The following is a 57,671-nucleotide window of genomic DNA, read 5'->3' as shown; positions in this document are numbered from 1 at the left end:
CGATTTCATCGCCGCCGGCGAGCATCTGGCGAAGGAGAGGTTCACCGCACGCGGCAAGATCATCGCGCAGGGCGGATCGGCCGGAGGCATGCTGATGGGCGTCGTCGCCAACCGTACGCCGGATCTCTTCGCCGGCATCATCGCCGAGGTTCCCTTCGTCGACGTGCTTTCGACCATGCTCGACGACACGTTGCCGCTGACCCCGCCGGAATGGCCGGAATGGGGCAACCCGATCGCGGACGAGACGGCCTATCGCTACATCGCCGCTTATTCGCCGATCGACAATGTGACGGCGCAGGACTACCCGGCGATCCTCGCCGTGGGCGGGCTGACCGATCCGCGCGTGACCTACTGGGAACCGGCCAAGTGGGTGGCGACGCTTCGCGAAAGGAAGACCAACGACAATCTGCTGCTGTTGAAGACCAACATGGACGCCGGACACGGCGGGGCGTCGGGCCGCTTCGACCGGCTGAAGGAAGTAGCCTTCAACTGGGCGTTCGCGCTGAAGATCGCGGGCAAGGCGTAAGGCACCGGATGCGGCCTGCCTTCGGGCGGGCCGCCTTGCGGCGGTTTTTCGAGCCATGATCGGAACAAGTCGCTCACGCTCGTGACCTGACCGTCCCGTCAATCGTCAAACATCGCGCCCGCAACTCACAGCGAGGCCATATAGGTCGGCAGGTGGGAGAGATCCGGCACGACGATGATCTTGTTGACCTTGCCGGACTTGAAGGCGGCGAGGAAGCGCTCGTAGTGCTTGAAGACCAGGCAGCCGTTCGAACCGTTGGTGCCGCGCAGCATATAGGTGTGGGCGAGGATGCCGTCGCGGCCCTTCATCGCCGAACGGTTCGTCGGCAGCATGCGGATGGCTTCCACGCCGTGGAAACGTGCCTCTCGCATGCGCAAATTGTAGATATTGGGCGGCGTCGGGCCGACCATGCGACGGTCGGTGAAGTGCGGATCGTCCTTCATGTGACCGAGGCCGGAATGGGCTTCGAGCTTGCGGCCGTCGGGCATGTAGACGGTGGCGGCCTTGATGTCGTAGACGGCGATGCCGCTGCCATGGCCCGGCAGAGCCGTGGCGTCGGACCTGAACACCTTCTTCAGCCCGCTGAAAACGCCGCCCTCGTCATCCTCGGGATCCTCGGCCCGCGCATAGGCAAGCACCGTGGGTTTGCCGCCGCTCCGGCCAGCGGTGCGGTTTCGCGGCACATCGGGCCGGCGGTTCGGGACCGGCGCGATCTCGGGCAGCAGTTCGGCAACCGTCGGCGCCTTCTCAACCTCCACCTCGACCTCTGCCTCGGCGACGGTCGCACCGGAAGCCTCCGCCTCGATCGACGGCTTCGGCTCGGGCTCCTCGGAGACGGGAGCCTCGGGGCGGGAAAGAGGAATTTCCAGGACAACCTCGTCGTCACCCGGATCCTCTTCGAGAGAGGCGAGCTGGATGGGGGCCTCTTCAGGCGCGTCGCCGACATCCTCGCCGCGTGCGGCCAGCAGCCGGCGGGTAAGAACCCGCTTGGCGAGTTCCGCGGCCAGTGCGATCTCCGCCGCCTTCTGGATGGAAAGCGGCCGTGCGGTCTGGGCGCTTTCCTCACTCACGCGCTCGGACAGGCTCTCGAAGCGGGCGGACGTGTCGCTGTCGACCTCAAGGCGGGCAGACTTCGCCCGCGCGGCGCGGTCGCGGCCTGCCAGAACGGCGGGGGACACGCTCGCGGAACGATAGCCCGGCGTCGGCGTTATTATCGATGAAAAGGTCCGCGCATCCGCACTCATCCGGTGCTCGGAGGAAACCGACACGAAGGTCATCGCCGCGCCCGAAAGGGTGAGCGCAAAGGCGAGCCCCGCGAATGCGACGCAGGCGACGGCAAGTCCGGCGCGCGGCGCGCGAAGGTGCGCGTGCGCTTGCCCCTCGGGTAGACCGGACGGCTTATTACTCAAAAACATGCGGGTCCAGACTGGCATATCTGGCGGCCGTACGGTGCCGCTTACTCGATACTGAACACCGGCAGCGGCAACTCCGCTGAGCCGGGTGTTTCGGCTGACTACGGCAACGACTGTCAGATATCTTGGTAACCAAGACGTTTACACGCCCTTTGCATTTTCAAACCAAAAGCGTGAAAAAGTGGCGGTTTTCCGGCCATTTCCCGACAGAAGCGCGATTCGAATAAATTGGTTACCAGACTTGCGGAAACAGGGTGGCTCGCATCAACAAGGTCCGATGCGGTAGCGCGTTGAGCAGCGGGCAGAAATCCATCTGAGCGAACACGCCCCGCCGTCGTTCCGGTGGACGACCGTGCGGCAAGAAACCGCTCCCGATCACCCGGCTCTATTGCACCGGTTTCGCCCTTGGGGCCTCGCCGTCGCTCTCCACCAGTTCGAAACGCAGCAGCAGCGTGCGTTGCAGGATCGAGCGGTTGTCGTCGGAAATCACCGTCAGCAACACGCGGCCGGCCTCGTCCACGTCGACCGAGAGACCTTCCATATTGTCGATCTGATAGGAGAGATCGGCTTCCACAAGCACCTTGCCTTCAAGGCCATCGGCGCCCTTGAGCCTTGCGGCGGGAAACCGGCGGATGCGCATGCCCACCCCTTGCGCCAGATTGAAGCGCCGCTCCAGCAGCAATAGATCGCCACCGGGCAGAAAGGCGGCATCCGTCGCGGCGTAGTTGTCGCTTGACAGCAGCGAGAACGATACCCGCTTGCCGTGCGCGTCGAAGATCCAGCCCGGCAGCCGGTCGTCCCTCAGCTTGTCCAGTTCACCGATGGCGACGGTGGAACCTGCCAGCGGGCCGGTGGTGGCATAGGCCAGCGCTTCCAGCCCCCGGTTGGAGCCCAGATGACGACGGATATCGCCCGGCAGGGGAAACTGGCCGGTATCCGGCAGGGCCGTCTCGTCGTGATACGCATAGATGCGCGGGACGCCCTCGAAGGAGACGAGATAGTCGTTGCCGCCACCGGCGCGCGGGCGCAGCGCCAGGCCTTCGCTATCCGCCTCCGACTTGCGGATCATCGGGTTGCCGGCCTTGTCCAGCATCGGCGCGACCCAGGCCTTGCCGATGCCGACCGGCGCGCCATTCCCGTCGATATCCAGATCGAACGAAAACCACAGGCCATTGTCGGAGATGGAGAGCATGCGGCGGCCGCCGTCGAGCCCCTCAAGCCCTGAAAGCCCGCCCATATGCGGATTGGGCGAGGACAGCACGCCGCCGCCAAGCCATTTCAGCGCACCAAAGCGCGTGCGCTCATGATCGCGCAGCTTGAAGGAGGGGAGCGGCTCGAAGCGCATCTGCAGATCGTGCCGGCCGGGCGCAAGCGTCGTGCGATCCTTGGCAAGGACCGGACCCGCGAAGACAATGAGCCATGCCGCGGCCAGTGCCGCAGCCCACCCGGCACCGGCACGGCGCGATGATGCCGCGGACCTTGCGCCCGCAACACCCCTCACGCTCACGCGCGCCTGCGATGACTGCCGCGTCCGCCATGACGTCCGCCATGGGCGGGCATTTCCTCGAAGAGTTCGGCGAGCTGCTCGGTCATCGCGCCGGCCAGTTCCTCCGCATCGACGATTGTTACCGCACGGCGATAATATCGCGTCACGTCGTGGCCGATGCCGATGGCGATCAGTTCCACCGGCGAGCGCGTCTCGATCGCCTCGATGACGTGGCGCAGATGCCGCTCCAGATAGTTGCCCGGATTGACCGAGAGCGTGCTGTCATCGACCGGCGCACCATCGGAGATCACCATCAGGATGCGGCGCTGCTCGGGCCGCCCGAGAAGCCGCGTGTGCGCCCATTCAAGCGCCTCGCCGTCGATGTTCTCCTTCAACAGTCCCTCGCGCATCATCAGACCGAGATTGCGCCGGGAGCGCCGCCAGGGCGCATCCGCCGCCTTGTAGATGATGTGGCGCAGGTCGTTGAGGCGACCGGGCGTCGCCGGCTTGCCGGCGCCGAGCCATGCTTCGCGCGACTGCCCGCCCTTCCAGGCACGCGTCGTGAAGCCCAGGATCTCAACCTTCACGCCGCAGCGCTCCAGCGTGCGTGCCAGAATGTCCGCGCAAGCCGCCGCAACGGTGATCGGACGTCCGCGCATGGAACCCGAATTGTCCAGCAGCAGCGTGACGATGGTGTCGCGGAAGTTGGTGTCCTTCTCCTGCTTGAAGGCCAGCGGCTGCATCGGATCGATGACGAGGCGCGGCAGGCGGGCCGGATCGAGGATGCCCTCTTCCAGATCGAAATCCCAGGACCGATTCTGCTGCGCCATCAACCGGCGTTGCAGACGGTTCGCGAGCCGCGAGACGGCGCCCTGAAGGTTGACGAGCTGCTTGTCGAGAAAGGCGCGCAGACGGTCGAGTTCGGCCGCCTCGCACAGGTCCTCCGCCAGCACGGTTTCGTCGAACCGGGCGGTGAAGACCTTGTAATCGGATTGCGGCTGGTTGCTGAGCGGCTGGTCGGGGCGCTGCGCCTCGCCCGCATCCTCGGCCTCCGCATCGCCCTCCTGATCCTGGAAATCGTCGGCATAGGTGTCGCCCGCTTCACTTTCGCCGGTCTGCTCCTCCGAACCGGGTACCTCGCTTTCCTGGGCTTCGGCGCTGTCCTCGCCCTCCATCTCTTCGCTTTCACCCGACGAGCTTTCGGAACTCTGGTCCTCGCCGCCTTCGGGCTGCTGGTCGTCGTCCTGATCCTCGTTCTCATCGCCGATATCCTCGGCAAGTTCGAGGGCCGCGAGCAGGGACCGCACGCCGGTGGCGAAGTCCTTCTGGTTGTCGATGCGCGACTGCAGGTTTTCAAGGGCGGTCGCGCCGCGATCCTCGATCCAGCTGCGCCATATGTCGACGACAGGAAGGGAGGAAACGGGCGGAGCCTTGCCGGTCAGCTTTTCGCGCACGATCAGCGCGACCGCATCCTCAAGCGGCGCCTCCGAGCGCTCGGTCACGTCGGCATAGCCCGCGCGCACGTATCGCTCGTCCAGCATGGCGGAAAGATTGTCCGCGACCCCTGACATGCGGCGCGCGCCGATGGATTCGCAGCGCGCCTGTTCCACCGCCTCGTAGACGGCACGCGCCTCCTGACCTTCCGGGGCGTACTGACGATGCACCTTGGCATCGTGACAGGCCAGACGCAGGGCCATCGCATCACCCTGGCCGCGGGTGACCGCCAGATCATGTGCGCTCGGCTTGCGCGGAAGCTCCGCCAGCCGCGCCTTCTGCCCGGCGAGCGAGGAGCGGTCGGAGGAGAAGACAACCTCCAGTTCCGCCTCGCCCGATATCGCGCGCATGGTTGCGCCGACCGCCCGCTTGAACGGTTCGTTCGCGTTTTCGCCCTTGCCACGTCCCGAATTCGACGCCATTGCCTGAAATCTCCGACCGGCGTTTACGACAGAACCACGTTGGCAGCGGAGTCCGGCAGGTCCTCGCCGAAGCAGCGCTGATAGAATTCCGCAACAACGGACCGTTCCATCTCGTCGCACTTGTTGAGGAAGGTGACGACGAAGGCGTAGCCGAGATCGCCAAAGATGTCGGCATTTTCCGCCCAGGTGATGACTGTACGCGGGCTCATCACGGTGGACAGATCGCCGTTGACGAAGGCGTTCCGGGTCATGTCGGCCATGCGCACCATTTTGGAGACGGTCTGTCGGCCTTCCTCGTTCTGGTAGTGCTTGGCCTTGGCCAGAACGATGTTCACCTCGTTGTCGTGCGGCAGGTAGTTCAGCGTGGCGACGATCGACCAGCGGTCCATCTGGGCCTGGTTGATCTGCTGGGTGCCGTGATAGAGGCCCGAGGTATCGCCCAGGCCCACCGTGTTGGCGGTGGCGAAGAGGCGGAAGGCGGGATGCGGACGGATGACGCGCGACTGGTCGAGCAGCGTCAGCCGGCCCGACGATTCCAGCACGCGCTGGATGACGAACATCACGTCCGGACGGCCGGCGTCGTATTCGTCGAAGACCAGCGCGACATTGTTCTGGTAGGCCCAGGGCAGGATGCCGTCGCGGAATTCGGTGACCTGCATGCCATCGCGCACGATGATGGCGTCCTTGCCGATCAGGTCGATGCGCGAGATGTGGCTGTCGAGGTTGACACGCACGCACGGCCAGTTGAGGCGGGCGGCGACCTGCTCGATATGGGTCGACTTGCCGGTGCCGTGATAGCCGGTGACCATGACGCGGCGGTTGCGGGCGAAACCGGCCAGGATCGCGAGCGTCGTGGCGCGATCGAAAATGTAATCCGGGTCGACTTCGGGAACGTGCTCGCTGGTTGCGGAATATGCGGGCACTTCCAGATCGCTCTCAATCCCGAAGACCTGGCGAACCGAAATCTTCATGTCGGGCATTTCGGCGCTTGTCGTTGTCTGGTCCGTCATCGGTCCTCCACATGCCCGTCTGTCGCGGGCTGGGGTCAAAGTCAAATGTTCGGAGCTCTCGTCCTGCGCAGGCGGGAGTGTGCGCGTACCGGGCTCGAGCGCCGTTCTGGTCGCCGTCCCTCATGAGGTCCGGCGCGCTCGCGCCCGCAGTTGAGGGCGGTGTTCGCCGCAGGTTAGGCCATGATCCGGAAAAGTTCCAGAGCCGGTGTGCACTGCGGGAACGGCTTTTGAGCGCTCCTTCGTCATACATTCGCCGCGATGGCGCAAAACCGCCTCAAAGCGGTGTGCCCAAACGCGGAACAGCACGCGCCAGCAAAGGATACACGCCCCGATTTGCCGCCGATTTCTGCCCCCGGCGCCTCCGTCCCGCAAGGCGTTTTCAGCACAAGCCCGACTGGCGGAGGATGTTGTAGGCCTGGATGATCTGGCGCAGGCGCTCCTCGGTCGAGCGGTCGCCGCCATTCGCGTCGGGGTGGAGTTGCTTCACCAGTTCCTTGTACCGCGCCTTGATGGCGGGACCATCGGCGGTCTCATCGAGATTGAGGGTTTCCAGCGAACGCTTTTCCAGCACCTTGACCTTGCGCCGGCGCGGCTGGGCACGGCGGGACTTGGCGTTGTCGTCGAAGAAATCGAACGGATCGTTCGCATCCGCATTCCAGGTACGACGGAAGGGCTTGCTTTCCTCGGGCTCCTTGTTGGTGCCCATCTTCCATGTCGGACGATGACCGGTCAGGGCGTCCTTCTGGTAGGCGCGCACCTGGGTGTCGTCCATGCCGTCGAAATAGTTGTAGCTCTTGTTGTAGAGGCGCACATGGTCGATGCAGAAATGCAGATACTGGCCTTCCGCGCCGCGTCCGCGCGGAGCCTTGTGCGTGCCGGGCCGGTCACACCCCTCCCACTGGCAGATCGGTGCCCGCTCGGCTTCCCGGCGCGCCTTGTCCGGCTTGATCCGTATGCTGTCGAAGATCTTCGAATCGAGTTTCATAACGACGAACTATGATCCAGTGACACAGGGCCGACGACCATGGCACAAGCTGGGCCGGGGGCGATACAGGAGCGCCCGGCACGAATCCTGCGAAGATAGTCGGGCGGTTCGCGTCAGGCTAGGGGGGACACACCCTAGATTGACAGGGTTACCAACAAGGGCATCAACCATGACGACAAAGGCGACAATCGAGGAAAAGCTCACCCGGGCCTTCTCTCCCACCGAACTCGGCGTGATCGACGAGTCGGACAGACATGCCGGCCATTCCGGCTGGAAGGAAGGGGGGGAAACACATTTCAGGATCGAGGTGGTGTCGAAGGCCTTCGCAGGCAAGTCCCGGGTGGAGGCACACCGCATGGTCAACGAGGTGCTGGCCGAGGAACTCAATAATGGGGTTCACGCGCTGGCGATCAAGACCCGGGCGGAGTAACGCGGGAATTTTCCGCAAAACGGTGCACAAAGATGGAGAACCCGCCGGACACCTCTCCCCGTGGGAGAGGTTGCGGGGCTGCCTTTGGGCAGGACCGGACACATCCAGGCGCGGACAAGTGTCCCGATCTGCCTACTCCCCCGCCTTCAAGACGTTGGCCAGCGACAGCAGCCGCAGCCTGGTGATCCGGTTCTTTTCCTTCTTCAGCACCGTGAAACGGAAGCCGTGGAAGGTGAAGGCCTGACGCTCTTCCGGGATCATCCGCGCCTCGTGAATGACCAGACCGGCGATCGTCGTCGCCTCCTCGTCGGGCAGCTCCCAGTCCATCGCCCGGTTCAGGTCGCGGATCGGCACCGAGCCGTCGACCACCACCGAGCCATCGGGTTGCGGGCGCACGCCCTGCACCACCACGTCATGCTCGTCGGAAATGTCGCCGACGATCTCCTCCAGAATGTCCTCCAGCGTCATCAGGCCCATCACCTCGCCGTACTCGTCGACGACGATGGCGAAATGGAACTTGCGCTTCAGGAAGGCATTGAGCTGGTCCTGCAGGGAGGTGGTATCGGGCACGAACCAGGGCGCGGTCGAGATCTGATCCATGTCGACGCGCGACATGTCTCCGCCCACTTCCTTCACCGCGCGCAGCACGTCCTTGGCATGGACGATGCCGATGATGTTGTCCGGGCTTTCGCGCCACAGCGGCAGGCGGGTATAGGGGCTCGCCAGCACCTGATCGACCAGATCGTCCGGCGTGTCGTCGGCGTTCAGCGTCTGCATGTTGGTGCGGTGGATCATGACGTCGGAGACTTCCAGCTCCGCCAGATCCAGCAGGCCGCCCAGCCGATCTCGGTCGGCCTTGATCAGACCGCCCTCCAGATGCTGGAGATCGACCGCGCCGCGCAATTCCTCGCGCGCCGACAGCACGTCCGCCCCCTCCTCCACCGACACGCCGAAGAGGCTCAGCAGCTTGCGCACCAGAATCTCGATCGCCGCGATCGGGGGACCGAACACGGCGACGCAGACCCGCACCACCGGCGAGACCGCGAGCGCGAAGCGATCGGGATCGCCGATCGCCCAGGTCTTGGGCAGCACCTCGGAAAAGATCAGCACCATCAGCGTCATCACCACCGTCGCATAGGCGACGCCGGCATCGCCTGCGAGCGAGAGGAACAACGAGGTCGCCAGCGCCGAGGCAAGGATGTTGACGAGGTTGTTGCCCAGCAGCAAGGCGCCGATGAGCCGTTCGCGAGAGGAAATGAGCTTGGCGACGATGACCGCGCGCTTGTCGCCGGACTTCTCCATCTGATGGATGCGGGCGCGCGAGGCGGCGGTGAGTGCCGTTTCCGAGCCCGAGAAGAAGGCAGAGAACACCAGCAGCACCAGGATAGCGACCAAAGTCAGCCAGAACTCGCCACCGAGCCCGGATATTACGCCAACCACACTTTCAATCTTGTCCAGCATCACACTCCGCCGCCGCTTCGCTCAAGAAACCCTTCCACGGCGGCCGGATCCACACCCTTCTCGATGAAGGACCGGCCGATCCCGCGCGTCAGGATAAAGGTGAGCGCGCCGCGCGAGACCTTCTTGTCCTGCGCAATATAGCGCATCAGTTCGGGAATACCGGGCAATTGCCCGGGAATATCAGACATATGGGTGGGCAGACCGACTATCGCCAGATGCCGCTCCACCCGCTCCGCATCCTCTGCAGGACACAGGCCCATCTCGGCGGAAAAGCGGTGCGCCAGAACGGTGCCGATGGAGACCCCTTCCCCATGCACCAGCAAAGCCCCGTCATAGCCGACACCGCGCTCCAGCGCATGGCCGAAAGTATGGCCGAGATTGAGCAGAGCGCGTACGCCGCCCTCGCGCTCATCCGCCGCCACCACGCGCGCCTTGGCCTCACAGGAATGGGCAACCGCCTCGATGCGCGCGGGGGCCCCTTCGAAGATACCGGCCCAGTTCTCCTCCAGCCAGACGAAGAAGTCGGGATCGTCTATCAGCCCGTACTTGGCGACCTCAGCATAGCCGGCGCGGAATTCGCGCGGGCTCAGCGTATCGAGCACGGCCGTGTCGGCCAGAACCAGCGCGGGCTGATTGAAGATGCCGACCAGGTTCTTGCCGTGGCGGGTATTGATGCCGGTCTTGCCGCCGACGGATGAGTCCACCTGGGCGAGCAGCGTCGTGGGCACCTGTACGAAGGGCATGCCGCGGCGCACGACGCCGGCGACGAAGCCGGCCAGATCGCCGATGACGCCGCCGCCCAGCGCCGCGACCACGTCGCCGCGTTCCAGACGGGAGGCGAGCAGCCGGTCGCACAAATCCTCAAAGATCGGGAACGATTTCGATGCCTCGCCCGGCTTGACCGGGAAGGTCTCGTGATCGAGGCCGGCGGCCTCCAGCGCGGCCTTGAAGGCCGGCAGATGAAGCTCGGCCACCGTCTCGTCGGTGATGATGGCGACACGGGCGCGAGGAAAGAGCGCGGCAATGCGCGCGCCGGCCTCCGAGATCAGGCCGTCGCCGATCACGATGTCGTAGCCGCGCGCGCCGAGATCGACCCGCACGGTACGGCGGGCACCCGTTTCGGCCGGAGACAGTGTCATCACGCCACCTTCTTTCATTTATTCATCATCGTTCTTGCGCATGTGGGCGTCGAGAGCGGAAACGACATCCGAGACGACCTGTTCATGCGGGACGTTGCGCGAATCCACCGCGACATCGGCCTGTGCATAGACCGGATCGCGCAGCGCCATCAGGCGCTTCAGGACACCGGCGGGGTCAGGCGTCTGCAGCAGCGGCCGGTTCGCTCGGCGGCTGACCCGTTCGAACAGGGTCTCGAAATCGGCCTTCAACCAGACCGAGATGCCCGATTCGGCGATGAGCTTGCGGGTTTCGGGGTTCATGAATGCGCCGCCGCCGGTTGCCAGCACCTGCGGCCCCTGGCCCAGCAGACGCGCGATCACGCGATGTTCGCCGGCGCGGAAATAAGGCTCGCCGTGTCGGGCGAAGATTTCCTGAATGGTGAGATTGGCGGCCAGCTCGATCTCGGTATCGGCATCGACGAAAGGCAGCTTCAGCCGGGCGGCCAGCAACCGGCCAACGCTGGACTTGCCGCAGCCCATCATGCCGACGAGCACGATCGTGCGCGCGCCCAGCCGGTCGCGTACCCCATCGGTGTCCGCATGCGCGGATCCCCGGCCCGAGGCCCCGGGATCCGCCACGTCAGCGTGGCCGTAATCCTTGTCACTCAACGCTTCGCAACCCTCAAGATCCCGTTCCCGCGCCGTTCTGGCGGGAAACGCCCTAGCTTTGAGCCTACGGCGTGGCGCTCTGTCAAGCATGCGTGCCGGCGCCGCTCCGCCCCTCCTCCCGTGTCCGCCGTTCCCATGCCGCAGCGATGACCGTATCGCCTGCCCGGATGTCCCGTTTGGCCCGCCGGTGCGATCTTGCGGCTCGCGCTGGCCTTGCGGGCGCAAGGGAACCATACCACTGCGAGCAAGAGCGGGCTTGCCATGGCCACCGACTCGTCGGAAATATGAAGTCCTGCCACATTTTGACCAGCTTGGCCGTTCGCCGTGCGGGACCGGACAGTGGCTTCAACTTGACCAATCCTGCCGGGCCCGGCATGACCGGTGATACATGCCGACACTGACACGCTACATTTTCGTTCTACTCGTACTGGGCGGGCTGGGTTACGGCCTTGTCTGGTCACTGGCGAACTATGTCGAGCCGAACCCGCACGAAATCACGATCCGCATGCCTTCCGACAGGATCGATCAGGCGGGGCGCTGAGCGAGATCTGGTGGTTTTGACAGGTGACACAGCCGGGAAGTCCTTCGCGGATCAGCGCGCGCCAGTGTCTCTTTCGTAAAGGGGCCCCTTTCGTGAAGGCGAGCCTTTCGTAAAGGTATGGCTGACACTGTGCGCAAGTGTAACCCGCCCGGCTGGCGGCCCCCATTTCGTGTCGAGGACCGTTTGCCTTGAGTGCCTTTCATCTGATCGAGACGTTTCTGGAGATGCTCTCCGTTGAGCGCGGAGCGGCGCTCAACACGCTTGAAAGCTACCGGCGCGATCTCGACGACTACACCGCGTTTCTGGCCACACGCGGAACGGATGCGGGCAAGGCGACAACCGACGATATCTCCGCCTATCTCTCGGACCTCGCCGGCCGGGACTTTGCCGCGACCACGCAGGCGCGCCGTCTGTCCGCCTTGAGGCAGTTCTACAAGTTCCTCTATGGCGAAAACATGCGCGGCGATGACCCCACCGGGCCAATTTCCGCGCCCAAGGCGCGCAAGAGCCTGCCGGGAACGCTCAGCGAGGCGGAGGTCGACCGGCTGATCGAAGCCGCCCGCTTCAACGCATCTCTGGGCGGCGAGAGCGTGGCGCGACAGCTGCGCGCTCATCGGCTCTACACCATGCTGGAGCTGCTCTACGCCACGGGTCTGCGCGTTTCCGAACTCGTCAGCCTGCCGATCGGCGCGACACGGACGGGTGCGGAGATGATCATCGTGCGCGGCAAGGGCGGGCGCGAACGCATGGTGCCGCTGTCGGAGCGCGCCAGCGCCGCCATGCGCGACTACACCGCGCTCAGGAACGCCGCCGGGGCCTTTGCGGGCAGCCCGTGGCTTTTTCCCTCCTTCGGCGAGACGGGCCATTTCACCAGGCAGGCCTTCGCGCGCGATCTCAAGGCCCTCGCCGTTGGCGTCGGCATCAAGGCGTCCAATGTCTCCCCCCACGTCCTGCGCCACGCCTTTGCCAGCCACCTGCTGCAGAACGGCGCGGATCTGAGGATCGTCCAGCAGTTGCTGGGGCACGCGGATATTTCAACGACGCAGATCTATACCCACGTTCTGGACGAACGCCTGCGCAAGCTGGTGGACGAACACCACCCGCTCGCGCGCCACAAGAAGGGCTGAGATCGCCGCCACGTGCCGCCGTTGTCACGCAACGCGCCTGAAATGACGCGCCCTGTCGTTTCCCTCAAGAGTATTGAAAGAGTTTGCGGCTAGATTAGCCACAACACTTCGAACAGGGCCTTCCAAGACGTCCATGACATCCTCGACCGCAATCGTCTTCGGTGGCGCCGGCTTCATCGGCACACATCTTCTGGAACACCTCGTGGCGCAGGGACACCATGCGCGCGTGGTCTGTGCCGATATCCGCGATCCGAAACGCGCGGTTGCGGGCGTCGAGTATCTGACCTGCGACGTGCGCGAGACGATCGACGCACAGGCACTGGGGGCCGCCTCGATCGTCTACAATCTGGCCGCCGTCCACACAACGCCTGGCTACGAGGACTGGGAGTACTACTGGACCAACGTGCTGGGCGCCACGCATGTCTGCGACTACGCCCGCGCCGCCGGCTGCCAGACGATGGTCTTCACCTCCTCCATTTCCGTCTATGGCCCGTGCGAGGAGCCCAAGGACGAGACAGGTCTGCTCGAACCCAATTCCGCCTATGGCCGCTCCAAGTATCAGGCGGAGGAAATCCACCGCGCATGGCGGCGTGCCGGCGAAGGACGGACCCTGCGCATCGCGCGGCCGGCGGTCGTGTTCGGTCCCGGTGAGGGAGGAAATTTCACCCGGCTGGCGGCGCTGCTGAAAAAGGGCCGCATGGTCTATCCGGGCCGCAAGGAAACCATCAAGGCCTGCGGCTACGTGGGCGAGCTGATCCGCATGTTCGACTTCGCGCTTGCGCGTGGCGAGGCGGAGATCATCTTCAACTTCGCCTATCGCGAGCGCTATACGACCGAGGACATCTGCAACGCCTTCCGCCGGGTGGCGGATTTCAAGGCGCCGCTCGGCGTCATTCCGCTTCCCGTGATGATGGCGGGCGGGCTCGCCTTCGAGGTGCTTGGGCTTTTGGGCAAGAAGACCTCGGTCAACCGGGCACGGGTGATGAAGCTGGTTCACTCCACCAACGTCGTGCCCGGCGTCCTGCCGGCGATGGGCTACGAATACGAAACCGACCTGGAAGAAGCGCTGCGGCGCTGGCAGGCGGCGGACCCGAGCGGCGAATTTGTCTAGACGTGGCCGCAGGGCATGACCGTTGTCCCGCCGTAGTCGAACCTCTGTCCAACGGCGGGCAGATCAATAGCCCCGGCCAAGGCTCTCACACGATAATCACGCCTCGCCCCACCGGATCCAGCGACCGTGAAAATCCGCGCGGGCCAGCGTGCGGCGCGTGCCGTCGGGCCACGCCGTGAGCGTTACCGCGCAGCCCGGGGAGCGGCCATCCGCCTCGATCGACAGCCAGGCGAGCGGCGAGTCCTCGTTTGCCCGCGCGCCCGCAGCCACCATGATTTCGGCAAAGCGCTCCCGGTCCGCCGGTACGAGATATTGCAGCACGATGGAATGATAGACGACGCGGCACCTTTGAGGCGCCGGTCTGGCCAGTTCGTCGGATAGCCAGTCGAGCGCATCTGCCTGCGCAATATGCAATGCGGCGTTCCCGACCAGCGCCAGCGCGGTTTCCAGCCGCGTCATCCGATCCAACTGATCAGGCCATGTGTAGGATTTGAGCCGCACGACGTCTTCTGCCCGTGTGGGGTCGAGCGGGTTGCGATCGCACCCCCGCCTTTCGGCGATCGTTACCGTCGTGGCGCGTGGCTGGGAGCCGTGCCATTCCGGCGCCAGAACCAGCGGCGAGGCAGGATCGCCCGCCACAAGGCCGCCCATTTCATGACGATAGAGATCGGGATACAGATTGAACCCCGCGCTCGAGCCGATTTCCAGAAGGCTGAGCGGCTTGCCTACCGCATTCGAAATCTCCAGGAGCCCTGCCATCACCATCGACGACCGCCGCACTTCGTTGGTTTGCGGCGGCAGCTTGAGATAATCGCACAGGAAAGACTCGTGCGCGGAAATCGCAACCTTGAGCGCGGGGGCAAGACAGACCGCATCGAACTCCGTTGCCTGCGGCGGATAGCACGCCGCCAGATCCGGCACCTTGCCGTCGATGACAAGACGGTGGAGAGCGCCGGCCAGGCGCAGCGGCAGCACATCCCCCCTGGTGGACGGATCGCCCGGCCATTCAGCGATGAGCGTTTTCAACGCCCCCTCTGGCAGGCTGCCTCGCGCCAGCATGTCCATGAGCCCTCCCATAAAGGGTGAGCCCAGGTCACGGCAGGACTCAGCCTGACGCACGAAGGCGGCGCGAACCGCCTCCGGCCAACCGTCAGCTGAAGACAATGCGCTTTCAACCAAGGTTGAGCTCCTTGAAGAAATCATTTCCCTTGTCGTCGATGACGATGAAGGCCGGGAAATCGACGACCTCGATGCGCCACACGGCTTCCATGCCGAGTTCGGGATATTCCACGACCTCGACGTGTCTGATGCAGTCCTGCGCGAGGCGGGCGGCGGGGCCACCGATAGAGCCGAGATAGAAGCCGCCATGGGCCTGACAGGCACGGCGCACCTGGGCCGACCGGTTGCCCTTGGCAAGCATCACCATCGATCCACCGGCCGCCTGGAACTGGTCGACGAACGAATCCATCCGGCCCGCCGTGGTCGGCCCGAAGGAGCCGGACGGCATGCCTTCGGGCGTCTTGGCGGGGCCGGCGTAGTAGACCGGGTGGTCCTTGATGTAGTCGGGCAAGGGCTCGCCCGCCTCCAGCCGTTCGCGCAGCTTGGCGTGCGCCGCATCGCGCGCGACGATCAGCGGACCGGTGAGCGACAGCCGCGTCTTGATCGGATGTCTGGTCAGTTCGCCGAGGATTTCCGACATGGGCCGGGTGAGATCGACCTTTACGACATTGTCGGAGAGATGTTCGTCGGTCACTTCCGGCAGGTACTTTTCGGGATGCATCTCCAGCTGTTCAAGGAAGATGCCGTCCTTCGTGATCTTGCCCGTCGCCTGACGGTCGGCGGAGCAGGAAACCGCGATGCCGATTGGCAGCGAGGCGCCGTGGCGCGGCAGTCGGATGACGCGGACATCGTGGCAGAAATACTTGCCGCCGAACTGGGCGCCGACGCCAGAGGCCTGGGTCAGCTTGTGGATCTCCGCTTCCATCTCGATATCGCGGAAGGCGTGGCCGAGCATCGAGCCTTGCGTGGGCAGATTGTCGAGATAGCGCGCGGAGGCCAGCTTCGCGGTCTTGAGATTCAGTTCAGCCGAGGTGCCGCCGACGACGATCGCCAGATGATACGGCGGACAGGCGGCGGTGCCGAGCGTCAGGATCTTCTCGCGCAGGAACTCGACCAGCCGGTCATGGGTGAGAAGCGAGGGCGTTCCCTGGAAGAGGAAGGTCTTGTTGGCCGAGCCTCCGCCCTTGGCCATAAACAGGAACTTGTAGGCGTCGTCGCCCTCCGCATAGAGCTCGATCTGCGCCGGCATGTTGTTGGCGGTGTTCTTCTCCTCGAACATGGACAGCGGCGCCAGCTGCGAATAGCGCAGGTTCTTGTGGAAATAGGCATCGCGCGCGCCTTCGCCGAGCGCCGCCTCGTCGGTCCCGTCGGTCCAGATGCGGCGGCCCTTCTTGCCCATGATGATGGCGGTGCCGGTATCCTGGCACATGGGCAGCACGCCGGCGGCGGAGATGTTGGCATTCTTCAACAGATCGTATGCGACGAACTTGTCGTTTTCCGTCGCCTCCGGATCATCGAGAATGCGGACAAGCTGCTCCAGATGGCCGGGGCGCAGGAAGTGGTTGATGTCCTTGAAGGCCTCTTCCGCCAGAAGCCGCAAACCCTCGCGCTCCACCACCACCACGTCCTCGCCGCGGAAGGTGTCGAGCGAGACATGATCCGAGGTGAGCTTGCGATAGGGGGTGGTGTCTTGCCCGAGCGGCATGAGCGAGGTGTGGCTGTAGGCGGGGGGCGTCGTCGGCTGGACGGTCATGGCGCGTCTCTCTCCCAATTGCGCGAAACGATCGAGCGGTTTTTACGCGCAACGGCGCAAGACGCCAAGAAAAAGCGCGACGCGAGGCTGCAATCGCCATGTCCGTTCATAATGGGTTCAGCCGCGCATGCGTAGGTCATCCGCAGGCCAGCCGTAGAGGGGACGGTGATTCCGGCTACAAGCATCCAACAGCAAGCGGCCGATCAAGACGGCCAGCCAGCAAAAAGAGGTTCTTCATGCCTGCCTTTCTCTCGCGCTACGCCACTCCCCTGACAACGGGCCTGTTTCTCGTTTCCCTAATTTCCGGCATCGCCCTGTTCTTTCACTGGGGTTCCGGACTTTTTCACGGAATGCACGAATGGCTGTCGATGGTACTGATCCTGCCCTTCGTGCTGCATATCTGGAAGAACTGGCGCCCGTTCTTCAGCTACTTCAAGCGTCCGGCCATGGGCATCGCGCTTGCCCTGTCCGTCGTCGCGGCAGTCGCCTTCATGGTGCCGAGCGGCAGCCAGAGTTCAGGCAACCCGATGGTCGCGGTCCTGGGGAAACTGCAGGCGAGCTCGGTTGAAACCGTCGCCCCCGTCTTCGGCCACACGGGCGAGAGCCTCGCCGAGGCGCTCAAGGCCAAGGGCTACACGGTGACCTCGACCGACGTCACGCTCAACGACGTCGCCAAGGCGAGCGGCAAGACGGGCTTCGATCTCGCCCGTACGCTCGGCTCGATCTGACACTCAAGCTCGATCCGACGACGCGGACGCCATCCGTCATTCCCGCCAGTGCGGGAATGACGTGCCGGGCGGACGCTACTTCTTGCTGGCCACCACATCGAACTCGACCTTCACCGTGCCATCAAGCGTGGCGTCGTCGATTTCCGATCCGATCTTGTAGTCCTGGCGCTCCAGCGTGCTGCCGCCCTTGGCCTCGGCCTTGTCACCGTCGACCTTCAGCATGAACGGCAAGGTCATCGGTACGGCGATGTCCTTGATGGTGAGCGTGCCCACCGCATCGTAGGTCCCCTCGCCCGTCGGCACGACCTCATCGGAAGAGAAGGTGGCTTTCGCGAACTTGCCCGTCGCAAGCCAGGCTTCGCCCGTGAGCGTCTGACCCATCTGACCGTCGTCGGTGGCGACGCTGGAGGTATCGACCGTCACCTCGATGGTGGCCGTCTCCGGCGCCTCCGGATCCATGTCTATCTTCGCATCCCATTTGCCGAACGAACCGGAAATCAACTTGTCGCCCTGGCGCACCTTGAAGATAAGCTTTGAGGCACCGTGATCGACGGCCCATTCGGCGGCATTGGCGCTCGTCGCTGCCAGCGACGGCGCGGCGAGCACGGCGAACGCGACGGCGCCCGCAATCAGCTTGTTCATAGAAACAACTCCAGAATATCAGGCGCGCGAAGTTTCCTTGCGCGCGGGGCGCGTTGAGATCATGCGGCGCAGCGTGTCGTCGCGGGTTACCAGATGGTGCTTGATTGCGGCAGCGGCATGGAAGGTGGCAAGGACAATCACGCTCCAGGCCAGAATTTCATGCACGCTCTTCATCGTCGCCTCCGCTGCCGGCTTGGCGCCCAGAAGGGAGGGCACGGGCAGATGCGGCACAGGCAGCACGCCGTAGAGCACGGTCGGGATGCCCCAGGGCGAGGCGGAAACCATCAGCCAGCCGGACAGGGGAATGGCGAACATCAGCAGGTAAAGCACAAAGTGGCTCGCATGGGCTCCCGCACGCTCCCACATCGCCATTCCAGACGGCAGCTGCGGGGCGGGGCTTGACAGCCGCCAAAGCAGGCGGACGGCCACCAGCGCCAGAATGGTGAAACCCAGCGACTTGTGAAGCTGATAGAGCGCGAAGGTCCCCGGATCGGTCTGCGGAAGGCCGGTCATGTAGAGGCCGAGGGCGAAAAGCGAGAGAATCAAGGCGACCATCGCCCAGTGAAAGGCGATGGAGACGAGGCCGTACCCGGTAGCCGTATTGCGAAGCATCGAAGCCCCCATGTCGGCTCCGCCGAACACGGAAGACGGAGCCGGATCCCGGCTCCGTCCCCCTAGTCGGCGGAACGTTGCGAAACCGTCGTCTACTGCTTTTGATCGAGTTCCAGATCGATGCGCAGCGGCACCTCATCGGCAACGGCCGGCGCATAGCCCGCCACATTGTAGTCGGAGCGCTTCAGCACCGTCGTGCCGACCAGGCCGATCGCCTTGACCTTGGCCATCGGGTTCTGGCCGACCTTCTTCACCGTGAAGTCGATCGTGACTTCCTTGGTCTTGCCATGGATGGACAAATCACCGGTCACCGCGACCTTGTTCTCGCCTGTCTTCTTGAAGGTCCTGGAGACGAAGGTCGCCTGCGGGAACTTCTCCACGTCGAAGAAGTCGGCCGTCTTCAGGTGTTCGGTGCGCGGCTCCCAGAAGGTGTCGAGGCTCGACATGTCAATGGTGACGTTGGCCTTGGAGTTGGCGAGATCGTCCTCATCAAGCACGATGTCCGCATCGTAGGCGCCGAAGTGCCCGTGGATGGTCGAGAAGCCGAGATGCTCGACGGAAAAGAAGATCGAGCTGTGGCTCTTGTCGACGGTGTAGGCGACCGGCTCTGCAAGGGCCGGCGCGGCGAGGAGACTGGCGGCAAGGGCGGTAGCGGCGAGACGAACCATGTTTACTCCTTAAAGCGCCCGCGAAGGACGGCGGGCATCGGCTTCGTGAATGCGGCACCCGCCGGACCAAAAAATTAAGCGGCAAATGAGGCGGGCACATATTGCAGTGCAGCACATCTATGTAGTGCATCCGACCCGTGTCCATTGGACGGACTGTTCACCGCACGAGCGCCAATCGCCGAAATAGCGACACATTTCATTTTCCATATTAATTTCAATTCGTTGATCCGAAGTCATGCTGTTTCGGAAGCGCGAGGACGGAAAACAACATTTTCGTGATGAACGGTTCGGCCGTGCGTCGGCGCGCCAATGCTTGACAGTTGACCGCGGGAGCGGCCGGCGTCAGGGTGCCGGTCCACCTTTCTTCATGCGAAAGGTCGAGATTCTTCACGGACAAGATCAGGAAGCAGGAGCATTCCATGGACGAGGGCGAGCGGCATGAGCTGGGAATGAAGACGCGCCGGTCGGTGCTGGGCGATGCCCATGTGGACCGCGCCGAGGCCAACAAGACGGCCTTCACGTCGGACTTCCAAGACCTCATCACCCGCTATGCCTGGGGCGAGATCTGGACGCGACAACGGTTTGATCACAAGACGCGGCGCCTGCTGGTGCTGTCGATGATGGTGGCGCTGGGGCGCTGGGAAGAATTCGTCATGCATGTGCGTGCCGCGCTCTTCGAGGGCGAACTGGAGCCGGAGGACATCAAGGAAGTCCTCCTGCAATGCGCCATCTATTGCGGCGTTCCGGCCGCAAACACCGCCTTCAAGGAAGCCGCCGATGCGGTTGCCGAATATGAAAAGGCCAGCGCCTGAGCCACGCGCGCGCCGAGACGGAGAAACCTCTCGTGATCGATCTGTATACCTGGAGCACGCCCAACGGGCGCAAGGTCTCCATCATGCTGGAAGAATGCGGCCTGCCCTACAAGGCCTACGCCGTCGATATTCTGAACGACGAGCAGTTCCAGCCGCATTTCCTGAAAATCTCCCCCAACAACAAGATTCCCGCCATCGTTGACAGCGACACCGGCCTGTCCTTGATGGAGTCCGGTGCGATCCTGATGTACCTGGCGCGCAAGACGGGCATGTTCATGCCGCAGGATCAGGCGGCCTGGTGGCGCGCGGTGGAATGGGTGATGTGGCAGATGGGCGGCTTCGGCCCGATGCTCGGACAGGCGCACCACTTCCTGCACTTCAATCCCGGCAAGGCGGCCTATGCGGAGGAGCGTTTCGGCAAGGAGACGAGCCGGCTTTACGGCGTGCTCGACCACCAGCTATCGCAGCACGAATACGTCGCCGGCGAGTATTCCGTCGCAGATATGGCGATCTGGCCCTGGGCTTCGCGCTTCGAATGGCAGGGCGTCGACATGAATGCCTTTGCGCATGTGAAGCGCTGGTACGAGACCGTTGCCGCACGTCCGGCCGTTCAGCGCGGCTACAAGGTGCCGAAGGATATGGGCCCGATCCCGATGCCGTGAGGCGCAGGGCGACGTGGAGACAGGACAAGGCGCGCCCGGCCAGCGCCCTTGTTGCGCTGATTTCCGGGTCTGGTCGTGCATCTTCGCCTTACGCATCCGGGAACGAGCGAGACCCTCTACCCCTCCTCCCGGATCTCGCCCGCCACCTCCCTGATCGTCGAGATCAGCATGGCGACGAGCGGGCTCGGCGGCATGTCGGAGCGCATGGCGAGACCGATGGACCCTTCGAGCGGTGTCCTGTCGATCGGCAATTCCGCAAGAAGCCCGGCGGCGATGTCCCCCATGACGCCGCCGCGCGGCACCGCCCACACCGCATCCCCCGACAGGACATGCGCCCGTCCGAAGGTGATCGAGATCGTTTCGACCCGGTCGGGCGGCAGGCGAATGCCGTTGGCGATCAGGAACCGGTCGATATCGCCGCGAATAACCGTTCCCGCCAGAGGCAGCGATATCGGATAGCGTTCGATCGCGGTCAGGTCGAAGGGCGTTCGTCCGCACAGGGGATGGCCCATGCGCACCACCAGCGTCAGCGGTTCGGAATAAAGGTGTTCGAAGGAAAGCCCGATCATCTCGGCGGGATCGACCAGACGGGCGACGACGAAGTCGAGACCACCGCGCTTCAGGTCATCCAGAAGCTGCGCGTTGGATCCGGTCGTCACCCGCACGATCGTTTCCAGTGCCGAGGTCTTGAAAAGACGCAACGCGCGCGGCATCAGGCGGGCGCCGACATTGGGCAGGACACCGACCGTGACCACACCGCCGCCCCGGTCACGCGCCGCCGCCACGCTTTCCATCCCTTCGCGGATCGCCATGACGGAAGCCGAGGCGTGGCGCAGGAAGACCTCGCCGAACCGCGTCAGCCGAATGCCCTTGCGCGAACGCTCGAACAATCGGATGGCAAGGATGTCCTCCAGTTCCCGCAGGGCCTTGGAGGCGGCGGGCTGGGTGATGGCGAGCGCATCCGCCGCGCGGCTGATGCCGCCCTGGCGGGCGATCTCGAGAAAGCACTGCAGATGACGGAACTTGATGCGGGGATCGAGCATGGCGCTATATAACCATATCGACATGCCAATTGGCGAAAATAGTTATTTTACATAACCGAAAAGGGCATGCATGTTGCGTTCCATGACGTGTGGGTCCCGAGTGGAGGAATTTCGGGACCGAGGAGGACAAGCTGCCATGAACAAGCCGTACAATTCGCGCGACTGGATGTCTCATCCGGCCTATCTGCACGCGCCCTACAAGTCGACCGTGCTGCGCTCACCGACCAAACCGCTGATCCCGCTGAAGCAGACGCTTTCGGAGCGGACCGGCCCCGTCTACGGGCACGAAAAGGTCGGCGTTCTCGATGCCGACCTGACGAAGAACGGCGCGAAGAACGGCGAGCCGCTGGGCGAGCGCATCCTCGTCACCGGCCGCGTTCTTGACGAGGACGGCCGGCCGGTGCGCAACACGCTGGTGGAAGTGTGGCAGGCGAATGCCGCCGGACGCTACATCCACAAGGTGGACCAGCATAACGCGCCGCTCGATCCGAATTTCTTCGGCGGCGGGCGCTGCGTGACCGACGACGAGGGCCGCTACACCTTCCGCACGATCAAGCCGGGTGCCTATCCCTGGGGCAACCATTACAATGCGTGGCGGCCGAACCACATCCACTTCTCGCTGCTCGGCCCCTCCATCGCGACCCGCCTGGTAACCCAGATGTACTTTCCCGGCGATCCGCTGCTCGACCTAGATCCTATTTATCTCGGCACGCCGGAGGAAGCGCGCGAGCGCCTGATCTCCAAGTTCTCGATCGACGTGACCGAGCCCGATTTCTCGCTCGGATACATCTTCGACATCGTCCTTCGCGGACGCAACGAAACGCCGATGGAGGACTGAGATCATGCCAGAGACGACAACAGCGACCGCGAGCGAAGCCCTGAAGCAGACCCCGTCGCAGACGGTGGGCCCTTACTTTGCCTACGGTTTGACGGCCGGCCAATACGGCTATCCGCACACGGCAATCGCCGACAGCACGCTGACCGACAACGAAACGGAAGGCGAACGCATCCGCGTGGAAGGCATCGTTTATGACGGCAACGGCGATCCCATCAACGATGCGATGATCGAAATCTGGCAGGCCGACGCGGAGGGCCGCTTCAACCACCCCGAAGACACCCGCCGCCCGAACGCCCATTTCGAAGGCTTCGGACGCTGTGGCACGGGTACGGATCCGGAAAACAGGTTCTGGTTCGACACGGTGAAGCCGGGCGCAGCCGATGTAGGCGAGGCACCGCACATCAACATGATCGTCTTCGCCCGCGGCATGCTGGTGCATGCCTATACACGCGTCTATTTCGCGGACGAGGCGGAGGCAAATGCCGCCGATCCTGTGATGCAGTCGGTGCCGCAAGAGCGCCGGCATACGCTGGTCGCGGAGCGACGCGAAACCCCGACCGGCACCGTCTATCGTTTCGACATCCACATGCAGGGTGACGACGAGACGGTCTTCTTCGACGTGTAGACCCCGCGCCCAGGTGCATGCGCCTGGGCCGCGACAAGAACCACGAGAGGGAGGAAGCCCGAAGCGGCCTCCTCCCTTTTTTCATTCCCGCGTTTTTCGTTCCGAGCCTGCCCGCGTTCGCGAAAATGTTTCACGGAAGAGGTGAAGAAAAACGCGGCGGTGGTTGCTTTGACAAACATCGTGAAAGCCGTACGCGGAAGTTGTTACATATTGCGTGTCGCTCGCAGCCGCCCGTATCGGTGGCCTTGACGAACAGCGCTTTCGCTATTTTCGACATTTGCGATTGCATCACGATCCTGTGCAATCGCCTCTTGCAGCAAGCCCCGCCGCGCGGCAAGCCCCTGCTCAACTGGAACTTTTGCTGCAATGCGGCTCAAGACCCGCCCTGGCATGCCCGGATGCCGGCTGGTAGCCCCGATGAAGCCCGGAAGGGAGAGAGACAAGCCATGGCGGTGAGCGCCGAGCGACGCTCCACTCTACCCGCAAACCTCCGCACACATCGGTATTTGCCGTTATATGACTTATTTACCAAGCCCTTGAAGGACATCGCCGCCGAGCGTCCGTCCCCCTGAGACCGCTGCCGGTACCAACCGTTAACAAACACTTATCCACAGGAAATAAGTGGGCAAATTTCTTGCTTGACTGATTTTTCTCATATTTTTCATATGTTAGAGACTTTTTTCGCCTTCATAATCCACAATACGTCTTTTTTCGGTGGATTATTTGCTTTTTGCCGGGGATTAGATCCCGTAAAGTAATTCTCCAAGGCGGCGAGGAGATTGCGATGTTTGACAATATCAACAACCACGATTCCCACGACACCGACAATCGTTTGCGGAATAACCTTCGGCTATTCGATCGCGACAGCCTGAAGATACTTCATCCGCTGTTTCGAGATGCCCTTCGTCTGCTCGCCCACCGGCATCAGACGGACAAGCGTGAAACACGGTTGCTGCCGCTGGTACGCCTGGCACCGCCGACCCGCGACGACCAGCAGCCGGAAATGTTTCCGGTCACGGTCATCGGTCGTGACCGTACAGCCGCCCAGCCGACACAGTTGCACCATTGACAAGCGAAAACAGCGCGTAAGGGCATGAACCGGGCCGTATTGGCCGTTCCTGCCCGCCCGGAGGGCGCATTGCCGGCATTTTGACGAGCCCATGGCGAAGACTGATCCCGATCCCGCATTGAGATCTCTACCGAAGAGGCCTTTGCCTGACGCCCACGTCGTATTTCGGAGTTTTCCCAGTTCAAAAGCTCCCCTGCGGTACGGGGGAGAGCGACCGCCCCCTTTCGGTCGCAGCCGCATCGACGAGCGGCCACCGGACACCCGTCCACTCTCGCAGGTGCCCGGAGGCAACAGGAACAGCGGGATATGCCGCAACAGATCCCGTCAGACACCCGGTCAAAGTTCCGCTTGCAGGCGGCGATGGAGAGTACCGCGAGGCGTTCAGATCCCCCCATCTGAACGCCTCTTCTCTTCTTTGCTCTTCGCAACCTGGCAGACCGGATACAGCGCGAGACGCATCACGGTGCGACACACGCCAAACGGGTGCCGGAAACCTTTCATTAACCATTCGTAAAGGAATGCGGCGTGAAACTGGCGTTAACGAATCTTGCGGTTTCTGCTTTCGTTAGCGGACCGCTGATCAGGAGCAGAGGTGCGCCGCCATGCTGAACTTTCTCTCGGCCCGCGTTTCCAATCTCTTCGACAAGGTGCCGCCGGCAACGCTCAGCTCCACCGCATTTCTGCTTGTGGTCGGCGCAGCACTGGGCTTCGGCCTGCCGCTTGGCCTTGACCACCCCTACGACTGGGCGTTCCACGGTGTGTTCTTTGCGCTGCTGACAGTTTCGCTGTCTGGCTTCTTCCAGGGGCGCGCGCTGCCCGCCTTCGTCATCGCGCTGCTGCTCGCCGCCGGCGGTGAGATCATCCAGGGCAAGCTCGGCTACCGCGAGATGTCGGCGGCCGATTTCGCTGCAAGCATGATTGGCGCACTTTCGGCGGCCGGGGTTCTCTCGATCCGTGTTCCCGCTCCCTTTCCCGCCGAGGAACTGAGCTTCATCGAACGCGCTCGCGCCGATCGCGGCCTGCGCGACTGAGCTTCGCGCAGGCGGGTTTGCCCGTTTCCATCGCAAGGAATACGTGCCCCGGCCTCACACGTCCGAACGTTCCACCCATTTGGTGACGTGCGGCGCAGAGTAAGCCGTGAACCTTTCCAGCAGCGCCGCCGGATCGTCATCGATCGCCAGCATCGCGCGGTGCTCGACGCGCACGAAGCCTTCGGTCACCTGATGATCGAGGAAGGCGGCAAGCTTCGAATAGTAGCCCGCCACATCCAGCAGACCGCAGGGCTTTTCGTGGTGGCCGAGCTGGGCCCACGTCCACACCTCGAACAGCTCCTCCAGCGTGCCGATACCGCCGGGCAGCGCGATGAAGCCATCCGAGAGATCGGCCATCATCTTCTTGCGCTCGTGCATGGAGGCGACGACGTGCATCTCGGTCAGGCCCTTGTGGGCGATCTCGCGATCGACCAGCGCCTGAGGCATGATGCCGACGACCTCGCCGCCGGCGGCGAGCGCAGCGCTCGCCACCCGGCCCATCAGCCCGATTTCCGCCCCGCCATAGACCAGTCGCAGGCCGCGCCGAGCGATCAGTTCGCCCAGCGCCTCTGCCGCCGCCAGATAGTCGGGCCGGTTGCCCGGATTGGATCCGCAATAGACGCAGACCGCTTTCAGTTCGCTCATGCTCGTTCTCCGGGCGCCGGTGAAAACCTCGGTACTATTTCGACAGTTCGTCCAGGATCCGCGCCCAGGAGCGGATGCCGTGGTGGAAGCTCGTCATGTTGTACTTCTCGTTGGGCGAGTGGACCTGATCGTCATCAAGGCCGAAGCCGACGAGCAGCGAGTCCATGCCGAGCTTCGTCTTGAAATCGCCGACGATGGGGATCGACCCGCCGCAGCCGATGGTCACCGCCTGCGTGCCCCATTCCGCGCTCAGCGCATCGCGCGCCTTGGCGAGCGACGGGCTGTCGAAATCGAGCCGAAGCGCCGGCGAACCGCCATGCTCGGCGAAATCCACCTTGCAATCGGCCGGCACCTTGGCACGGACATAGGCACGGAAGGCCGCGCGGATCTTTTCCGGGTCCTGGTTTCCGACAAGGCGGAAGGAGACCTTGGCCGAGGCCTTGGAGGCGATCACCGTCTTGAAGCCCGCCCCCTGATAGCCGCCGGAAATTCCGTTGATCTCGCAGGTGGGCCGCGTCCACACCTTTTCCAGCGGCGTGCGGTCGGTTTCGCCGGCCGGGATGTTCAGCCCGACGTCGCCCAGGAAATCGTCGCTCGAAAAGCCAAGGCCGTCCCACATCTCCTTCACATCCGCCGGCATCTCGATGACGCCATCATAAAAGTTCGGCACGGTCACCCGGCCGGTCTCGTCGCGCAAACCGTCGAGAATATCGACCAGCACATGGATGGGATTGCGCGCAAGCCCCCCGTACATGCCCGAATGCAGATCGCGATTGGCTGCGGTGATGGTGATCTCCTCGCCGACCAGGCCACGCAACATGGTGGTGATGGCGGGTGTCCTGGCGTCCCACATGCCGGTGTCGCAAACGAGCGCCAGATCCGCTTTCAGCTCCTCGCCATTCGCTTCCAGAAAAGGATGCAGCGAAGGCGAGCCGCTTTCCTCTTCGCCCTCCAGCATGACGGAGACGGAAATCGGCAGGTCGCCGGCCTCGGAAATCCAGGCCCGGGCGGCTTCGACGAAGGTCATCAGCTGGCCCTTGTCGTCGGCCGCGCCACGGGCAACGATGATCTTCGTGCCGTCAGGCTTCGTCGCGATGCGCGGGGCGAAGGGCTCGGTTTCCCACAAGTCGAGCGGATCGACCGGCTGCACGTCGTAATGGCCGTAGAACAGCACATGCGGGCCGGGCTTACCCTTCCCCTTGCGGTGACCGATCACCATCGGGTGACCGTTGGTGTCACGCACCGACGATTCGATGCCGATGCCGGTCAGCTCCTTCGCCAGCCATTCCGCAGCCGCCCGGCAATCGCCGGCGTGCGCAGGGTCGGTGGAGATGGAGGGAATGCGAAGCAGGTCGAACAGGCGCTCGAGACTCTTGTCGAAATCGGCGTCGATGCGGTCGAGTACAGCGGAAAGCTTGTCGGAGGACATGAGGGCGGGAGACTCCTTGGAAGGGACCGGGAAAAGGACCGGGGAAAGGGATCGTCCGGAGCATGCCCCGCCCGGATTGAACCGATCGACGGCGACATGCGCAAGGCGGCGCTTGAAATGCGTCCGGCCATCAGGATTAGGCCATTCCACGGGTTCCGGCAATGTGCTCGCGAGGCGCAAGTGTCGAGAATTTCCAAAGCTGTGCATGAGTGGCATCGGTGATAAGGTCGCGCCGCGTTGAGACGCGCCGATGACACTGGCCAATGACACTGGCGACATGCAGAGCGCGCTGACATTCGTCGCGCGCCGCCGTCAACGCCGAACCACGACCGGGAAGACGATGACGCCGTACGACATCCTGAAGAGCCCGCTCTGGCTCGCCGAAATCGCCACCCAGGCGAAGTCCTTTGCCGCCAATCCCATTCTCGGCAGTTCGCGGCTCAACGAGCGGGGGCTGCATCTGGCGCGCGTCAAGATCGCCGCGCGCATGGCCGAGGCGCGGCGCAAACGGCTCGCCCGCCGCGTCGACGCCGCCGACCGCGCCGCCTATGAGCGTGACGGCTATCTGGTGAAAGAGAATTTCCTGCCGGTGGAGACCTTCAGGCGGCTTCGCGGCGAGGTCTTCGGCCGCTCGTTTCCGGCCCGCGAGATGCGTCAGGGCCGCACGGTGACGCGCATGGTACCCTTGCCGGTCTCGCTTCTGGCCGTCATGCCGGCGACGCGGGAGGTGGTGGAGAGCCCGTTCCTGCGCGCCGCCATGCATTACATGTCCTCGCGCTCCGGCGAGCCCACGTTTTTCATCCAGACGGTTCTGGCCGAGGCGCAGGGCCGCAAGCCCGACCCGCAGACGGACCTTCACGCCGATACGTTCCATTCGACGGTGAAGTGCTGGCTGTTTCTTGAGGATGTCGGCCCCGACGACGGCCCCTTCCGCTTCGTTCCGGGCTCGCACCGGCTGACGGAGGAACGGCTCGGCTGGGAATACGAGCAGAGCCTTCACGCCTGCGAGACCGGCGGGCACACGGCGCTCGGCTCCTTCAGGGTCAAACCGGAGGAACTGGGGGCCCTCGGCTATGGCGACCCGATCGCGGTGACGGTTCCCGCCAACACGCTGGTGATCGCCGACACCTTCGCCTTCCACGGCCGTACTCCAAGCCCGCGCCCGACGGTGCGCGTGGAGATCAACGGCAATTTGCGCCGCAACCCGTTTCTGCCCTGGACCGGGCTTGATCCGGTCGCGCTGCCGGGTATCCGCCACAACCAGATGAACCTGAACATGGCCTGGGCGGATTTCCGCGAGAGACGTTGGGGCAAGAAGAACGTTTGGCGCGATGTGGGCGAAACGGCTGTGGATGGGCCGGTGATGGTGTGACCGGTTTGCGGTCGTTCCCGTATGGAGAGATCACGGCATGAATTGCCGGCTCCGACCGGCAATCCATGCCGTGAACCATCCCTGCGGGAACAGCCCTCGCATGCCTGCCCTACTCCGCCGCCTCAGCCGGACGATACCCGAGCTTCTCGTTCAGCTTCCCGATCAGCTCCATCGCGCTTTCCGCGATCACCGTGCCCGGCGGGAAGATGGCGGCCGCACCCGCCTGATACAGTGCCTCGTAGTCCTGCGGCGGGATCACGCCGCCGACAACGATCAGGATGTCCTCGCGGCCCTCGTCGGCCAGCGCCTGCCTCAGCGCGGGGACCAGCGTCAGGTGGCCGGCGGCGAGCGATGACACGCCCACCGCATGAACGTCGTTCTCAACCGCCTGACGCGCGGCCTCTTCCGGTGTCTGGAACAAGGGGCCGATGTCGACGTCGAAGCCGAGGTCGGCAAAGGCCGAGGCGATGACCTTCTGACCGCGGTCGTGGCCGTCCTGGCCCATCTTGGCTATCAGGATGCGCGGGCGGCGGCCGTCATTCTCCTCGAACGCCGCGACCATACTGGCAACCTTCTCCACCGCCTCCGACATGGCTCCAACCTCGCGCTTGTAAACGCCGGAAATCGACTTGATCTCCGCCTTGTGACGGCCGAAGACCTCTTCCATCGCCAGGGTGATCTCGCCGACCGTGGCGCCGGCGCGCGCCGCATCGACGGACAGCGCCAACAGGTTGCCGTCGGCCTTCGCCCCCGCCGTCAACGCCTTCAGCGCCGCATTCGTCGCCGCCTCGTCGCGTGTCGCGCGCAGCTTCGCGAGCTTTTCAAGCTGCTGGGCACGCACCTGGGCATTGTCGACCTTGAGGACGTCGATCTCGTCGGCACGCGTCGGCTTGTACTTGTTGACGCCGACCACCGTCTGCGTGCGGCTGTCGATGCGCGCCTGGGTCTTGGCCGCCGCTTCCTCGATCCTGAGCTTCGGGATGCCCTTCTCGATGGCCTTGGCCATGCCGCCGAGCTTCTCGACCTCGCCGATATGCTCCAGCGCCTTGGCCGCGAGCTCGTAGGTCAGCCGCTCCACGTAGAACGAACCGCCCCAGGGATCGATCGTGCGTGTCGTGCCGCTTTCGGCCGCAAGGAAAAGCTGGGTGTTGCGCGCGATGCGGGCGGAGAAATCGGTGGGCAACGCCAGCGCTTCGTCGAGCGAGTTGGTGTGCAGGCTCTGCGTGTGGCCCTGCGTTGCCGCCATCGCTTCCACGCAGGTGCGCATCACGTTGTTGAAGACATCCTGCGCCGTCAGCGACCAGCCGGACGTCTGGGAATGCGTGCGCAAGGAGAGCGACTTGGGGTTCTTCGGCGCGAACTCTTCGCGGATGAGCTTCGCCCAGATGAGGCGCGCGGCCCTGAGCTTGGCGACTTCCATGAAGAAGTTCATGCCGATCGCCCAGAAGAACGAAAGGCGCGGGGCGAACGTGTCGATATCCATGCCCGCCGCCACACCGGCGCGCGCATATTCGATGCCGTCGGCGATGGTGTAGGCGAGTTCCAGATCCGCCGTCGCCCCCGCCTCCTGCATGTGATAGCCGGAAATGGAAATGGAGTTGAACTTCGGCATGTGCTTCGCCGTGTAGGCGAAGATATCGGAAATGATCCGCATCGAGGGCTGCGGCGGGTAGATGTAGGTGTTGCGGACCATGAACTCCTTGAGGATGTCGTTCTGGATGGTCCCCGACAGCTTCTCCTGCGTCACGCCCTGCTCTTCGGCCGCCACGATGAACAACGCCAGCACCGGAAGCACCGCGCCGTTCATGGTCATCGACACGCTCATCCGGTCGAGCGGAATGCCGGAGAACAGCGTGCGCATGTCGAGGATGCTGTCGATCGCCACCCCCGCCATGCCGACGTCGCCGGTCACGCGCGGATGATCGCTGTCATAGCCGCGATGGGTGGCGAGATCGAAGGCGACAGACAAGCCCTTCTGCCCGGCCGCGAGATTACGGCGGTAGAAGGCGTTGGAATCCTCGGCCGTGGAAAAGCCGGCATATTGGCGGATGGTCCAGGGCTGCTGGACATACATGGTCGGATACGGCCCGCGCAGATAAGGCGGCAGGCCCGGCCACGTCTCCAGAAAGTCGAGACCGTCGAGATCGCTGCTGCGGTAAACGGGCGCGACCGCGATTTCCTCCGGCGTCACCCAGGGCGCATCGCCCCCTTGCGGCGTGGCGGGGGCCACATCGGCATACTCGATCGTGGAGAAATCCGGAATTCGGGTCATCGTCTCGCCTCCGGGCCTTGCCGGCCCCCTATTTTCGATGCGGGCCCTGAGGCCCTCATTTGTCGCCGGTCCGGGCCTTGCGGCCCCGTGCGCCGAAAAGAGCCGCCGCCACCATGGCAGCCGCGCTTCTCAGTCCTCCTCCCCGTCCAGCTCGCTCAGGCCCAGACTAGCATGGATCATGCGGAGCGCGCCCAGGACGTCACACCCCTCGTAGAGGGCGATCTCGACGCCTGCCTTTTCAAGTGCGCCATCCTCGTCGACCGGCCGGCCGGCAATGTAGACATGCGCCGCCCCCGCCTTCTTCAAGGCGGCCGCGATTTCCGCGCCCGTTTCCGCGTAAAGCGCATCGGAGGAACACAGGCAGGCGATATCGGCGGAAGCCTTGCGGAAGGCGTATTCCGCGCTTTCGGCATCGCCCAGCGGCTCGCTCGGCTCCGCCTCGATGCCGCCAGCCTCGAAGACATTCTTCGCCCAGGTGGCGCGGGCGGTGAAATCGGCGACACGACCAAAATTGGCGAGCAGAACCGTCGGCCGGCGCCCGTGCATCTCGAGATAGGCGTCCGAGGCCTCGCGCAGCATCTCGAAATGCCGCGCCACGCGGCAGGGCTTCAGGATATCCGCGTCCAACCGCTGCAACGCATCGCGAGCACGGGAAAGGTCCGCCGTCGTCGCCCCCGACGCCGCCTCGTTGACGAGCGCGCGCGAGAGCTCGCCCTGCCCCGGCGGCGGCAGCACGACATCGGTGGTGGAGCGTCCGATATCCGGCTCGCTCACCTTCATCACGCTCACCGCCTTTTCGGAAAGATTGGGGAAGCTCGACGTGCCGGTGAGCGCATCGCGGCGCGTGGCGATTGCGCGGGCCCGAGCCTCTTTCGTCCTGCCGATCGCGGCCGCGACGGAACCGCTGCAATAGGCCTGGTCGATGCCGCCTTCGGCCTCGACCTGCTGAAAGAGCTTCCAGGCTTCAGCCACCAGAGCGTCGGTCATCGCCTCCACGGCTCCCGATCCCGCCGCCGGATCGGCGACCCGATGCAGGTTCGATTCCTCGATCAGGATCGTCTGCGTGTTGCGCGCGACCCGGCGGGCAAATGAATCCGGCACACCCAGCGCCTCGGTGAAAGGCAGCACGGTGACACTATCGGCCCCGCCCACACCGGCGGCGAAGGCGGCGACCGTGGTCCTGAGCATGTTCACCCAGGGATCGCGCCGCGTCATCATCCGCCACGCCGTCTCGGCGTGAATGAGGAGCGGCTTCTGCTCAAGCCCGCTGGCGTCCAGAACCCGCGCCCACAGCCTGCGCATCGCTCTCAGCTTGGCGATGGTCGCGAACTGATCCGCGTCCGCGGCAAGCACCACCTCCACGCGGTCCTGCGGGTATAGATCCTCGCAGCGCGCGCCGTCGAGCATGCGAAGGTAGGTGACGGCGGTGGCCAGCGTGTAGGCCAGTTCCTGAGCCTCACTCGCCCCCGCGCCGTGCCACGTGCGCCCGTCGGCACTCGTCAGCGGCCCCTTGAAGCCCGTGTCCTGACAGAAATGCACCAGATCCCAGAGCCGGGGCGACATCGCGTCGATGGAGCCGGTGAGCCAACCGTTGGCCGCCAGACTGCCGATCGGATCGATCGCGACGCGCACGTTGAGCGCGGCCGGATCGATGGCGCGCTTCTCAGCAAGCGCCAGCAGCATCGCAAGGGCGGAACGGGTCTGGTAGCCGGCATCCAGCCGTAAGACGACGAGATCCAGAAGAACCCCGTCGAACAGACGTTCCATATCATCGATCGTGTCAATGGCAAGGCCGGCCCCGCGCGCGTGTTTGGATGGCGCGAAAATGAGGTCAATGCCGCCGGCACCGTTTTCCAGCTCCTCCATCATCATCGCGTTGGCTTCGCCCGGGTCGGGATGTTCGACCCGCGCCATGACCGTCCAGGGCAGACCTGCGGCACGGCCGACCAACGCCTCCGCGTCCCTGCGGCCGCGGTAAAGCGGCTCCATCGTCAGACCATCATAGGTTGTCGATCGAAGGCGATCGAAGGGGCGCCCCTTCAGGGCGGCCTCCACCGCGGCCATCCAGGCCACCTCGTCAACCGCCGCAAATCCTCCCGCCAACTCGATCACGTCATTGCCTTCCACGCTTTTCCACCCACCGGGACCAACCACCTCCAGCAAAAGTGATCGCGAGGCCGCCAGCTTCCCTACCCGTTTTATAGTCGCGCATGAAAACACCGTGCAACACAACTATTTGGGGAAGAATCGTTCACATGTAGGAGACGGCAAAGTCGCGATCCAGAGCATTTGAATCTAGGAAAAACCCATTAGAATGAATACTAACATAAGGAATTTTGATAGACCTCCTGCCACTTTCAACGTAGGGTAATTCTGCGAGGGGGAAATCGTCCCTGCCTTTTTCGCCAATGACGGACTCGACGTTCGCATTTTGAACGCAATTACCGGATTAGCGATCGCGATTACTAGCGTAGCCCGACATGAGCCAAGATCAGAAAGGCCAATAACATGGACGGAATGAACGACCTTTTTGAGACATCCCGAAAACTCAATCGGGCGACCGATCCGGGACCGGTGCTCGACGGACTTGAAACCGTGTTTCGTCATTACGGCGCCACGCATGTTCTGATCACCGGCCTGCCGATGCCGAACCGTCCGATCGATCATCTCGTGCTGCGGATGAGCTGGCCGGACAAGCGCCGCGACGGCGCGGAACTCAATGGCGTACACCCTTCCGACAGCGTGCTGCTTGCATCGCTTTCCGCCATCCGCCCCTTCGTCTGGAAGTCGGACACCGGCGACGCGGAGCATTCGGAGCTTCTGGAAGCGGCCGGCGGCAACCAGGGCGATGTCAATGTCCTGCTCGTGCCGGTCGACGATATTGCGCCCTTCCAGGCGACGATCATCTGCGCCGGCCCGAACATGGAAATCGCTCCGGAGCAGTTTACCGGGCTCAGCATGCTGGCCACCGTCGCCTTCCGCCGTCTCATTCAGTTGGGCGTCGTTTCCACGGACCGTCCCGGCGATCTCTCGGCGCGAGAACGGCGCGTGCTTGAGCTGACAGCGCTTGGCAAGACGGCCGCCGATATCGCGGAGCTGCTGAAGATCTCGCAGCGCACGGTGCACGCGCACCTGCAGAACGCGGGCTCCAAGCTCAACGCTTCCAACAAGACCCACACTGTTGTGGAAGCCTTGCGCTACGCCCAGATCCATCTCTGACAGCCATCTTACGACAGTGCCCGCCGCCCTTCGGCGGCGTCGGCTCCTGGCCTCTCTCCGTCCCCCTGGAGAGGGGCTTTTTTGTTCCCTTGCTCCGCCCGGCCCCACGGCACATGGCGTGCCATTCCGGCACAGGTGAGCACGGCACGAAGCTTGCCATTCATCCTCCATTAACGATTTGGCGTCCCGCAAGGCACCTGCCTGCGGTCTTTGCGTCCGTTTTTGGAGTTGGCCCCATGCAGCGTCGCACCTTTCTCACCGGCACATTGGCAACGCTGGCGCTACCGGCCCTCGCACGACCGGCCACCGCCGCGATCCGGCTCGCCGATATGCGCGGCTCCTTCGGGGCAGAGGCACGCGACCTGCGCCCGGACGCCACAGATGACCAAAGCCGGGCCTTGCAGCGCGCGATCGACGCTGCCGCCGCAGGCGGACGGGCGCTCTACATTCCCGCCGGCCGCTACACCGTTTCCAACCTGCGCCTTCCCTCGGGCACCCGGCTCATCGGCGTCCCGGGTCAGACACGTCTCGTCTATCGCGGCGGCGGGCACATGATCTTCGCCGAGGGCGTGGAGAATGTCGGCCTCGACGGGCTGGTGCTCGACGGTGCCAATCTGGGCCTTGGAGAGTACGCTCCCGCGCTCGTGCATCTCGTTCAGGCCCGGGCGGTCGCCATCACCGATTGCGAGGTCCTGGGCAGCGCCCAAAGCGGCATCGCGCTCGACCGCTCGTCGGGCCGGGTGGAGAACACCACCGTGCGCGGCGCGGCCCAGGCCGGCATCCGGTCGGTGGAGGCGCGCGGCCTCAGGCTTTCCGGCAACATTGTCACCGACTGTGCCAATGGAGGCATTCTGGTCCACCGCTGGAAGGAGGGCGAAGACAACACCATCGTTTCGGGAAACCGTATCGAGCGGATCGCCGCGCGTGACGGCGGCTCGGGCCAGAACGGCAACGGCATCAATGTCTTTCGTGCGCACGGGGTGATCATTTCGGACAATCACATCTCCGATTGCGCCCTCACCGCCGTGCGCGTCAACGCCGGCTCGAACGTGCAGGTCACCGGCAACACGGCACTTCGCAGCGGCGAAACAGGGCTTTTCGTGGAGTTCGGCACGCAGGGCGCCGTCGTCTCCGCCAACCTCGTCGACGGTGCGGCGACCGGCATTTCCGTCTCCAACTTCGATCACGACGGCCGGCTCGCCGTGGTGAGCGGCAATATCGTGCGCAACCTGAAGACCACGATCCCCTACGAGGATCCGAACCAGGGTCGCGGTATCGGCATCGCGGTGGAGGCGGATACAACGGTCACAGGCAACGTGATCGAGAACGCGCCGGAATTCGGCATGGTGCTCGGCTGGGGGCCCTATCTGCGTAATGTGACCGCGACCGGGAACGTCATCCGCAAGGCGGGCGTGGGCATCGCGGTTTCGGTGGCAGAGGGCGCGCGCTCGACCGTGATCGCGAACAACATTCTTTCCGGCGTGGAAAACGGCGCCGTTGTCGGCTACCGCTGGAACGAGAGGGCGACGGGCGACCTGGCGAGAGGTCCCGAGGACTGGCCGCATCTGACGGTCGCGGGCAACCGGGTGAGCTGAAGGTTCAGCCACCGTGAACGGTGCGTTCAGCCGTGGCAGGCTGGTGCTTCCGGCCGTATGCCCCATCTTAAGGGCCAACAACGTTCCTCATGCTTGGAGGTGGCCCATGTCCATCCGTCCGATCAAGCAGATTTCCGGTACCCAGCAGACGCTGGAAGGTGCCGGCGTGAAGCTCAACCGTGTTTTCGGCTTCGGCGATCCCTCGCTGACCGATCCGTTCCTGATGATGGATGATTTCCGCTCCGACCGGCCGGAGGACTATCTGGCCGGTTTCCCGTGGCATCCCCATCGCGGCATCGAAACCATCACCTACGTGCTCGCCGGCTCCGTCGATCACGGCGACAGCCTCGGCAATCGCGGCACGCTTGGTGCCGGCGACGTGCAGTGGATGACGGCCGGCAGCGGCATCATGCACCAGGAGATGCCCGAGGGCGATGCGCAGGGCCGCATGCACGGCTTTCAGCTGTGGGCGAACCTGCCCTCGCGGCTGAAGATGACCGATCCGCGCTATCAGGACATCCCCGCCGGCGAGATCCCCGAGATCGTCGACGACGACGGTACCACCGTGCGCGTGGTTGTCGGAGACTTCTGGGGCAAGAAGGGACCGGTCGACGGCATCGCGGCCGATCCGCAATATCTCGACATCTTCGTCCCGCCGGGAAAGCGCAAGGTCTTCCCCGTGGACACCTACCGTCAGGCTTTCGCCTACATTTTCGAGGGCTCCGGCAGCTTCCGGGATGCCTCCGATCCCTTCGGCGTGCTGACCGAGAAACAGGTGAACGGCGAAGAGGTCCACGTGCGCGACGAGAGCGGCAACCGCACGCTGGTCGTCTTCGATTCAGGTGATGAAGTCGTCGTTCAGGCCGGTGAAATGGGCATCCGCTTCCTGCTGGTTTCCGGCGCTCCGATCAAGGAGCCGGTCGCCTGGCACGGGCCGATCGTCATGAACACCCGCGAGGAACTGGTGGAGGCCGTGCGCGATCTGCAGAACGGCACCTTCATCAGGGACAACGCGATCATCCGATAATGGCATGAAGAAACAGAGTGGGCGGACCATCCTGAGCAGGCGCGTGAGCTCTGTCTCGACGGATGGTCCGCCCGATCCCTCCTACGTCCGCACCATCTGCGCAAATCCATCGACCGTGCGGACATGGCCCGCGACGACGCCAAGGCGCGTGGCGACCGGTGCGCCGTTGAAGCCCTTCAGAACCGCAGCCTGATCCTCGTCCGCCTCAAGCAGCGCCGAAATCACACCCGCCATCATCGCTTCGGCGGCCCGCGTGCCGCCATCGTCGCATTTCAGCGCAATGCCGAGGCCGAGTTCGGGAATGGCGCCGCAGAAGACACCCTCCGCACCGGTCTTGACGAAGACCCTGTCACCGAAGGCCGTCATCACGTCGGTGCAGAAACGTCCCGTTCCGGCAACCATGTGCGGGTTGGCGGTGCAGGCCTCATAGAGCGTCTGACAGGCCCCGGCGCGGCCCGCCTCCAGCCCCTCCCCCGTCGCGAAGACGGCGAAGGCCCTGGCGAGCCCGGTCAGCGGGACGGCGAATGTCGGGATCGAACAACCATCGATGCCGCAAACGTCCTGCCCGTGCGCGGCCCCCGTCATCGCCTCCAGAACCGCGCGAATCTCTTGCTGAACAGGGTGGTCGGCCTTCACGTAGCCACGCGTTTGCGCGCCCATCACGCGTGCAAGGCCAAGAAAGCCCGCATGCTTGCCCGAACAGTTGTTGTGAAGCGGCGAAGGCTCCTCGCCGGCGAGGTGAAGCGCGCGCCTGTCGGCCTCCAGCCGCGGCCATTGCGGCCCGCATTCCAGCGCATCCTCATCGAGCCCCGCCTTCATCAGCATGACGCGGGCGGCATTGACGTGAACCGGCTCGCCATTGTGAGAGGAACAGGCGAGCGCCAGTTCCGCAGGCGCGTAGTCCAGCGCCTCGGCAGCGCCCGATTCCACCAGCGGCAACGCCTGAAGCGCCTTCACCGCCGAACGCGGATAGACGGGCCGGGCCACATCGCCAAGGGTCACGACACTCGCCCCGTCTGCATCGAGGATGGCAAGCGCCCCGCGATGTCGCGATTCCACGAGATCGCCACGGGTGACTTCAACAAGGACGGGATTGGACATGAGCAGGTTCTTCGACACGATGGTGCAGTGATTAAGGAAAGGAACCGCGCGTTCCTCCCAAGATTGGATCTTTGAGACGGGACTGGATCTACAGGACGGCCGTCGTCTCGTTCATCGCGCCATGGATCCAGCGCTCCAGCCGCGCGATCGCCTCGTCAAGCACCTCGTCCTTCTTGCAAAAGCAGAAACGGATGAAGCTATGCGGCGCATCGGAGCCGTAGAAGGCGGAGACGGGAACCGCCGTGACGCCGGCTTCCACCGTCAGCCGGCTGCAGATCTCGACATCGCCGAGCCCCGGCATCAGTCCTGCCGCGTCGCAGGTGATGAAATAGGTGCCCGCACAGGGCAGAACAGCGAAGCCGAGACGCGCCAGGCCGTCGGACAGCCGGTCGCGCTTGGCCGCCAGATCTGACGCCAGCGTATCGAAATAGACGTCGCCCTTGGCAAGGCCGTAGGCCACCGCCTTCTGCAGGTTCGGCGCGGTGGTGAAGGTGACGAACTGGTGCGCCTTGGCGATCGGGTCGAGAAGCCCCGGCGCCGCGGTGATATAGCCGACCTTCCAGCCGGTGAGCGAGAAGGTCTTGCCGGCTGAACCGATGCGCGCGGTGCGCTCGCGCATGCCGGGAAACGTCATCAGCGGACGATGGCGAGCGCCGTCGAAGACGAGGTGTTCGTAGACCTCGTCGCAGATGGCATAGAGATCGTGTTCGACGCAGAGCCGGGCGATGCCGGCGAGTTCCTCGTCGCAAAACACCTTGGCGGCCGGATTCATCGGATTGTTGATGAGGATGGCCTTGGTGCGCGGGGTGATCGCGGCAGCGAACGCATCGAGATCGAGCGCCCATTCCGGCGGTGTCACCCGCACGCGCACCGGCGTGCCGCCCGCCCGCTCCACCATCGGCAGATAGCAATCGTAGAGCGGTTCGATGAGGATGACCTCGTCGCCGGGCTCGATCAGCGCCAGCAGGCAGTCGGCGATCGCCTCGGTCGCGCCGGAGGTCACCAGCACTTCGCGCTGCCAGTCGATGTCGAGCCCGTAGAAGCGCCGGTTCGTCTCCGCCACCGCCTGGCGCAGTTCCGCCAGGCCGAGCATTGGCGGATACTGGTTCGGGCCAGCCATCAGCGCTGCGGAGGCCTGCGCGCGCACATCCTCCGGACCGTCGACATCGGGAAAGCCCTGGCCAAGATTGATAGCGCCATGCTGCACGGCAAGGCGTGACATGGTTTCGAACACGGTCGTGGGGAGACCGGTGAAAACGGAATTCGTGGGCTTCATGGGCATACATCCCTGCGATGGGGCACGGAATATAGTCCCGTTTGCTTTGGCCGCACAATCCTTGATTGATCAGTGGTTTGCGAAATCATATTACGTTGCATAAGTTTTTTCTGTCTGACAGTGTTGGCCGGACTCCTCCTTCCCTATGGACAATTCGAGATGCCCCGATACGACAGCAAGCGACATATCGGTGATTTGGCGCTGTTTGGCGGGAAGCCTCTGGCCGCAAGGCCGCTGCATGTGAACCGGCCCAACGTCGGCGATCTCGACACTTTCCAGGCCCATGTCGCGGAAATGTGGCAAAGTCGCTGGTTTTCCAATGACGGTGCGCATTTGCAAGAGCTGGAAATGCGGCTCAGCAGGCACCTGCAGGTGCGCAACTGCGTGCTGATGTGCAACGGCACGATCGCGATGGCAGCGCTTTTGAAGGCGATGGGGCTCACCGGCGAGGTCATCACTCCTTCTTTCACCTTCATTTCCACGGCTCACACGCTGCGATGGGCAAATATCCGCCCGGTCTTTTGCGACATCGACCCGGCATCCATGACGATCGACACAGATCATTGCGAACGTCTCATCACGGAGCGCACGAGTGCGGTCATAGCCACCCATATCTGGGGACAGGCCTGCGATATCCAGCGTCTCAGCGCCATCTGTCGGGCACATGGGATCGCGCTTCTCTTCGACGCGGCCCATGCCTTCGGCTGCACCGGTGGAGGCAAGCCGCTCGGCGGCTTCGGCGATGCCGAGATCTTCTCCTTTCACGCCACCAAGGCTTTCCACACATGCGAAGGCGGCGCTGTCACGACCAACGACGACAAGCTTGCCGATACGTTGCGCAAGATCCGCAATTTCGGCTTCGATGACCACGGCACGGTTGCCCTGCTCGGAACGAATGCCAAGATGTCCGAGATCCATGCCGCCATGGGTTTGACAAACCTCGACGCCTTTGCAGACACGGTCGCTCGCAACAGGCTTTGCCATGAGACATATGCGGAGGAACTTCGAGGCATCGGGGGACTTACCTTTCGCACCCCCGCATCGGCGGAAGCGAGCAACTTCCATTATGCAGTCGCCGAACTGGATGCGGAGGCTTTCGGTCTGGCACGAGACGACGTCCTCGCCATTCTCAATGCGGAAAACATCCTGGCACGCCGCTATTTCCATCCCGGCTCCCACCGCTGTGAACCACATGTCTCGCTTGATCCGGACGCAGGCCGGGCACTTCCAAACACCGAAGCGGCGAGCCGGCGTATCATCGTCTTTCCGGCCGGCGCCGCCATGCCGGTAGATTGCATCGGACCGATCGCCGACCTCATCCGCTTCCTGGCAGATAACGCAGGTGCCGTGCAGGCGGAACTGGGTAAAGCCCCCCACCCGCGACGGACCGCCCTGGGATGAACAAGCTCGCCGACTTCTACGAAGCACGCGTCGCTCACACAGCGCCGGACGACCTGCTGTCCCAGGTTGGGCACACCGAAGGGGGGCACCCCATAGATGCGAAGCAGCTCGCCTATATAACCGGGCGGATCGCCGAGCTTCTCGACCTGCGGCCGGATGATCGCCTGCTGGATCTTTGCTGCGGCAACGGAGCGATCACCAGATGCCTGGCCCCCAGGGCAGGCTCGATCACCGCTATAGATCTGACACCGGCCCTCATTGCGACCGCTCGTTGCCACGCCGCTGCCGCTAACATCTCCTACGATGTCGGCGACGCTCTCACCTATGGCCTCGCCGAAAGGCCGCCCGGCGACCACTTTGACAAGGTTCTTGTCTACGCTGCCCTTCAGCACTTCCGGAAGTCTCAACTGAACGATCTCATCGATTCCATTTCAGGCTGTACCAGAAGTGGTGCTTGCGTCGTCCTCGGGTTCGTGCCGGAGCGCAGCCGGCGCGGCACATTTTTCAAGACACCGCGGCAGAAAGCGACCTACCTCCTGCGACTGTTATTCGGGCGAGACCATATCGGCACGTGGTGGAGACGCAGAGACATCGCCCGCGTCTGTCGCGCGCGCGGGATCGCATGTTCGTTTCACGAAATCGCGCCGGTGCTTCGTGCAGCCAACCACCGTTTTGACATCGTCCTGCGCCTGCCATGAATGAAGCTGCGGCCATGACCGGCTATCTCTCACCTGACTATGCGAAGAGTTTTGAAGAATTCGGAGAGATTGTCGTCCTGCCGGAAAGCAGGATCGCGTTGCTGAAACGACCGATCGCGGATGATCTGTTCGACCTTGTCGGCCTCTATCCCTACACCATGTGCCCGGATTGGACGAAACTTCAACTCGATCGCCCTTTCCTTGAAAAAAGCGGCGCCGTTTCGGTGGTCTTCGTCGTTGATCCCTTTGCCGCCCCAACTTGCCTGCCGGCCCTGGAAGGATGGCCCGTCCTGCGCCCGATGAAAACGCACCTCGTCGTTGATGTCGGAGCCGGTTGGCGCCAAAGGACTTCAGCGACCGCGAGGCGTTATGTTCGCAAGGCCCGAGAGCGACAGACCTTCGAAAGGATCCCCGCCACCGCGGACAATGCGGACGCATTGTGGGCGATGTATCAGACGACGATCCGCCACCACGCCGTCACCGGGCTCGCCCGCCTTTCCCGTGATGCGATTGCCCGTCAGCTTGATGTCGACGGCGCGCTTCTGGTGCTGGCGAAGGAGGGGGCTCGCATCCTGGGCGCGATCCTGAGCTATCGACATGGCGAAACGGCCAATGCCCATCTGTTCTTTCTATCGCAAGAGGCGCGGGCCGCCCATACAAGTTACGGCCTCATTGACGCGACACTCGGCGAGTTCGAGCGCTTGGGATGCCAGAAAGTCAATCTTGGCGGCGTGGCCGGTGCCCGGGATGACACGTCCGGCGGCCTCTATCGCTTCAAACAGAACTGGACGAGGGAAACGCGAACAGCGTTTCTTTGTGGCGCGGTTCTCCAGCCACGAACCTACGAAATACTCACCATGGGAACATGCGATCCGAAAAGCGCATATTTCCCGCTCTATCGCGAACCCACCACATCTCCGGCGTAAAGCCATGATCTCGATCAATTCTCTTTGGATTAGTACTTCAAAGTCTATATGTTTTCTATTTAAGATTCTCACTATAACTTATACTGATAAGCACCCCTTTCCGGAATCGGCTCCCTTGAGATGAGATTTAAATGACCATTCGGACGATCTACCTTCACATTGGCCGAGGGAAAACGGGAACCACTTCGATTCAAAGGTACCTAGCCCAGAAACGCGACACGCTCCTGCAGCAGGGCGTTCACTATATTAGGGCGGGCGACGTCAACAACGGCCTTGGACATCAGGATTTCGCCAAAAGCTTCATCGCCGAACCTCCCCGCCACATGATCTCCCCAGAGAACCCGGAAGACGTTCGCCAAGCGATCCGCAGCGAAATTGTCGCGTCCGCCTCGCCGGTGTTCCTCATGAGTTCGGAGAATTTCATTCTCGGCTCCCCTTATCGGATCCGAGACTATTTCCATGGCACGTCGCCTGAGATGGAGATTAAAATAATATTCTTCGCCCGCTCGCAGGACGAGGTGGCGGAGTCGGAATACAATCAAATACTGAAGGTTAAAAACGAGACATGTTCGTTTGATGAATACATCAATACCCAACTTGCAGGAATCGATTACCAGGCCGACATTGCTGATTGGGTCGAGTGCTTTGGACATGACAAAATAATCTGTCGCATCTTCGACGCATCGCGAAATGATATAGTAACGCAATTCCTTGCGTGCATTCCCGATATTGATCCGAACGGCCTGCCTACGGTGAGCGAGAGTACGGCCGAAGGAAAGACCAATGCCGCATTGGGGTTCAAGGCCCTGACCGCCATTAGGCTCGTCAATGGCACCAACAGCGAAAGCATGCCGCAATTGCGTCGGGAAATCGCGCGCGCGTTCCAGGGCTCCGACATCCCCGCTCTCTTGTTCGACAGCGACCAGGCACGCTCCTTCCGCGCGCGGTTTGCAAGCAGCAACCTCGCCTTCACGAAACGCTACATTGGCGAAGGAACGGCGGATCTCGGAGGCAGGCGCTTCAGCGATGAGGAAAGGGACGCGATCCGACAGCGGGTAAGAGACCTCCGTTTGACCGGGTCTTCCAACTCGCCATCCAGTGCCGGTACTAGCGGACCGGTCGCTTCCGCTCCCTCACAAAATGCCCGCCTCCCGAACAATGGACCGATGCAGATGTTCAAAGCCCTCGTTTCGAGACTTCCCGTGGTCCGAGACAAGTTTCCAAGCGTCGAGTTCCGCCTGCCCATAAGCCCGACGGACACCGACATGCGGATGGTGAGGATCTTTATGGAGTCGATCCAGGTGTTCGGCGGCCCACTCGCAAAGAGAGGGCGCTTCGTCTGTTCGGTCGGGGCGGATGAAGAGCCCTTCGACCTCAAAGCGAAGTATGAATGGACACGAGAGCGACCCATCGATTTCCACTGGGTCGATCGCAACACGTTCAGAAAATGGACCTACGACGCGACCGGATTTGACCGGCACCATATTGAATCAGACGCCGACGTGGTTGCCTTCGTGGATGCCGACCTGCTGGTCGCGGGGGATTTCGACGACATTCTACGCCAAGCCCACCAGACACAAACGATGCTCGGTTTCATCGCACACGTCTCCCCGTTCGGGTTTCAGCGCTTCCGCGGTACGACCAGTCAGGATTGGTGGCGCCGGATCTACGAAGCCGCGGGCCTTGCGATGCCCGCACTGACTTTTGAACATACGGGCTGGGGCCTGGACTGGGATGCGATCTTTGGCGACAAGCCTTCGCCCATCCTTTCCAACGATCCGGACCACCGATATTGCCCCCCCTATTTCAACTATGGCGTTGTTGTTGCGCCGCGGTCCCTCTTCGAAAGGGTCGGAGAGACATTTGTTGACGATCTGGAACGCGTCGGAACCGTGCTCAGCACTCCATATGGTTCACAGATCGCCAACTGCATCGCCATCGAGCGCCACGCAATTCCCTGCGAAACAATTCACTTGAACTACAATTTTCCGATGAATCTGCCCGGTGACGAAATCCGCAGGCTCCACCCGCATCCGCAGGGCATGGACAGCTATGAGGACGTCAGGATCTTCCATTACATCGGACAGCGGAAGAAATTTTCGAGCGTCGAAGCTCTCCAGGAACTTATGGACAGCACGGATCTCACCGGTGCCTGGCCGATGTTTCAGAAGCGATTGCGGGCGGTCATCGATCGTATTGATATCAAATAGAAAACCGCCCCAGACCGAAAAGGACTTTATCCAGATCGGCTTGAGACGGTTCGCTGGTTTTCACCGGTGCGATGCTCTCTTTCAGAGAGCGCTAAAGCACACTCTTCGCCGCGTTCGCTTGAACGCTGGAGACTCTAATGCTGGACGTCCAGTTGCCGCCTGAGCTCGATCAGCGAAGCTTCCAGCCTGGCCAGGCGTGCTTCCTTCTCGGCCAGCTTCCGGCTCATAGCCTTGATCGATGCGAGTGCAACGCCGGAAGTATCAATGGTTGCAATTTTCGACTCGCCGACCCCCGTTCTGAACAGGGCATAAAAGTCCTGTGCCATCGGGCCGATATGCCGTGTGTCAGGATCGGTCTTGTATGACCATTCGGCGATATCGAGTTCATCGACTTTGGCCAGGATGGCATCCTCGTCGACTTTTACGATCTCAGTCTTGAGGCGCCGGTCCGAGTTCTCCGTCAGAGTCCCCGCGATCGTCAGATTACCGTCTTGATCAAGCAAGGCTTCGGCGCCGCCACCGCCACTGTGAGTGAACAGCAATCTGCCAGTAGCGGCGTTCTCGTGGGTAATGAACCAGGAAGCGCTTGTGTTCGAGTTGGTCATCGTGATGAACGAACCACCGTTATTCTTCAGGGTCAGCAAACCGCGCCCTGCCTTCGTGGAACTTGCGTCCTCGATTTGAATGGCCGCCGTACCAGTCGTCCCGTAGACATGCAACGGCACCACTGGCGCATTCGTGCCGACGCCCACAAATCCCGACGACGTCACGATGAAATCATCGTCCGTCCCGACGCCGTTCTCGACCTGGAAAGGCCCATCGGGCGTCGCCGTGCCGAGGCCGACATTGCCGTTGGAGGCAATATAGAGGGAATTGTTCGGAGCGGCCGGAACGATCTTAAAGGGAATGCGGCCCGCATTCGTCGCATCGCGGACGAAGAAGTTCGTCTCGTTGCCCGCGACATCCCATGTCTGGGCCGAAAAACCGGCAGAACCGTCCTGCTCCAGGCGAAGCCCGGGGCTGTTACCGTCGCGCACATGAAGCTGCAATGCCGGCGACGAGGTTTTGATGCCGACTCGGCCGGCGGAGCTGAGATAGAGGAGATTGTTGGGCGAATTGGCGTCGATCCACAATGGCCTCTTCGAATTCGTCGAATCCTCGATCACGAACATATTCGCGCCGCCATTGCTGGTTTCGTTCGCGATCAGTCGCCAGTCGACATTCGGGAAAGAGGAAGATGAGCTCGTGTCATTGAAGAAGATGCGAAGGTTGTTTTCCTTCAAAACCAACGTGTCGAAACCGAAATTTTCTCCGTTCACACAATCAACGCCCACACACAGGCTGCCCTGCACGATCACATCATCGGCGAAAACCTGATCCGCCCGGGCGGCGCCGGTAACGAGCGCGGACGACATCAGCAGGCCTGCGGCCAGCCCCATTCCAGCAAGCTTGGTCATAGATATTCTCTCCTCCGGCCCCCGCCGGTCATTTGGTGTTTATTTTCGTCCATGTTGCCCCGTACCCCGGTCCGCTCCGGGTTTCAGGGCCCATTTTGTCCATCCGCGCCGCCGTTTGCCTCGTTCCAACGACATGGTCGGGCGCCTTCTGCGACGCTCACTTACGGTCGCGCCCAGCCGTGCGGGGCGCTCAGCGAGGGGGCGAGAGTGACGGCCCGCACCAGCTCCAACGTCGCGCGCAGCGCCCCTGATCTTCGGCTAGCGCTCCTCCTGCTCGGTGGGCTGGAAGATGACGCCCCCCTTCACAAGGAAAGAGCCGCTCGCCGCGACGCCGGCATAACGCTCGGTCCTGGCGGCATCGCCACGACCGTTGTCGAGTGAGGCGTGTACGACGATCCTCTTGGAGGTCGCAGCGGTAAGCTGATAGTTGTAGCGCCCGTCCTCGACCTCTCCGAATTTCCTGAGATTGATGACCGGAGCCGTGCGCTCGGACCGGGCAGAGACCGAAAATCCGTTCGGCCCGGTGATCGTCAACGTCACATTTCGGTAGTCGCCGCCCAGATCGAAACCGACTGTCGCGCCGGAAAAGCGGTTGGTCGCGATCAGGTCGTCGCTCTCGGCCAACGCCGCGCCTGACCAACTCCCCACCACCGCGATGACAAGGGCAGCCAGAACCGGTACGAACGATGACCGCCGCGGGGCGCCGGATACCTTCCGGCAACGCGATATGGCGCCAGCGTCGCCCTGCCGCACCTCAAGTATCAGGTCCGCGAAACTCCCGCATGTCATCACGCGTCCTCCTCATCGCTTCCCGGTAACCCCCGGCAAACACAACAAACCATGGCTCAGGCGGAAATGTCGCCCGCGAACAGGATCGACCAAACGCAGACGACGACAGCCCATCGTCGTCCGCACGAATCCATCCCTCGTGCGAAAACGTGACGGAAGTGTACCTGACGCGAACGCAACTGCCAACAATGTCTCTTAAGAAAACAATCAGAAGCACGCAGTCTAGTTTTCGCCCGGCAGGCAAAATACCTAGCCGTAATGCGTGTAACGCCCCGCCCCTCCGACACGACGTGCCTCTCAACGGGAATTACATCAGGAAAAAGCAGGGACGAACAGGATGTCCGGCGGCTCAATGCAAATGCTCATTCGAATTTTGATCCGGATTTTGGGGTGAACAAGAAACAAGTTCTTTTCCCTCTTCCGACGCACGCCCTCGCCGCTTCTTTCGACGGTCACCGTCACCGCTCGTCTGCGCTTCTTGCGGTGTCACCACCAGTTCCTGTTCGGGGCTTTTTCCAACGCCGCTTTGCGAGGTCCTGCGCCTCGTTGATCTGGCCGGCGGTCATGCGCGGGCGCAACGCGGCACGCAGCTGAGATGCTTCGGCGTGTCCGGCCGCGCTCGCCAGATTGAGCCACATGTATCCGGTCACGAAGTCCTGCGGCATGCCGAGCCCGCGAAAGCTGAGAAGGCCGAGATTGGTCATCGCGGGCACGAAGCCCCCCGCCGCCGCCTGCCGGTAGTAGCGCGCGGCGATGCGATAGTCGCGGGGAACGCGGATGCCGGCGGCGTGGACGTAGCCCAGGAGAAAGGCGGCCAGCACATCCCCGCGCGCGGCGGCGCTCTCGTAACTCTTCACCGTCCAGCCGCCGGAATAGGGCGGGGCGAGCCGGCTGTCGTAAACGGCATCGATCGCGGTCAGATCCAGTTCGGGCACGGCTGCGCTCTGGGCGCGCCCGCCACGGCGATACCACTCGAACGCCCTGGTTTCGCTCTGGGGTACGCCGAAGCCGTTGTCGTACATGACGCCGAGATTGGTCATGGCGGGCTTCAGCCCCTGTTCGGCCGCCTGTCGAAAAAGGGCGGCCGCCTTCGGGTAATCCTGCGCAACGCCCTGTCCGCGCACATACATCAGACCGAGATTGTTCTGCGCCTTGGCCTCGCCCTTGTCAGCGGCGGCGGAAAGAAGCGCCCGCGCACGCTCCGCATCCCTGGCGACGCCACGGCCTTCCAGATAGAGTATGCCGAGATTGGCCTCCGCTTCCGCCAGCCCCTGCGCCACAGCCTTTTCGTACCAGCGCGCGGCCTTCGCCGGATCGGGCGCGGTGCCGTGGCCGTTTTCGATCATCGCCGCGAGATCGAACTGATGGCGCGGGTCGCCCTGTTCGGCCGCCGCGCGGTACCATTTGAGCGCCTCTGCGAAATCCTGGCGCACGCCCAGCCCTGCGGCGTAGCAGACACCGAGCGCATTTTGCGCCTCGGCGTTGCCGGAGCGCGCGGCAAGGGTATACCAGCGGGCCGCGGCGGCGTAGTCCTGCGGCACGCCGGAGCCGCGATAGTAGATGCCGGCGAGCAGCAGTTGCGCCTCCACAAGGCCGGCATCGGCGGCCGGTGTCGCCAGCGCGACGGCGGCGGGAACATCGTTGCGCGCAAGCGCCGCTTCCGCCTCTTGCAGCGCGCTTGCGGGATCGGCCTGACCAAGGACCGGACCGGCCGACAGCCCGGCAACGAGCAGGCAAAGAGCAAGCGCCACGGCCCTGCCGCCACCGCCAGTCGGCGTCCGTCTGCCCGGATCACGCCTTCTTGTCGTGTTTGTCACGACCGCCATCGTACGGTTTTCCTCACCTTTCCTGGGACAGATGATCGGCGCTCCATTGCCGGGCCTGCCGTTGCGCCTCGCTCACCTGTTCCGGTGTCATGAGGCTTGCGAAAAGATCGCGGGACTTGATAGCCGCGCTGTTGCCGTCCGCCGCCGACAGGTTCACCCACTTATGAGCCTGGATGTAGTCCTGCTCCACGCCCTCGCCGCGCGCATAGAGAAGCCCCAGCTGAAGCTGGCAATAGGGATCGCCGCGCTCCGCTCCGTCGCGGTAGAGATCGAGGGCGCGTTTGGGATCGGGCGCGTTCCCCGCCGCCCCTTTTGCGAGGACATCGGCCAGACGCCCCTGCGCCGCCAGCACGCCGTCGTCGCTCGCCGTTTCCAGCCATTTCGCCGCAGTCGCGTCGCCGTCGAGCGCCGCCGCATGGACCCAACGCGCCACGGCAGCCCGATCCGTCACGCCATAGGTGCCATCGGCATAGAGTTCGCCGAGACGACGCTCGGCCGTCTCAAGCCCGGCGCGCGCGGCCAGCAGATACCACTGCTCGGCCGCCGCCTCGTTCTTCTTCACGCCCCGGCCTTCCGACAGCATCACCGCGAAGGCCGCCTGGGCACGCGGCAGCCCGGCTTCCGCCGCCTGATTGTAGAACTTGGCGGCGATAGCGTCGTCGCGCGTTACGCCCGTGCCGGTCGCATACATGTAGGCGAGGTTGGTCTGGGCGTTCGCGTCGCCGCCCTCGGCCGCGCGCGTGAACCAGACGAAGGCCTCGCCCGGATCCTTCGCAAGCCCGCCCTCGCCGGCGAAATAAAGGGCGCCCAGCGCGCTTTGCGCAGGCACGTAGCCGGCTTCGGCCGACTTGCGATAGAGCGCCAGCGCCTTCTCGTCATTGCGGGCAATGGCCCCGCCACGCGTGTAGTTCTGGGCAAGCGTGTATTGCGCCAGCGGCAAGCCCGCATCGGAGGCCATTTCCAGCCAGCGCAGGGATTCCGCCTCGTCCGCCGTCACGCCCTGCCCCTTGCCGAACATGACGGCAAGCTCGAACATCGCTTCGGCCACCCCCTGACGGGCAGACGCCTGCAGCCATGTGAGGCCCTTGAGCGGATCTGCCGGCACACCAACGCCGTCGCGATACATCTTCCCGATGAAGAACTGCGCCTGGGCGGCTCCCTTTTCGGCGGCCAGCTCGAAAAGCCTTGCGGCGGACGCAAAATTGCGGTCCACGCCCGCACCCTGAAGATAGAGTTTGCCCAGCAGGGTCTGTGCGTCGGTATTGCGCTGTTCCGCCGAACGCCTCAGCAGCGCCGCTGCGCCGGCAAGGTCCTGCGGCCCGCCCTTGCCACGCACCATCAGAAAGGCGAGACGATAGAGCGCCTGGGCGTTACCCGTCTTCGCCAGCTTTTCCAGTTCCGCGCGCGCAGTGGCAAAATCTCCGCGCCGGTAGGCGGCCTCGGATGCGGACATGTCCGGCGCACCACCATTGCCGGCATCGGCCGCTGTTCCCGCCATGCCTGCCGCCCCCGCCGGGGCCGCGTCCGGGCGCGGAGCATCACTCTGGCCGGCCGGCGCAACCGTGTCGCCGCCCTGCGGCTGCTGCGCGCGAACGGGCGCGCTCGCCAAAAGGCCCGCGACAAGCGACAGGGTGACAGGAAAAGCGGCCTTTCTCGCCACCCTTTGCGTCGTACGCAAGGCCGTCCACAGCTGCATGATTTCTCCTGACATTCTCATTCGATGACCGATCGCGGCCTGTTGTTCTCGCTCGCGAGCGCCTCGGGGGACGGCGGAAGCGGTTTGTGTTCGCGACGTAGCGGCTCAGTTCACGGTCTCGCCGTGGCGCACGATGCGATAGCGGGCGCCGGCGGGCAACGGACCGTCGAGGGTGGTCTCACCGCCATCGGCCCAATGCACCGTGACACTGTTCACCGCCTCGACCTCGCCGAGCCCGACATGGGCTTCGGCCGCATCGAACGACATGAAGCCGCCACCAAGCTGGATCTCACGTGTCCAGATCTTCTCGCCCGCCTTCACGACGACACGATTACCGATGCCGAAACGGTTGCCGACATGATCCTCGAAGTCGAAGACGATGGCATTGCCCGTTGTTGAATTGTTGATGAAGGCCATCACCGGCCCGTTGACCGGCTGAGTGATGAAGTCGAGATCGCCGTCGCCGTCGAGATCGATCCGCGTCGCCGCCGCCGTGATCAGATAGTCCTCAAGCCCGAAGGCGTTGCTCGCTTCCACGAAAGTGCCGTCGCCCCTGTTGTGGAAGAACAGGTTCGACGGGCTCACCTCGTTCGGCACCCAGGTGCCGTTGACGATGTAGACGTCGAGAAAGCCGTCATTGTCGACATCGGCGAATTTGGTGTCCCAGCTCCAGCCGCCGACATCGAGGCCTTCCGCCTCCGCCGTTTCCACGAAGCCGCCACCGGGTCTCGGCTCCAGCAGCACGTTGCGGCGCAGGATCTGCGGCACGGTCTTTTCCATCTCCGCTTCCGCCGGCTTGCGGAAGGGGCGGAAGTGGATCTCGCAAAGCTGGCGCGCCCGCGTGGCCCCGGCCGGGATCAGCTTGCAGATCGAGGGATCGCGGTTCTGAATGGCGAGATCCTTGACCAGCATCGCCTTGCATTCGGCCTGATAGCGTCCTTCCATCTCCTGGCACTTGCTCGCGTAGCCCGGATCGAAGCTGTGTCCGGACTTGTACCATCGCTTGATGGCCATGTTCTTTTCGCACACGGCCTTGTCCGCCTCGCGCTCGATCCCGTCGCAATACTGATCGAGCGACCGCATCTTCAGCTTTTTCGACACACCCGACGAGCGCCCGGCGATCTGAGCCGCATAGATCCCCGGCCGGCCGGTATTGTGCAGATCGGCGGTCTTCAGCGCCATGGTCGTGGTTGTCGTCATCGGGATCAGCCCGTCGGCGCGCGTGATCGCCTCTAACCCGCCGGTGCCGTCCCCCAGATAGAACATGTCCGGCATCTCGAAGTCGTTGCCGACCAGCAGATCCGCATCGCCGTCCGTATCGATGTCGGAGAAGAGGATCGACAGCGTCTCGCCTGGAAGGCCCGGCAGGTCCGCGTATTTCTCGCCGCTCAGAACCCCGTTCTCGTTGAAGACGATGCGGTTGCGTGCCTCCTCGCCGGGCACGGTGCGATACCAGCCCGCCGCCCAGTTGCCGAGTGCCACGTCAAGGTCGCCGTCGCGGTCGATGTCGGCGAAGCTTGCGGCCATGGTGAGGATGGCGTCGTCGCGGTTCTTGACCTGCGTCAGACTGGCTGCGTCGAAGCGGCCGTCCACGTTCTTCAGCACGTAGTTGCCATCCTGGTAGGTGGTCAGGAACAGGTCCAGCCAGCCGTCATTGTCGATGTCGACAAGCACCGCGTTGAAAACAGGCATTTCGGCGATCCGGCCGATATCGAAGGTCTGCGGCGCAAACCCGCCCTTGCCGTCGCCGGCGTAGAAGTGGAGCCCTTTTTCGGTGGAGGCGAAGACGAGGTCGGTTTTACCGTCGCGGTCATAGTCGCCGGCCGCAATCGAGCGGCCTTCCCAGAAAGGCGGCCACATGTCGGCGAGCGAGAACTCCGTGGGCTTATCGATGCCCAGATGCCAGGCTTCGGTGCGGGTGAAGGGTGTTTCGCCGGCCGGCGAGCGGGGCGCGAAGTCATGCTTCTCGATCACGATCCGCGCGCCGGGAACCGCCATCTCGCGAAACGGTGCCGCGCCGACATGCGCTGTCCCCGCCTCCTCCGCATGCGCGGAGCCGATCAGAGAGAATTCCCAGCCGGTCAGCATCCTCAATGCGCGCTCGGTCTGCCAGGCGTGATACTGCGATGCTCCGAAACCTGCCAGAATGCCGACGATGAAGATCGTCCCGCCCAGCAACAAGGCGGAGCGCAGCGATATCGCCGTCGCCACGATGAAGAACGAATAGACGGAGAAGATCCCGAGCGTGAACAGCAGCGCCATGACGTAGCCCGGCGCAAGTCCCGCCTGCATCAGCGCGCCGGAGGCGACAACGTCGAGACCGATCGGCACGGGCAGGAAAGTGCCGATGAGCGCCGCGCCGACGAGGCCGAAGAAACCGAAGCCGGCGTTTTCCAGCAGGCTGGCCGGCAACAGGCTCGCCACCAGCGCGCCCAGAAAGCCCGCCAGCAACATCAACGGTACGGTCGTCTTGACGATGAACCACAGGTTCAGCGCGTAATCCTTGATGAAATAGAGAATGGCCCAGACCACGTTTTCCTGGTCGGTGGCGCTGGTGTGCGGGTCGGGCGTCACGGCGGCGGCACGTTTCCCGATCGACGCCTGGAGCTGTTCCTTCGGCAGGAAGCGGCAGATGACGGGTACGGCGATGAGGATCATCACCAGCGACAGCGCGATCTTGGTCACCGCCATGTAGAAGGGAAAGAGCGAGAACAGCATCGTGAGGACGACGATGTTCAGCGTCGGCGAGGCGATCATCGCCGATAGCGTCGATTCCGCGCGCGCGCCTCCCGAGTAGAGCCCCCGCGCGATCGGGGCCGCGCAATTGACGCACACGCCAAGCGGCGCGCCCATGACGAGGCCCAGCGCGGAGTTGGCGAAACTGCCCTTGAAACTGTGCTTGCGGATATAGCCGAAGAGGGTGAGGAAGGCGGCGGCGAACAGGATCCCGAACGTCATGCCGCGCTGGTTGGTCTTTATCCAGTTTCCGGTCGACTTGGCGATGCGCTCGACCGTCGTGTCGTCGGGCGAGAGCGGGAACTTGGCCTCGAAACCGAGCGGATCCTCAAGCTGGATGGCCCCGCTCATCATGGCCTTTTCGTTCAGTGCCGGATAACGCGACTGCGTCCAGAACTGCACCGCCAGCACCGCGACCAGCAGCAATGCCAGCACGAAGCGTTTGCCGAACGGTTGCACAACGATGCGATCCATATTTCCCCCCTGCGTTCCGTTCGCGCCCCTCGCGCCGGCGGAAAAACCACCGGAAACCTCCCGACGCTTCGGTCCTCATGCCGAGATCCGGCTGCCATGAGCCGCGCCCGGGTCTCCCGGTCCACCCGGTTCAGCCCCGAACTGACGCAGATGCGCGCGCACCAAGTTGTCCAGACGACGCCCCATCGCATCGGATTCTGGTGTCGCACCTTAACGGCATACGTTTCGCACGCCAAAGAAATCAGGATTTAATTTTGGAATTTGAATTCTGCTCGCGCGGGGCGGCATCGGCACCGTGAGAACTACTTGGCTGACACCGCGATACCCGGAAATTCTCCAAATTACTGGACTTTATCACTCAGAGTGGATGAACAGCCCGATGTCACCGCCGCCACGCGCACCATCAAAACCCTCGCTCGCAAAGCAGGCGACGCCCGGTTACGGGCCACAGACGACATCAAGTCGCGCATGCCTTGCGTCGGCTGGATAGCCTGCCCGTGCGGTTCAGGCCTGGGAATAGAGCCAGTTCAGGCCGCGCAACTGGCGCGGCTTGTAGCCGTAACCGCCCATGAAGGCTTCGATATCCGCTTTTTCGTGCGGCCAGACCTCGATTATGCATTCGGGACGATGCTTGTCGATCAGCGTCTCCATGCCCTTCAGGGCCTGCAACTCGTGGCCTTCGACGTCGACCTTGACACACGAAATCCGCCGACCTTCCTCAAGGGTAAAACAATCCTCGATGCGCTCGGCCCGCACCGGGCACTGAGCGATCACATCGACGTTCGGCTTCTTCTGAATGGAATTTCCGGTCCCGAGGAAGTCGACCGGTCGGGGCAGGTTCATCACCACCTCGTCGCGCTCGTCGGATGCGGCGACAGGGAACACCTTCACGCGATTGATCAGGCCGTTGACCTTGAGATTGATGGCCAACCTCTCGACGGTACGCGGCATCGGCTCGAAGCAGTAGACATCGCAGGCCGGATTTACCCCGCAGGCGATCATCGCCATGCAGCCGGTATAGGCACCCACATCCAGGATCACATCCGCGCCCTGGCACATCCGCAGCCATTCGGTGACGATTTCGTCCTCGTAGGTTCCGGTCCAGAAATACTCCCAGGCCACGACATCGTCATTGGCGCTGAACATGACGAACTCGACATCTCCAGCCTTGCAGTCGACAAATCCGAAATATGGAAACTTGTGCTTGTATCGCTGGAAAGCATCCGGCATTTCATCGCCGCGCTCCACCGTCTGGTGATAGTCGTTCCTCTTGGCAACACTGTTATTGTTCAGAATATGAATATCACTACTTTTCATGCTGATCTCGCGTTGCCCGGAGGGACCGAGGAATGTCGATATTCCTGACAGCTTTCCCCAACCCTTTTTCCAATTTTCCCGCTTCGGAAGCAAGGCGCACACGATCGAAACCATGAGCGCGAGACACTTCCACACAGGCGTCGCACTTCACGCGACAACACACGCAGAACAGGACCGCGCGCCGCGCTCAGGCCTCCATGTGCTCCGCAAGGAACGCCCGAAACCCCTGTTTTTCCATCTCGAGAGAAAACTGGGAAGCGAAGTCGACCGCCGCGGCTTGCAAGCGCTCGCGCGCCTGCGGCGTCATCGCCAGCAACGCATCGATCTTCGCGAGATAGTCATCCACATCCTCGTATCCAACCGTAAGGGCCGCCTCCGCGGCCAGGTAGGAACGATTGCCGACCGCGTCGGAGCAGATCAGAATATCGCCTCCCGCCAGCGCCTCGATGCCGGGCAGATAGTACCCCTCTTCGCGCAGCGGCGTGCCGATGAAGGCGTCGCAGGCGTGGTAGGCGGCGCGCAGATTTTCCCAGGACACCCCGCGCGGAACGACCTCGAACTCCACCGGCAGACCGCGTGCTTCGCACGCCTCTCGCACCTTCTCGCCGAAATTCGACTTGAACAGGTTGTAGCCCAGCCGGAGCGTTCGGTTCGCCTTGATCGACGGGCGGCGGAAGAACTCGAAATCGAAGCCGTGGAAATTCAGTTCCAGCAACTCCTCGTCCGGCACCAGCCGCTTCACCGCGTCATAGACCTGATCGGTAATGCAGATCCGCGGCATGTTCTTCATCAAGAGGTCGCGTGCCATGCTCTTGTCGAAGAACACATTGTTGTGGCGCACGTTCTGGATCAGGTGGATGAAGCGGATATCTGGATAACCGAGAGCCTTGGCGCGCTCCAGCACCCGGTAGAAATCGCTCGGCAGAGAGATCATCACCATGTCGCCGTCGCGCAGGTCCGCGCGGTCGAGAAGCGTGAACTGGATCTCGTGCGGCGAGCGCTGGTAATAGGGCTTGGCCGTCAGCCCGGCGTTCGCATGCTGGTTCGTGTTCGTCGCGAACCAGACCTCGTAACGTTGCGAATCGGCATGGACGGCATAGTCCAGCATCTTGGCGATGCCGCCGACCTGCCGGTAATTCGGCACGACGATGAAGATTCGCGGCTTGGACGTCACCATGACAGCGCCCCTTCCGTCAGCATGCGGGTCATGGAGGAGCGGACCGTGTTGAGAGCCTGCTCGCAGGCGCCCGACAGCGCGTCTTCGACGACCGCCTCCAAAGCTTGCGCATCCGGTTCCGGCCCGAGCTTTCCCGGAAACACCGCATAGATGTCGTCGAGACCCGTTCCGGCGTTGTGATAGACCGGCGTGCCGAGCGACAGCGCATGGACGGTGCGGATTGAGGTCGCGAAGTTGCGTTCCTCACCCTGAAAGCTGCTGTCGACGAACAGGTGCGAACGGCCGACCACTTCCGCAGCCTGCCGGCTTGGCAGCATGCCGATGCGAGTCACGTTCTCCAAAACAAGAAGCCGGCTGACCGACTTGGCATGCTGATCCTCGATGCCGGCAATCCCGCCGTCGAACAGGAACAGGCCGCGACGATCCGGGTGTGTCTCGAAATAGTCTGCCAGGCCATCGAACGTGATGGCGTAGTTGGTCCACTTGTGGATCCGTCCACCGAAGGTGATCGTCGGCACGGAATACTTCACATGGGTCTCAGGCGAAAAGGCGAAGGGATTGAGGATCGGTTCACGGCCGTACTCCGCCCGCACATGGGCCTGAAGCTTCGGCGACGTCACGAGCACGGTGTCGGCGTGGTCCAAATAGACGCGCACCGCATCGAGGTACTTGTCGACGGCGGCCCGCTTGCCGATCTCGATGAGTTCGAGATCCTTGCGCGCGATGAAATCGAAGACGATCCGGTGCCGGTACGCCGCCTTGCGCACCTCGACGGGAAAATTCGCCTGCGTGAAGATGAAGACCCCAGGCTCGATGCGGTCGACGTAGTCGCCGAACTGCCCGTTGGGCACGAGCTGCAGATCGCGATGCGAATGAGCGAAATTCTCCGCTCCGCACGTCATGTTGAAGCGCTCGGCGAACATGACGAAGCGCGCCTCGTGCCCGGCCGCGCTTATCTGCTGATAAAGCTGACGGGCCCGCATGCCGGGACCGTTCGAGGTCGGCAGAATGCCCTGCGGAGGATTGTTGCAGACGATATAGTGGATCATGCCAGGCGCAACCGTATCAGGCTTTTCGACATTTTCTCCACCGAGAAGGCCACTTCGTCCGCAATCATCGGGTTCCGGACAGCGGCGTTGCGAAAGAGGGAGACGGTTTCGAGAATCGAGACACCGCTGTCGAAGAACACGAACAGCTCATCAAAATCGGCATAGTCGGCAGCCTGGTTCAGGGAGGACGGAGCGTCGATGACAGCCGCCGTCGCGGTGATCCCCATGTCCTCCTCGAACAGGAAATGCCCTGTCACGAGCCTCTTGAAGATCGGAACGGGCTCGCGCGAGCGGTAGCGCAGGACGTGGAACCCAGTCGCCATTATCGCGTCGACGGAAAAGAACCGCCGCGGCCGCTCCAGCCAGACGTCCAGCATACCGCCAGGCGCCAGGACAAGCTCCGGATCGTCGAAGAACTCCGCCTGCGCGGCGCGCAACGCGGCGCGTTCGTTTCCGTTCAACGGCAATTGGTCCCACACAAGCACCAGATCGCTCAGATCGGCCACGCCGCGCCCACCGCGATCCGACAGCAGGATGAACGTTTCCACATCGCGACGATCGCGCAGCACGTAGGCCTTGCGGCCGGAACCGTTGGCATCGAACCATGGCATCGGCACCGTCGCCAGATCAAAGATCACATAGGGC

50 protein-coding genes (2 of these 50 only partly in view) are annotated in these 57,671 nt (G+C 63.3%); 20 read left to right on the top strand and 30 right to left on the bottom strand.

Annotated elements, in window-relative coordinates; all coding sequences use genetic code 11:
* Positions 1-526 carry the final stretch of a S9 family peptidase gene (locus C8N35_RS21565; RefSeq protein ID WP_245926916.1) on the top strand. It extends 1,544 nt beyond the left edge of the window, so the window shows 526 of its 2,070 coding nt (coding positions 1,545-2,070); the start codon falls outside the window, past its left edge; it ends in the stop codon at positions 524-526.
* A 125-nt stretch (positions 527-651) separates the two neighbouring features.
* Here the strand turns inward: C8N35_RS21565 and C8N35_RS21560 are convergent, their stop codons facing one another.
* From C8N35_RS21560 to C8N35_RS21540, 5 genes are all read right to left on the bottom strand, one after another.
* Positions 652-1,941 carry a DUF2778 domain-containing protein gene (locus C8N35_RS21560; protein WP_245926913.1) on the bottom strand — a complete coding sequence of 430 codons (1,290 nt, stop codon included), beginning with the start codon at positions 1,939-1,941 and terminating at the stop codon, positions 652-654.
* A 382-nt stretch (positions 1,942-2,323) separates the two neighbouring features.
* Complete coding sequence (locus tag C8N35_RS21555; RefSeq protein WP_170122212.1) at positions 2,324-3,445, bottom strand: esterase-like activity of phytase family protein; 1,122 nt, start codon at positions 3,443-3,445, stop codon at positions 2,324-2,326.
* Positions 3,442-5,340 (bottom strand): cobaltochelatase subunit CobT, encoded by a 1,899-nt coding sequence (gene cobT / locus C8N35_RS21550; protein ID WP_107991800.1) that lies wholly within the window; start codon positions 5,338-5,340, stop codon positions 3,442-3,444. Before cobT ends, C8N35_RS21555 begins: the two co-directional genes overlap by 4 nt.
* A 23-nt stretch (positions 5,341-5,363) precedes the next feature.
* Complete coding sequence (gene cobS, locus C8N35_RS21545) at positions 5,364-6,350, bottom strand: cobaltochelatase subunit CobS (protein WP_107991799.1); 987 nt, start codon at positions 6,348-6,350, stop codon at positions 5,364-5,366.
* A gap of 379 nt (positions 6,351-6,729) precedes the next feature.
* Positions 6,730-7,335, bottom strand: coding sequence for a J domain-containing protein (locus C8N35_RS21540; RefSeq protein WP_107991798.1), 606 nt, complete (start codon positions 7,333-7,335; stop codon positions 6,730-6,732).
* Positions 7,336-7,504: 169 nt separating this feature from the next.
* Between C8N35_RS21540 and C8N35_RS21535 the strand changes: the two genes are divergently transcribed.
* Positions 7,505-7,765, top strand: coding sequence for a BolA family protein (locus tag C8N35_RS21535; RefSeq protein ID WP_107991797.1), 261 nt, complete (start codon positions 7,505-7,507; stop codon positions 7,763-7,765).
* Between the two features lie 132 nt (positions 7,766-7,897).
* On the opposite strand, the gene C8N35_RS21530 is transcribed toward C8N35_RS21535, so the two are convergent.
* From C8N35_RS21530 to C8N35_RS21520, 3 genes are read right to left on the bottom strand one after another with little or no spacing between them, the layout of a single operon-like run.
* Positions 7,898-9,205 carry an HlyC/CorC family transporter gene (locus tag C8N35_RS21530; RefSeq protein ID WP_428977134.1) on the bottom strand — a complete coding sequence of 436 codons (1,308 nt, stop codon included), beginning with the start codon at positions 9,203-9,205 and terminating at the stop codon, positions 7,898-7,900.
* A 20-nt stretch (positions 9,206-9,225) separates the two neighbouring features.
* Entirely contained in the window at positions 9,226-10,365 is a 1,140-nt protein-coding gene (aroB, locus tag C8N35_RS21525) for a 3-dehydroquinate synthase (protein WP_107991834.1), read from the bottom strand.
* A gap of 18 nt (positions 10,366-10,383) precedes the next feature.
* On the bottom strand, positions 10,384-10,983 hold the full coding sequence (locus tag C8N35_RS21520; protein ID WP_428977133.1) for a shikimate kinase: 600 nt from the start codon (positions 10,981-10,983) through the stop codon (positions 10,384-10,386).
* Between the two features lie 418 nt (positions 10,984-11,401).
* On the opposite strand from C8N35_RS21520, the gene C8N35_RS23965 reads away from it, so the two are divergent.
* The 3 genes from C8N35_RS23965 (at position 11,402) to C8N35_RS21510 (ending at position 13,792) form a co-directional block, all read left to right on the top strand.
* On the top strand, positions 11,402-11,554 hold the full coding sequence (locus C8N35_RS23965; RefSeq protein ID WP_170122211.1) for a hypothetical protein: 153 nt from the start codon (positions 11,402-11,404) through the stop codon (positions 11,552-11,554).
* A 188-nt stretch (positions 11,555-11,742) separates the two neighbouring features.
* Positions 11,743-12,681, top strand: a complete 939-nt coding sequence (locus C8N35_RS21515; RefSeq protein ID WP_107991794.1) for a site-specific tyrosine recombinase XerD — start codon at positions 11,743-11,745, stop codon at positions 12,679-12,681.
* Positions 12,682-12,814: 133 nt separating this feature from the next.
* Positions 12,815-13,792, top strand: a complete 978-nt coding sequence (locus tag C8N35_RS21510; RefSeq protein WP_107991793.1) for an NAD-dependent epimerase/dehydratase family protein — start codon at positions 12,815-12,817, stop codon at positions 13,790-13,792.
* Between the two features lie 96 nt (positions 13,793-13,888).
* On the opposite strand, the gene C8N35_RS21505 is transcribed toward C8N35_RS21510, so the two are convergent.
* Entirely contained in the window at positions 13,889-14,995 is a 1,107-nt protein-coding gene (locus C8N35_RS21505) for a DUF2332 domain-containing protein (RefSeq protein ID WP_107991792.1), read from the bottom strand.
* Complete coding sequence (locus C8N35_RS21500; RefSeq protein WP_107991791.1) at positions 14,964-16,604, bottom strand: fumarate hydratase; 1,641 nt, start codon at positions 16,602-16,604, stop codon at positions 14,964-14,966. Before C8N35_RS21500 ends, C8N35_RS21505 begins: the two co-directional genes overlap by 32 nt.
* A 236-nt stretch (positions 16,605-16,840) precedes the next feature.
* Here C8N35_RS21500 and C8N35_RS21495 point away from each other — a divergent pair, with 236 nt between their 5' ends.
* A complete protein-coding gene (locus C8N35_RS21495) occupies positions 16,841-17,332 on the top strand; it encodes a DUF4405 domain-containing protein (protein WP_107991790.1) in 492 nt (163 codons plus the stop codon).
* Positions 17,333-17,407: 75 nt separating this feature from the next.
* On the opposite strand, the gene C8N35_RS21490 is transcribed toward C8N35_RS21495, so the two are convergent.
* The 3 genes from C8N35_RS21490 to C8N35_RS21480 form a co-directional block, all read right to left on the bottom strand.
* On the bottom strand, positions 17,408-17,974 hold the full coding sequence (locus tag C8N35_RS21490; RefSeq protein ID WP_107991789.1) for a YceI family protein: 567 nt from the start codon (positions 17,972-17,974) through the stop codon (positions 17,408-17,410).
* An 18-nt stretch (positions 17,975-17,992) separates the two neighbouring features.
* On the bottom strand, positions 17,993-18,598 hold the full coding sequence (locus C8N35_RS21485) for a cytochrome b (RefSeq protein WP_245926911.1): 606 nt from the start codon (positions 18,596-18,598) through the stop codon (positions 17,993-17,995).
* An 80-nt stretch (positions 18,599-18,678) separates the two neighbouring features.
* Entirely contained in the window at positions 18,679-19,254 is a 576-nt protein-coding gene (locus C8N35_RS21480; RefSeq protein WP_107991788.1) for a YceI family protein, read from the bottom strand.
* Positions 19,255-19,673: 419 nt separating this feature from the next.
* Here C8N35_RS21480 and pcaC point away from each other — a divergent pair, with 419 nt between their 5' ends.
* The gene (gene pcaC, locus C8N35_RS21470) at positions 19,674-20,066 is read left to right on the top strand and encodes a 4-carboxymuconolactone decarboxylase (RefSeq protein WP_107991786.1); all 393 of its coding nucleotides are present in this window, start codon (positions 19,674-19,676) and stop codon (positions 20,064-20,066) included.
* Between the two features lie 32 nt (positions 20,067-20,098).
* Positions 20,099-20,728, top strand: a complete 630-nt coding sequence (locus tag C8N35_RS21465; RefSeq protein WP_107991785.1) for a glutathione S-transferase N-terminal domain-containing protein — start codon at positions 20,099-20,101, stop codon at positions 20,726-20,728.
* Positions 20,729-20,844: 116 nt separating this feature from the next.
* On the opposite strand, the gene pcaQ is transcribed toward C8N35_RS21465, so the two are convergent.
* On the bottom strand, positions 20,845-21,771 hold the full coding sequence (pcaQ, locus tag C8N35_RS21460) for a pca operon transcription factor PcaQ (protein WP_107991784.1): 927 nt from the start codon (positions 21,769-21,771) through the stop codon (positions 20,845-20,847).
* Between the two features lie 136 nt (positions 21,772-21,907).
* On the opposite strand from pcaQ, the gene pcaH reads away from it, so the two are divergent.
* The 4 genes from pcaH to C8N35_RS21440 all read left to right on the top strand — a co-directional run bounded on the left by pcaH (position 21,908) and on the right by C8N35_RS21440 (position 25,334).
* Positions 21,908-22,609, top strand: coding sequence for a protocatechuate 3,4-dioxygenase subunit beta (pcaH, locus tag C8N35_RS21455; RefSeq protein ID WP_107991783.1), 702 nt, complete (start codon positions 21,908-21,910; stop codon positions 22,607-22,609).
* A 4-nt stretch (positions 22,610-22,613) separates the two neighbouring features.
* Positions 22,614-23,234, top strand: coding sequence for a protocatechuate 3,4-dioxygenase subunit alpha (gene pcaG, locus C8N35_RS21450; protein ID WP_107991782.1), 621 nt, complete (start codon positions 22,614-22,616; stop codon positions 23,232-23,234).
* A gap of 784 nt (positions 23,235-24,018) precedes the next feature.
* Positions 24,019-24,303: a hypothetical protein gene (locus C8N35_RS21445; protein WP_107991781.1), complete on the top strand. Its 285-nt coding sequence runs from the start codon at positions 24,019-24,021 to the stop codon at positions 24,301-24,303.
* A 602-nt stretch (positions 24,304-24,905) separates the two neighbouring features.
* Positions 24,906-25,334: a VanZ family protein gene (locus C8N35_RS21440; protein ID WP_107991780.1), complete on the top strand. Its 429-nt coding sequence runs from the start codon at positions 24,906-24,908 to the stop codon at positions 25,332-25,334.
* A gap of 54 nt (positions 25,335-25,388) precedes the next feature.
* Here the strand turns inward: C8N35_RS21440 and C8N35_RS21435 are convergent, their stop codons facing one another.
* Together C8N35_RS21435 and C8N35_RS21430 are read right to left on the bottom strand one after the other, a co-directional pair.
* On the bottom strand, positions 25,389-25,970 hold the full coding sequence (locus C8N35_RS21435; protein ID WP_211200047.1) for an LOG family protein: 582 nt from the start codon (positions 25,968-25,970) through the stop codon (positions 25,389-25,391).
* A 43-nt stretch (positions 25,971-26,013) separates the two neighbouring features.
* Positions 26,014-27,408: a dipeptidase gene (locus C8N35_RS21430; RefSeq protein ID WP_107991778.1), complete on the bottom strand. Its 1,395-nt coding sequence runs from the start codon at positions 27,406-27,408 to the stop codon at positions 26,014-26,016.
* A 250-nt stretch (positions 27,409-27,658) separates the two neighbouring features.
* Here C8N35_RS21430 and C8N35_RS21425 point away from each other — a divergent pair, with 250 nt between their 5' ends.
* Positions 27,659-28,780 (top strand): phytanoyl-CoA dioxygenase family protein, encoded by a 1,122-nt coding sequence (locus tag C8N35_RS21425; RefSeq protein WP_245926908.1) that lies wholly within the window; start codon positions 27,659-27,661, stop codon positions 28,778-28,780.
* A 109-nt stretch (positions 28,781-28,889) separates the two neighbouring features.
* Here C8N35_RS21425 and scpA read toward each other — a convergent pair whose 3' ends face one another.
* Both scpA and C8N35_RS21415 read right to left on the bottom strand, forming a co-directional pair.
* A complete protein-coding gene (scpA, locus tag C8N35_RS21420; protein ID WP_107991777.1) occupies positions 28,890-31,052 on the bottom strand; it encodes a methylmalonyl-CoA mutase in 2,163 nt (720 codons plus the stop codon).
* A gap of 129 nt (positions 31,053-31,181) precedes the next feature.
* Positions 31,182-33,179, bottom strand: a complete 1,998-nt coding sequence (locus C8N35_RS21415) for a methylmalonyl-CoA mutase family protein (RefSeq protein WP_245926906.1) — start codon at positions 33,177-33,179, stop codon at positions 31,182-31,184.
* Positions 33,180-33,569: 390 nt separating this feature from the next.
* Between C8N35_RS21415 and C8N35_RS21410 the strand changes: the two genes are divergently transcribed.
* From C8N35_RS21410 to C8N35_RS21400, 3 genes are all read left to right on the top strand, one after another.
* On the top strand, positions 33,570-34,271 hold the full coding sequence (locus C8N35_RS21410) for a helix-turn-helix transcriptional regulator (RefSeq protein WP_210203638.1): 702 nt from the start codon (positions 33,570-33,572) through the stop codon (positions 34,269-34,271).
* A 236-nt stretch (positions 34,272-34,507) separates the two neighbouring features.
* On the top strand, positions 34,508-35,866 hold the full coding sequence (locus C8N35_RS21405; RefSeq protein ID WP_107991775.1) for a TIGR03808 family TAT-translocated repetitive protein: 1,359 nt from the start codon (positions 34,508-34,510) through the stop codon (positions 35,864-35,866).
* Between the two features lie 106 nt (positions 35,867-35,972).
* Positions 35,973-36,893: a pirin family protein gene (locus tag C8N35_RS21400; protein ID WP_107991774.1), complete on the top strand. Its 921-nt coding sequence runs from the start codon at positions 35,973-35,975 to the stop codon at positions 36,891-36,893.
* An 81-nt stretch (positions 36,894-36,974) separates the two neighbouring features.
* On the opposite strand, the gene C8N35_RS21395 is transcribed toward C8N35_RS21400, so the two are convergent.
* Positions 36,975-37,994 (bottom strand): asparaginase, encoded by a 1,020-nt coding sequence (locus tag C8N35_RS21395; protein WP_107991830.1) that lies wholly within the window; start codon positions 37,992-37,994, stop codon positions 36,975-36,977.
* 88 nt (positions 37,995-38,082) lie between these two features.
* Positions 38,083-39,270, bottom strand: coding sequence for an aminotransferase (locus tag C8N35_RS21390; RefSeq protein WP_107991773.1), 1,188 nt, complete (start codon positions 39,268-39,270; stop codon positions 38,083-38,085).
* A gap of 159 nt (positions 39,271-39,429) precedes the next feature.
* Between C8N35_RS21390 and C8N35_RS21385 the strand changes: the two genes are divergently transcribed.
* On the top strand, positions 39,430-40,671 hold the full coding sequence (locus tag C8N35_RS21385) for an aminotransferase class I/II-fold pyridoxal phosphate-dependent enzyme (RefSeq protein ID WP_107991772.1): 1,242 nt from the start codon (positions 39,430-39,432) through the stop codon (positions 40,669-40,671).
* A complete protein-coding gene (locus C8N35_RS21380; protein ID WP_107991771.1) occupies positions 40,668-41,369 on the top strand; it encodes a class I SAM-dependent methyltransferase in 702 nt (233 codons plus the stop codon). The genes C8N35_RS21385 and C8N35_RS21380 overlap by 4 nt, the downstream gene beginning before the upstream one ends.
* A gap of 29 nt (positions 41,370-41,398) precedes the next feature.
* Here the strand turns inward: C8N35_RS21380 and C8N35_RS24300 are convergent, their stop codons facing one another.
* Positions 41,399-41,713, bottom strand: coding sequence for a hypothetical protein (locus C8N35_RS24300; RefSeq protein ID WP_245926923.1), 315 nt, complete (start codon positions 41,711-41,713; stop codon positions 41,399-41,401).
* On the opposite strand from C8N35_RS24300, the gene C8N35_RS21375 reads away from it, so the two are divergent.
* Together C8N35_RS21375 and C8N35_RS21370 are read left to right on the top strand one after the other, a co-directional pair.
* On the top strand, positions 41,669-42,295 hold the full coding sequence (locus C8N35_RS21375; RefSeq protein ID WP_245926917.1) for a GNAT family N-acetyltransferase: 627 nt from the start codon (positions 41,669-41,671) through the stop codon (positions 42,293-42,295). The two genes, C8N35_RS24300 and C8N35_RS21375, sit on opposite strands and share 45 nt — an antisense overlap.
* A 131-nt stretch (positions 42,296-42,426) precedes the next feature.
* Positions 42,427-44,505, top strand: a complete 2,079-nt coding sequence (locus tag C8N35_RS21370) for a hypothetical protein (RefSeq protein WP_107991769.1) — start codon at positions 42,427-42,429, stop codon at positions 44,503-44,505.
* Positions 44,506-44,639: 134 nt separating this feature from the next.
* Here the strand turns inward: C8N35_RS21370 and C8N35_RS21365 are convergent, their stop codons facing one another.
* From C8N35_RS21365 to C8N35_RS21325, 9 genes are all read right to left on the bottom strand, one after another.
* Positions 44,640-45,962, bottom strand: a complete 1,323-nt coding sequence (locus C8N35_RS21365; RefSeq protein ID WP_107991768.1) for a tail fiber domain-containing protein — start codon at positions 45,960-45,962, stop codon at positions 44,640-44,642.
* 258 nt (positions 45,963-46,220) lie between these two features.
* Complete coding sequence (locus tag C8N35_RS21360; RefSeq protein WP_107991767.1) at positions 46,221-46,751, bottom strand: hypothetical protein; 531 nt, start codon at positions 46,749-46,751, stop codon at positions 46,221-46,223.
* 458 nt (positions 46,752-47,209) lie between these two features.
* Positions 47,210-48,577, bottom strand: coding sequence for a tetratricopeptide repeat protein (locus tag C8N35_RS21355; RefSeq protein WP_107991766.1), 1,368 nt, complete (start codon positions 48,575-48,577; stop codon positions 47,210-47,212).
* Positions 48,578-48,590: 13 nt separating this feature from the next.
* A complete protein-coding gene (locus C8N35_RS21350) occupies positions 48,591-50,273 on the bottom strand; it encodes a tetratricopeptide repeat protein (protein WP_170122208.1) in 1,683 nt (560 codons plus the stop codon).
* Between the two features lie 105 nt (positions 50,274-50,378).
* Entirely contained in the window at positions 50,379-53,483 is a 3,105-nt protein-coding gene (locus C8N35_RS21345) for an FG-GAP-like repeat-containing protein (RefSeq protein WP_107991764.1), read from the bottom strand.
* Positions 53,484-53,987: 504 nt separating this feature from the next.
* Positions 53,988-54,914 (bottom strand): FkbM family methyltransferase, encoded by a 927-nt coding sequence (locus C8N35_RS21340; RefSeq protein WP_107991763.1) that lies wholly within the window; start codon positions 54,912-54,914, stop codon positions 53,988-53,990.
* 73 nt (positions 54,915-54,987) lie between these two features.
* On the bottom strand, positions 54,988-55,977 hold the full coding sequence (locus C8N35_RS21335; protein ID WP_107991762.1) for a glycosyltransferase: 990 nt from the start codon (positions 55,975-55,977) through the stop codon (positions 54,988-54,990).
* The gene (locus C8N35_RS21330; RefSeq protein ID WP_107991761.1) at positions 55,971-57,026 is read right to left on the bottom strand and encodes a glycosyltransferase family protein; all 1,056 of its coding nucleotides are present in this window, start codon (positions 57,024-57,026) and stop codon (positions 55,971-55,973) included. Before C8N35_RS21330 ends, C8N35_RS21335 begins: the two co-directional genes overlap by 7 nt.
* Positions 57,023-57,671: the 3' portion of a hypothetical protein gene (locus tag C8N35_RS21325; protein ID WP_107991760.1), read on the bottom strand. It continues 128 nt past the right edge of the window; the window shows 649 of its 777 coding nt (coding positions 129-777); its start codon lies beyond the right edge, outside the window; the stop codon is at positions 57,023-57,025. Before C8N35_RS21325 ends, C8N35_RS21330 begins: the two co-directional genes overlap by 4 nt.

This window comes from Breoghania corrubedonensis, from assembly GCF_003053845.1.
Lineage (GTDB): Bacteria > Pseudomonadota > Alphaproteobacteria > Rhizobiales > Stappiaceae > Breoghania > Breoghania corrubedonensis.
Note: the sequence above shows the minus strand (reverse complement) of the source record. Positions and strands in the feature narration are given on the sequence as shown.

Bases quoted from the DNA above. Each gene is read 5' to 3' on its own strand.
- C8N35_RS21560 (WP_245926913.1), bottom strand. From the start codon at position 1,941: ATGTTTTTGAGTAATAAGCCGTCCGGTCTACCCGAGGGGCAAGCGCAC.
- cobT (WP_107991800.1), bottom strand. From the start codon at position 5,340: ATGGCGTCGAATTCGGGACGTGGCAAGGGCGAAAACGCGAACGAACCG.
- cobS (WP_107991799.1), bottom strand. From the start codon at position 6,350: ATGACGGACCAGACAACGACAAGCGCCGAAATGCCCGACATGAAGATT.
- C8N35_RS21540 (WP_107991798.1), bottom strand. From the start codon at position 7,335: ATGAAACTCGATTCGAAGATCTTCGACAGCATACGGATCAAGCCGGAC.
- C8N35_RS21535 (WP_107991797.1), top strand. From the start codon at position 7,505: ATGACGACAAAGGCGACAATCGAGGAAAAGCTCACCCGGGCCTTCTCT.
- aroB (WP_107991834.1), bottom strand. From the start codon at position 10,365: ATGACACTGTCTCCGGCCGAAACGGGTGCCCGCCGTACCGTGCGGGTC.
- C8N35_RS23965 (WP_170122211.1), top strand. From the start codon at position 11,402: ATGCCGACACTGACACGCTACATTTTCGTTCTACTCGTACTGGGCGGG.
- C8N35_RS21510 (WP_107991793.1), top strand. From the start codon at position 12,815: ATGACATCCTCGACCGCAATCGTCTTCGGTGGCGCCGGCTTCATCGGC.
- C8N35_RS21505 (WP_107991792.1), bottom strand. From the start codon at position 14,995: ATGATTTCTTCAAGGAGCTCAACCTTGGTTGAAAGCGCATTGTCTTCA.
- C8N35_RS21500 (WP_107991791.1), bottom strand. From the start codon at position 16,604: ATGACCGTCCAGCCGACGACGCCCCCCGCCTACAGCCACACCTCGCTC.
- C8N35_RS21495 (WP_107991790.1), top strand. From the start codon at position 16,841: ATGCCTGCCTTTCTCTCGCGCTACGCCACTCCCCTGACAACGGGCCTG.
- C8N35_RS21490 (WP_107991789.1), bottom strand. From the start codon at position 17,974: ATGAACAAGCTGATTGCGGGCGCCGTCGCGTTCGCCGTGCTCGCCGCG.
- C8N35_RS21485 (WP_245926911.1), bottom strand. From the start codon at position 18,598: ATGGGGGCTTCGATGCTTCGCAATACGGCTACCGGGTACGGCCTCGTC.
- C8N35_RS21480 (WP_107991788.1), bottom strand. From the start codon at position 19,254: ATGGTTCGTCTCGCCGCTACCGCCCTTGCCGCCAGTCTCCTCGCCGCG.
- pcaC (WP_107991786.1), top strand. From the start codon at position 19,674: ATGGACGAGGGCGAGCGGCATGAGCTGGGAATGAAGACGCGCCGGTCG.
- pcaQ (WP_107991784.1), bottom strand. From the start codon at position 21,771: ATGCTCGATCCCCGCATCAAGTTCCGTCATCTGCAGTGCTTTCTCGAG.
- pcaH (WP_107991783.1), top strand. From the start codon at position 21,908: ATGAACAAGCCGTACAATTCGCGCGACTGGATGTCTCATCCGGCCTAT.
- pcaG (WP_107991782.1), top strand. From the start codon at position 22,614: ATGCCAGAGACGACAACAGCGACCGCGAGCGAAGCCCTGAAGCAGACC.
- C8N35_RS21445 (WP_107991781.1), top strand. From the start codon at position 24,019: ATGTTTGACAATATCAACAACCACGATTCCCACGACACCGACAATCGT.
- C8N35_RS21440 (WP_107991780.1), top strand. From the start codon at position 24,906: ATGCTGAACTTTCTCTCGGCCCGCGTTTCCAATCTCTTCGACAAGGTG.
- C8N35_RS21430 (WP_107991778.1), bottom strand. From the start codon at position 27,408: ATGTCCTCCGACAAGCTTTCCGCTGTACTCGACCGCATCGACGCCGAT.
- C8N35_RS21425 (WP_245926908.1), top strand. From the start codon at position 27,659: ATGACACTGGCCAATGACACTGGCGACATGCAGAGCGCGCTGACATTC.
- scpA (WP_107991777.1), bottom strand. From the start codon at position 31,052: ATGACCCGAATTCCGGATTTCTCCACGATCGAGTATGCCGATGTGGCC.
- C8N35_RS21410 (WP_210203638.1), top strand. From the start codon at position 33,570: ATGAACGACCTTTTTGAGACATCCCGAAAACTCAATCGGGCGACCGAT.
- C8N35_RS21405 (WP_107991775.1), top strand. From the start codon at position 34,508: ATGCAGCGTCGCACCTTTCTCACCGGCACATTGGCAACGCTGGCGCTA.
- C8N35_RS21400 (WP_107991774.1), top strand. From the start codon at position 35,973: ATGTCCATCCGTCCGATCAAGCAGATTTCCGGTACCCAGCAGACGCTG.
- C8N35_RS21395 (WP_107991830.1), bottom strand. From the start codon at position 37,994: ATGTCCAATCCCGTCCTTGTTGAAGTCACCCGTGGCGATCTCGTGGAA.
- C8N35_RS21390 (WP_107991773.1), bottom strand. From the start codon at position 39,270: ATGAAGCCCACGAATTCCGTTTTCACCGGTCTCCCCACGACCGTGTTC.
- C8N35_RS21385 (WP_107991772.1), top strand. From the start codon at position 39,430: ATGCCCCGATACGACAGCAAGCGACATATCGGTGATTTGGCGCTGTTT.
- C8N35_RS21380 (WP_107991771.1), top strand. From the start codon at position 40,668: ATGAACAAGCTCGCCGACTTCTACGAAGCACGCGTCGCTCACACAGCG.
- C8N35_RS21375 (WP_245926917.1), top strand. From the start codon at position 41,669: ATGAAAACGCACCTCGTCGTTGATGTCGGAGCCGGTTGGCGCCAAAGG.
- C8N35_RS21370 (WP_107991769.1), top strand. From the start codon at position 42,427: ATGACCATTCGGACGATCTACCTTCACATTGGCCGAGGGAAAACGGGA.
- C8N35_RS21365 (WP_107991768.1), bottom strand. From the start codon at position 45,962: ATGACCAAGCTTGCTGGAATGGGGCTGGCCGCAGGCCTGCTGATGTCG.
- C8N35_RS21360 (WP_107991767.1), bottom strand. From the start codon at position 46,751: ATGACATGCGGGAGTTTCGCGGACCTGATACTTGAGGTGCGGCAGGGC.
- C8N35_RS21355 (WP_107991766.1), bottom strand. From the start codon at position 48,577: ATGGCGGTCGTGACAAACACGACAAGAAGGCGTGATCCGGGCAGACGG.
- C8N35_RS21350 (WP_170122208.1), bottom strand. From the start codon at position 50,273: ATGCAGCTGTGGACGGCCTTGCGTACGACGCAAAGGGTGGCGAGAAAG.
- C8N35_RS21345 (WP_107991764.1), bottom strand. From the start codon at position 53,483: ATGGATCGCATCGTTGTGCAACCGTTCGGCAAACGCTTCGTGCTGGCA.
- C8N35_RS21340 (WP_107991763.1), bottom strand. From the start codon at position 54,914: ATGGTTTCGATCGTGTGCGCCTTGCTTCCGAAGCGGGAAAATTGGAAA.
- C8N35_RS21335 (WP_107991762.1), bottom strand. From the start codon at position 55,977: ATGGTGACGTCCAAGCCGCGAATCTTCATCGTCGTGCCGAATTACCGG.
- C8N35_RS21330 (WP_107991761.1), bottom strand. From the start codon at position 57,026: ATGATCCACTATATCGTCTGCAACAATCCTCCGCAGGGCATTCTGCCG.